Origin of the sequence: Catenovulum sp. 2E275, assembly GCF_025515275.1 — a bacterium.
In the GTDB taxonomy this organism is placed as follows: Bacteria; Pseudomonadota; Gammaproteobacteria; order Enterobacterales; family Alteromonadaceae; genus Catenovulum.
In genome coordinates this window covers 1-57,671 of the sequence record NZ_JAOPFU010000010.1, presented here as the reverse complement: position 1 = coordinate 57,671, position 57,671 = coordinate 1, and the positions used below count along the sequence as shown (strand labels likewise).

General features: G+C 38.3%; 57 protein-coding genes (1 of these 57 running past the window's edge). 22 read left to right on the top strand and 35 right to left on the bottom strand.

What is annotated here, in order from left to right:
- Positions 1–709, bottom strand: the 5' portion of a protein-coding gene (locus tag N7931_RS07445) for an ATP-binding cassette domain-containing protein (RefSeq protein ID WP_262793059.1). The gene continues 98 nt to the left of window position 1, outside the view; the window shows 709 of its 807 coding nt (coding positions 1–709); its start codon is at positions 707–709; its stop codon lies off the left edge, out of view.
- Positions 710–980: 271 nt separating this feature from the next.
- Between N7931_RS07445 and N7931_RS07440 the strand changes: the two genes are divergently transcribed.
- From N7931_RS07440 to N7931_RS07380, 13 genes are all read left to right on the top strand, one after another.
- Positions 981–1,949 carry a calcium/sodium antiporter gene (locus N7931_RS07440; RefSeq protein ID WP_262793058.1) on the top strand — a complete coding sequence of 323 codons (969 nt, stop codon included), beginning with the start codon at positions 981–983 and terminating at the stop codon, positions 1,947–1,949.
- Between the two features lie 3 nt (positions 1,950–1,952).
- The gene (locus N7931_RS07435) at positions 1,953–2,936 is read left to right on the top strand and encodes a KpsF/GutQ family sugar-phosphate isomerase (RefSeq protein WP_262793057.1); all 984 of its coding nucleotides are present in this window, start codon (positions 1,953–1,955) and stop codon (positions 2,934–2,936) included.
- Positions 2,936–3,493, top strand: coding sequence for a 3-deoxy-manno-octulosonate-8-phosphatase KdsC (kdsC, locus tag N7931_RS07430; RefSeq protein ID WP_262793056.1), 558 nt, complete (start codon positions 2,936–2,938; stop codon positions 3,491–3,493). The genes N7931_RS07435 and kdsC overlap by 1 nt, the downstream gene beginning before the upstream one ends.
- On the top strand, positions 3,490–4,041 hold the full coding sequence (gene lptC, locus N7931_RS07425) for an LPS export ABC transporter periplasmic protein LptC (protein ID WP_262793054.1): 552 nt from the start codon (positions 3,490–3,492) through the stop codon (positions 4,039–4,041). Before kdsC ends, lptC begins: the two co-directional genes overlap by 4 nt.
- Entirely contained in the window at positions 4,031–4,528 is a 498-nt protein-coding gene (gene lptA / locus N7931_RS07420) for a lipopolysaccharide transport periplasmic protein LptA (protein ID WP_262793052.1), read from the top strand. The genes lptC and lptA overlap by 11 nt, the downstream gene beginning before the upstream one ends.
- Positions 4,528–5,253, top strand: coding sequence for an LPS export ABC transporter ATP-binding protein (lptB, locus tag N7931_RS07415; RefSeq protein ID WP_262793050.1), 726 nt, complete (start codon positions 4,528–4,530; stop codon positions 5,251–5,253). Before lptA ends, lptB begins: the two co-directional genes overlap by 1 nt.
- Complete coding sequence (locus tag N7931_RS07410) at positions 5,253–6,743, top strand: RNA polymerase factor sigma-54 (RefSeq protein WP_262793048.1); 1,491 nt, start codon at positions 5,253–5,255, stop codon at positions 6,741–6,743. Before lptB ends, N7931_RS07410 begins: the two co-directional genes overlap by 1 nt.
- A 24-nt stretch (positions 6,744–6,767) precedes the next feature.
- On the top strand, positions 6,768–7,055 hold the full coding sequence (gene hpf / locus N7931_RS07405) for a ribosome hibernation promoting factor (protein WP_262793047.1): 288 nt from the start codon (positions 6,768–6,770) through the stop codon (positions 7,053–7,055).
- Positions 7,055–7,501, top strand: a complete 447-nt coding sequence (gene ptsN / locus N7931_RS07400; RefSeq protein WP_262793045.1) for a PTS IIA-like nitrogen regulatory protein PtsN — start codon at positions 7,055–7,057, stop codon at positions 7,499–7,501. The genes hpf and ptsN overlap by 1 nt, the downstream gene beginning before the upstream one ends.
- Before the next feature lie 4 nt (positions 7,502–7,505).
- The gene (gene rapZ, locus N7931_RS07395) at positions 7,506–8,363 is read left to right on the top strand and encodes an RNase adapter RapZ (RefSeq protein ID WP_262793043.1); all 858 of its coding nucleotides are present in this window, start codon (positions 7,506–7,508) and stop codon (positions 8,361–8,363) included.
- 12 nt (positions 8,364–8,375) lie between these two features.
- A complete protein-coding gene (locus N7931_RS07390) occupies positions 8,376–8,651 on the top strand; it encodes an HPr family phosphocarrier protein (RefSeq protein ID WP_262793041.1) in 276 nt (91 codons plus the stop codon).
- Between the two features lie 120 nt (positions 8,652–8,771).
- Positions 8,772–10,130, top strand: coding sequence for a magnesium transporter (mgtE, locus tag N7931_RS07385; RefSeq protein WP_262793039.1), 1,359 nt, complete (start codon positions 8,772–8,774; stop codon positions 10,128–10,130).
- A 149-nt stretch (positions 10,131–10,279) separates the two neighbouring features.
- Positions 10,280–12,220 carry an acyltransferase family protein gene (locus N7931_RS07380; protein ID WP_262793038.1) on the top strand — a complete coding sequence of 647 codons (1,941 nt, stop codon included), beginning with the start codon at positions 10,280–10,282 and terminating at the stop codon, positions 12,218–12,220.
- A gap of 383 nt (positions 12,221–12,603) precedes the next feature.
- Here N7931_RS07380 and N7931_RS07375 read toward each other — a convergent pair whose 3' ends face one another.
- The 3 genes from N7931_RS07375 to pmbA form a co-directional block, all read right to left on the bottom strand.
- A complete protein-coding gene (locus N7931_RS07375) occupies positions 12,604–12,912 on the bottom strand; it encodes a hypothetical protein (RefSeq protein WP_262793036.1) in 309 nt (102 codons plus the stop codon).
- Between the two features lie 326 nt (positions 12,913–13,238).
- Positions 13,239–13,643, bottom strand: coding sequence for a response regulator (locus N7931_RS07370; protein WP_262793034.1), 405 nt, complete (start codon positions 13,641–13,643; stop codon positions 13,239–13,241).
- A gap of 136 nt (positions 13,644–13,779) precedes the next feature.
- Positions 13,780–15,105 carry a metalloprotease PmbA gene (gene pmbA / locus N7931_RS07365; protein ID WP_262793125.1) on the bottom strand — a complete coding sequence of 442 codons (1,326 nt, stop codon included), beginning with the start codon at positions 15,103–15,105 and terminating at the stop codon, positions 13,780–13,782.
- A gap of 146 nt (positions 15,106–15,251) precedes the next feature.
- Here pmbA and yjgA point away from each other — a divergent pair, with 146 nt between their 5' ends.
- Positions 15,252–15,785, top strand: a complete 534-nt coding sequence (gene yjgA / locus N7931_RS07360; RefSeq protein ID WP_262793032.1) for a ribosome biogenesis factor YjgA — start codon at positions 15,252–15,254, stop codon at positions 15,783–15,785.
- Positions 15,786–15,856: 71 nt separating this feature from the next.
- On the opposite strand, the gene N7931_RS07355 is transcribed toward yjgA, so the two are convergent.
- Positions 15,857–16,366 carry an RNA methyltransferase gene (locus N7931_RS07355; RefSeq protein ID WP_262793030.1) on the bottom strand — a complete coding sequence of 170 codons (510 nt, stop codon included), beginning with the start codon at positions 16,364–16,366 and terminating at the stop codon, positions 15,857–15,859.
- A 96-nt stretch (positions 16,367–16,462) separates the two neighbouring features.
- Between N7931_RS07355 and N7931_RS07350 the strand changes: the two genes are divergently transcribed.
- On the top strand, positions 16,463–17,263 hold the full coding sequence (locus tag N7931_RS07350) for a DUF1080 domain-containing protein (RefSeq protein ID WP_262793028.1): 801 nt from the start codon (positions 16,463–16,465) through the stop codon (positions 17,261–17,263).
- Positions 17,264–17,323: 60 nt separating this feature from the next.
- Here N7931_RS07350 and N7931_RS07345 read toward each other — a convergent pair whose 3' ends face one another.
- Complete coding sequence (locus N7931_RS07345) at positions 17,324–18,613, bottom strand: NAD(P)/FAD-dependent oxidoreductase (protein WP_262793027.1); 1,290 nt, start codon at positions 18,611–18,613, stop codon at positions 17,324–17,326.
- 227 nt (positions 18,614–18,840) lie between these two features.
- Here N7931_RS07345 and N7931_RS07340 point away from each other — a divergent pair, with 227 nt between their 5' ends.
- A complete protein-coding gene (locus N7931_RS07340) occupies positions 18,841–19,179 on the top strand; it encodes an FKBP-type peptidyl-prolyl cis-trans isomerase (RefSeq protein ID WP_262793026.1) in 339 nt (112 codons plus the stop codon).
- Positions 19,180–19,333: 154 nt separating this feature from the next.
- Here N7931_RS07340 and lipA read toward each other — a convergent pair whose 3' ends face one another.
- The 13 genes from lipA to leuS all read right to left on the bottom strand — a co-directional run bounded on the left by lipA (position 19,334) and on the right by leuS (position 32,163).
- Positions 19,334–20,299, bottom strand: a complete 966-nt coding sequence (gene lipA / locus N7931_RS07335; protein WP_262793025.1) for a lipoyl synthase — start codon at positions 20,297–20,299, stop codon at positions 19,334–19,336.
- Complete coding sequence (lipB, locus tag N7931_RS07330; RefSeq protein ID WP_410369342.1) at positions 20,292–20,879, bottom strand: lipoyl(octanoyl) transferase LipB; 588 nt, start codon at positions 20,877–20,879, stop codon at positions 20,292–20,294. The genes lipA and lipB overlap by 8 nt, the downstream gene beginning before the upstream one ends.
- 91 nt (positions 20,880–20,970) lie before the next feature.
- Complete coding sequence (gene ybeD / locus N7931_RS07325; RefSeq protein ID WP_262793024.1) at positions 20,971–21,234, bottom strand: DUF493 family protein YbeD; 264 nt, start codon at positions 21,232–21,234, stop codon at positions 20,971–20,973.
- A 224-nt stretch (positions 21,235–21,458) separates the two neighbouring features.
- Positions 21,459–22,610 carry a serine hydrolase gene (locus N7931_RS07320; protein ID WP_262793022.1) on the bottom strand — a complete coding sequence of 384 codons (1,152 nt, stop codon included), beginning with the start codon at positions 22,608–22,610 and terminating at the stop codon, positions 21,459–21,461.
- Between the two features lie 131 nt (positions 22,611–22,741).
- Positions 22,742–23,533: a septal ring lytic transglycosylase RlpA family protein gene (locus N7931_RS07315; RefSeq protein ID WP_316250570.1), complete on the bottom strand. Its 792-nt coding sequence runs from the start codon at positions 23,531–23,533 to the stop codon at positions 22,742–22,744.
- A gap of 14 nt (positions 23,534–23,547) precedes the next feature.
- On the bottom strand, positions 23,548–24,657 hold the full coding sequence (gene rodA, locus N7931_RS07310) for a rod shape-determining protein RodA (RefSeq protein ID WP_262793020.1): 1,110 nt from the start codon (positions 24,655–24,657) through the stop codon (positions 23,548–23,550).
- Positions 24,654–26,531, bottom strand: coding sequence for a penicillin-binding protein 2 (gene mrdA / locus N7931_RS07305; RefSeq protein ID WP_262793019.1), 1,878 nt, complete (start codon positions 26,529–26,531; stop codon positions 24,654–24,656). The genes rodA and mrdA overlap by 4 nt, the downstream gene beginning before the upstream one ends.
- 3 nt (positions 26,532–26,534) lie before the next feature.
- On the bottom strand, positions 26,535–27,005 hold the full coding sequence (gene rlmH, locus N7931_RS07300; protein WP_262793018.1) for a 23S rRNA (pseudouridine(1915)-N(3))-methyltransferase RlmH: 471 nt from the start codon (positions 27,003–27,005) through the stop codon (positions 26,535–26,537).
- Entirely contained in the window at positions 27,002–27,322 is a 321-nt protein-coding gene (rsfS, locus tag N7931_RS07295; RefSeq protein WP_262793017.1) for a ribosome silencing factor, read from the bottom strand. The genes rlmH and rsfS overlap by 4 nt, the downstream gene beginning before the upstream one ends.
- Before the next feature lie 34 nt (positions 27,323–27,356).
- The gene (nadD, locus tag N7931_RS07290; protein ID WP_262793016.1) at positions 27,357–27,995 is read right to left on the bottom strand and encodes a nicotinate-nucleotide adenylyltransferase; all 639 of its coding nucleotides are present in this window, start codon (positions 27,993–27,995) and stop codon (positions 27,357–27,359) included.
- 6 nt (positions 27,996–28,001) lie between these two features.
- A complete protein-coding gene (gene holA / locus N7931_RS07285) occupies positions 28,002–29,051 on the bottom strand; it encodes a DNA polymerase III subunit delta (RefSeq protein ID WP_262793015.1) in 1,050 nt (349 codons plus the stop codon).
- Positions 29,051–29,503, bottom strand: coding sequence for an LPS assembly lipoprotein LptE (gene lptE, locus N7931_RS07280; protein ID WP_262793014.1), 453 nt, complete (start codon positions 29,501–29,503; stop codon positions 29,051–29,053). The genes holA and lptE overlap by 1 nt, the downstream gene beginning before the upstream one ends.
- Before the next feature lie 56 nt (positions 29,504–29,559).
- Positions 29,560–32,163: a leucine--tRNA ligase gene (leuS, locus tag N7931_RS07275; RefSeq protein WP_262793013.1), complete on the bottom strand. Its 2,604-nt coding sequence runs from the start codon at positions 32,161–32,163 to the stop codon at positions 29,560–29,562.
- Positions 32,164–32,405: 242 nt separating this feature from the next.
- Here leuS and N7931_RS07270 point away from each other — a divergent pair, with 242 nt between their 5' ends.
- Both N7931_RS07270 and N7931_RS07265 read left to right on the top strand, forming a co-directional pair.
- Positions 32,406–32,888: a zinc ribbon-containing protein gene (locus tag N7931_RS07270; RefSeq protein ID WP_262793012.1), complete on the top strand. Its 483-nt coding sequence runs from the start codon at positions 32,406–32,408 to the stop codon at positions 32,886–32,888.
- Between the two features lie 91 nt (positions 32,889–32,979).
- A complete protein-coding gene (locus tag N7931_RS07265; protein ID WP_262793011.1) occupies positions 32,980–34,659 on the top strand; it encodes a methyl-accepting chemotaxis protein in 1,680 nt (559 codons plus the stop codon).
- 122 nt (positions 34,660–34,781) lie between these two features.
- On the opposite strand, the gene lnt is transcribed toward N7931_RS07265, so the two are convergent.
- The 6 genes from lnt to N7931_RS07235 all read right to left on the bottom strand — a co-directional run bounded on the left by lnt (position 34,782) and on the right by N7931_RS07235 (position 40,852).
- Positions 34,782–36,404, bottom strand: a complete 1,623-nt coding sequence (gene lnt / locus N7931_RS07260) for an apolipoprotein N-acyltransferase (RefSeq protein WP_262793010.1) — start codon at positions 36,402–36,404, stop codon at positions 34,782–34,784.
- Positions 36,401–37,279 (bottom strand): CNNM family magnesium/cobalt transport protein CorC, encoded by an 879-nt coding sequence (gene corC, locus N7931_RS07255; protein WP_262793009.1) that lies wholly within the window; start codon positions 37,277–37,279, stop codon positions 36,401–36,403. Before corC ends, lnt begins: the two co-directional genes overlap by 4 nt.
- Before the next feature lie 21 nt (positions 37,280–37,300).
- Complete coding sequence (ybeY, locus tag N7931_RS07250; protein WP_262793008.1) at positions 37,301–37,792, bottom strand: rRNA maturation RNase YbeY; 492 nt, start codon at positions 37,790–37,792, stop codon at positions 37,301–37,303.
- Positions 37,782–38,834, bottom strand: coding sequence for a PhoH family protein (locus N7931_RS07245; RefSeq protein ID WP_262793007.1), 1,053 nt, complete (start codon positions 38,832–38,834; stop codon positions 37,782–37,784). Before N7931_RS07245 ends, ybeY begins: the two co-directional genes overlap by 11 nt.
- A 100-nt stretch (positions 38,835–38,934) precedes the next feature.
- Positions 38,935–40,362: a tRNA (N6-isopentenyl adenosine(37)-C2)-methylthiotransferase MiaB gene (gene miaB / locus N7931_RS07240; protein ID WP_262793006.1), complete on the bottom strand. Its 1,428-nt coding sequence runs from the start codon at positions 40,360–40,362 to the stop codon at positions 38,935–38,937.
- Between the two features lie 289 nt (positions 40,363–40,651).
- Entirely contained in the window at positions 40,652–40,852 is a 201-nt protein-coding gene (locus N7931_RS07235; RefSeq protein WP_262793005.1) for a YheV family putative zinc ribbon protein, read from the bottom strand.
- Between the two features lie 111 nt (positions 40,853–40,963).
- Between N7931_RS07235 and N7931_RS07230 the strand changes: the two genes are divergently transcribed.
- Both N7931_RS07230 and N7931_RS07225 read left to right on the top strand, forming a co-directional pair.
- The gene (locus tag N7931_RS07230; RefSeq protein ID WP_262793004.1) at positions 40,964–42,874 is read left to right on the top strand and encodes an ABC transporter ATP-binding protein; all 1,911 of its coding nucleotides are present in this window, start codon (positions 40,964–40,966) and stop codon (positions 42,872–42,874) included.
- A gap of 13 nt (positions 42,875–42,887) precedes the next feature.
- Positions 42,888–43,403 carry a TIGR02444 family protein gene (locus N7931_RS07225; protein ID WP_262793003.1) on the top strand — a complete coding sequence of 172 codons (516 nt, stop codon included), beginning with the start codon at positions 42,888–42,890 and terminating at the stop codon, positions 43,401–43,403.
- On the opposite strand, the gene N7931_RS07220 is transcribed toward N7931_RS07225, so the two are convergent.
- From N7931_RS07220 to rnr, 3 genes are all read right to left on the bottom strand, one after another.
- On the bottom strand, positions 43,383–44,174 hold the full coding sequence (locus tag N7931_RS07220; protein ID WP_262793002.1) for a CLCA_X family protein: 792 nt from the start codon (positions 44,172–44,174) through the stop codon (positions 43,383–43,385). The two genes, N7931_RS07225 and N7931_RS07220, sit on opposite strands and share 21 nt — an antisense overlap.
- 148 nt (positions 44,175–44,322) lie before the next feature.
- Positions 44,323–45,069, bottom strand: coding sequence for a 23S rRNA (guanosine(2251)-2'-O)-methyltransferase RlmB (gene rlmB, locus N7931_RS07215; RefSeq protein WP_262793001.1), 747 nt, complete (start codon positions 45,067–45,069; stop codon positions 44,323–44,325).
- 2 nt (positions 45,070–45,071) lie between these two features.
- Positions 45,072–47,486: a ribonuclease R gene (rnr, locus tag N7931_RS07210; RefSeq protein WP_262793000.1), complete on the bottom strand. Its 2,415-nt coding sequence runs from the start codon at positions 47,484–47,486 to the stop codon at positions 45,072–45,074.
- 135 nt (positions 47,487–47,621) lie between these two features.
- Here rnr and N7931_RS07205 point away from each other — a divergent pair, with 135 nt between their 5' ends.
- Positions 47,622–48,296, top strand: a complete 675-nt coding sequence (locus N7931_RS07205) for a hypothetical protein (RefSeq protein ID WP_262792999.1) — start codon at positions 47,622–47,624, stop codon at positions 48,294–48,296.
- 7 nt (positions 48,297–48,303) lie between these two features.
- Here the strand turns inward: N7931_RS07205 and panP are convergent, their stop codons facing one another.
- A complete protein-coding gene (gene panP / locus N7931_RS07200; protein ID WP_262792998.1) occupies positions 48,304–49,950 on the bottom strand; it encodes a pyridoxal-dependent aspartate 1-decarboxylase PanP in 1,647 nt (548 codons plus the stop codon).
- Between the two features lie 321 nt (positions 49,951–50,271).
- On the opposite strand from panP, the gene N7931_RS07195 reads away from it, so the two are divergent.
- Positions 50,272–50,601, top strand: coding sequence for a YebG family protein (locus tag N7931_RS07195; protein ID WP_262792997.1), 330 nt, complete (start codon positions 50,272–50,274; stop codon positions 50,599–50,601).
- A gap of 114 nt (positions 50,602–50,715) precedes the next feature.
- Here the strand turns inward: N7931_RS07195 and N7931_RS07190 are convergent, their stop codons facing one another.
- The 6 genes from N7931_RS07190 to N7931_RS07165 all read right to left on the bottom strand — a co-directional run bounded on the left by N7931_RS07190 (position 50,716) and on the right by N7931_RS07165 (position 57,539).
- Positions 50,716–51,123: a hypothetical protein gene (locus N7931_RS07190; RefSeq protein ID WP_262792995.1), complete on the bottom strand. Its 408-nt coding sequence runs from the start codon at positions 51,121–51,123 to the stop codon at positions 50,716–50,718.
- 132 nt (positions 51,124–51,255) lie between these two features.
- Entirely contained in the window at positions 51,256–52,461 is a 1,206-nt protein-coding gene (locus N7931_RS07185) for a hypothetical protein (RefSeq protein WP_262792994.1), read from the bottom strand.
- Positions 52,462–52,504: 43 nt separating this feature from the next.
- Positions 52,505–53,314, bottom strand: coding sequence for an outer membrane lipoprotein-sorting protein (locus tag N7931_RS07180; RefSeq protein WP_262792993.1), 810 nt, complete (start codon positions 53,312–53,314; stop codon positions 52,505–52,507).
- A complete protein-coding gene (locus N7931_RS07175; protein WP_262792991.1) occupies positions 53,280–55,625 on the bottom strand; it encodes an efflux RND transporter permease subunit in 2,346 nt (781 codons plus the stop codon). Before N7931_RS07175 ends, N7931_RS07180 begins: the two co-directional genes overlap by 35 nt.
- Positions 55,622–56,440, bottom strand: a complete 819-nt coding sequence (locus N7931_RS07170; RefSeq protein ID WP_262792990.1) for a TetR/AcrR family transcriptional regulator — start codon at positions 56,438–56,440, stop codon at positions 55,622–55,624. The genes N7931_RS07175 and N7931_RS07170 overlap by 4 nt, the downstream gene beginning before the upstream one ends.
- A 127-nt stretch (positions 56,441–56,567) precedes the next feature.
- On the bottom strand, positions 56,568–57,539 hold the full coding sequence (locus N7931_RS07165; protein WP_262792989.1) for a CobW family GTP-binding protein: 972 nt from the start codon (positions 57,537–57,539) through the stop codon (positions 56,568–56,570).
- Positions 57,540–57,671: the final 132 nt, after the last annotated feature.

Here is a 57,671-nt window from a genome sequence, read left to right as displayed (position 1 = left end):
AAGGTGAATCGTCTTTGGCTAACTGAGCTGGAGTACCATGACCTATCACTTTTTTATTTGCCATTATATAAACATAATCCGCTATGCTCAGCACTTCATTAACGTCATGCGATACGACAATTGAGGTTAAACCTAAAGCATCATTCAGTGAGCGAATTAAACGAATTAAAACACCCATTGAAATCGGGTCTTGTCCAGCAAAAGGTTCGTCATACATAATAAGCTGAGGATCAAGCGCAATTGCTCTGGCGAGTGCAGCCCGTCTTGCCATACCACCAGATAATTCACTTGGCATTAAATCTGCCGCGCCTCGTAAACCAACAGAATTAAGTTTCATCAGCACCATGCTACGAATGATATCTTCCGGTAAGTTACAATGTTCACGAATGGGAAAAGCAACATTATCAAACACTGACATTTCGCTAAATAAAGCGCCACTTTGAAATAGCATGCTCATTTTTTTTCGGGCATCATATAATGCAGCCCGACTTAATTGTGGAATATGCTCGCCATCTACAATTATCTGGCCACTGTCCGGTTTAATCTGGCCTGCAATTAAGCGCAGTAATGTGGTTTTTCCTATACCACTCGGCCCCATTACGGCAACCACTTTCCCTCTGGGAATCGACAAACTAATATCATCATATATAACTCTGTCGCCACGCGAAAAAGTCATATTTTTAACCTCTACATAGGTATTATCAGACATTGATTTTCCTTTACTCTAACCCTAACAACTTAGGTTTTGCCGCATTCTAACAAAAATAAGCAATAAAAAACGCTCTTTTCTCAATTGAATGAACTGGTTCACTAATCCTATTTTCTACTCCAATAGACAAATCAATTAGGCTAGACTGATAAAATATAAACGCGACAAGTTAATGTTTTTCAGAATTCGCAGCAAGTATTTTCTGAAATTTAGTCGAATTTCAGTATAATGCGCGCTAAACAAAATAATTGCCCTGTTATATAAGGTTTTTATGTTAGAACAATCTATCATTTTACTGGTTAGTTTAGCTTTTTTGGTCTGGAGTGCTGATAAATTTGTTTATGGTGCTGCAGCCCTTGCTCGAAATTTAGGTTTATCTCCATTAATAATTGGTTTAACTATAGTTGCAATGGGATCTTCGGCTCCCGAAATGATGGTTGCAGGTTCAGCAGCTCTGGCCGATAAAGCTGACACTGCAATTGGCAATGTAATTGGTTCAAACATAACAAATATTACCCTTGTGTTAGGTATAACCGCGCTCTTAAAACCGTTGCTAGTGGGTTCACAAACTATTCGCCGTGAACTGCCTATCATTCTTATTACCAGCTTCATTGCTGTTGCATTTCTGGCCGATTTCATATTGTCTTTTTGGGAAGGTATTAGCCTTGCCGTATTGTTCATTATCACAATAGCTTATCTTACTTATGCATCTCTCCATAAGCCTGCTAACGAAGTAGATACGCTTGAAAATGATTTAAGCGAGGATGTACCTGAAGGTGTTTCCGTAACTAAAGCTGCATTTTGGTTAATTGTAGGATTAGCATTACTATTGATAAGTTCAAACTATTTAGTAGATTCTGCAGTAAATATTGCAAAACACTTTGGTATCAGTGATTTAGTTATAGGTTTAACTATTATTGCCGTTGGTACTTCACTACCTGAATTAGCGGCATCAGTTGCAGGGGTTTTAAAAGGCGAAGATGATTTAGCTTTAGGTAATATTGTTGGTTCAAATATTTTTAACGCACTGGCTGTTTTGGCTATTCCTGGTATTTTAGCGCCGGGCGCAATTGACCCGCTTGCATTAACCAGAGATGGCTACATTATGATAGCTGTCACCATTTTATTAATTTTAATGGCAATCGGAATAAAAGGTCCAAGAAGTATTAACCGAGTAGAAGGTGGTATTTTACTAGCCTGCTTTATTGCCTACCAATATATATTATTTTCGGGAAGTTAAACTGTGCAAAATGATTCTCAGGCTCAGTCATTAATTAATAGTGCGAAACAAGTAATTGATATTGAATTAGAAGCTATCAAGACACTTTATCAATCTCTTGATCAAAACTTTACTCAAGCCTGTGAGTTGTTATTAAATTGCCGTGGTAAAACAGTGGTGACCGGAATCGGTAAATCAGGCCATGTTGCTCGAAAAATTGCAGCGACTTTAGCCAGCACAGGCTCACCTGCTTTTTTTGTGCATCCAGCAGAAGCCTGCCACGGTGATTTAGGGATGATCAGTAAACAAGATGTTGTGATTGCCCTCTCCAACTCAGGTGAAAGCTCTGAATTTATGACTATAGTGCCTGTAATTAAAAGAATTGGCGCAAAAATGATCGCTTTAACCAGCAATCCTAAATCTAGTTTAGCTGAGTTATCGGATATCCATATTTTAGTTAAGGCAGATAAAGAAGCCTGCCCTCTAGGCTTAGCCCCAACTGCCAGTACAACCGCAGCAACTGTTATGGGCGATGCATTAGCAATTGCACTGCTCGAAGCTCGGGAATTTTCGGCTGATGACTTTGCTTTTTCACATCCATTAGGCAACCTAGGTCGCAAATTATTACTCAAAGTAAAAGATTTAATGCACGCAGGTGAGTTTTTGCCTGTCGTTAGTGAGAATACTCCAATTGCCGAGGCTCTGATTGAAATTTCCCAAAAAAGTTTAGGGTTTGTTGCAATTGTAAATCAACAAAACACCTTAACCGGCATTTTTACCGACGGTGATTTACGCCGGACACTAGATAAAAAAATTAATATTCATATCACCCCGATATATCAGGTAATGACTACGGGTAGTGTAACGATTCAACCAGATATGCTTGCTGCAGAGGCGTTAAAGTTAATGGAAGATAAAAAAGTAAATGGATTTGTAGTCATTAATGAGCTTGCCCAGCCAGTTGGTGCAATTAATATCCATGATTTATTAAAAGCGAAAGTTATTTAATGAGCAATCAAACCAATACGATATACGGTGCCATCAGTAATCAAACCGCTCAACTTTTTTTACAAACCAAACTACTTATTTGCGATATTGATGGGGTATTTTCAGACGGCCGTATTTACCTAGGCAATAATGGTGAAGAGTTAAAAGCTTTCCACACCCGTGACGGTTTTGGGATTAAAGCAATCATCAATGCCGGTATTCAAGTGGCTGTTATCACTGGGCGTAAATCTCAAATTGTTGAAAACCGAATGACCTCGTTAGGCATTCAACATATTTATCAGGGACAAGAAGATAAAACCAAAGCTTTTAAACAGTTATGCCAACAGTTGAACTTAACTGCGCAGCAAGTTGCCTATATAGGTGATGATGTTCCAGATTTAACTGTGATGAAACAAATTGGATTGGCAATTGCGGTTGCAGATGCCCACCCTCTTATATTAAATTTGGCCGATTATACCACTCGAAATAAAGGTGGATTTGGAGCTGTTAGAGAAGCTTGTGATATATTTTTACAAACTCGCGGTATATTAGAACAAGCCCAAGGTATGAGCGTATGAAACAGCTTTTGTTATCTGTTTTAGTTATTATTGCAGTTAGTCAATATTTTTGGCACGAATGGACTAATGAGCCTCAATCACAGGAAAAAGTAGATCAAGTTGCTCTACCAGATTATCAAATTAAGCAACTAATCCAAATTTCATATAATCAAGACGGGCATAGGCAAACTAAACTAAAAGCTGAAAATTTAGAATATTATCAAGAGCTGGAATTTACTTATTTTCAGCATCCTGAATATGTTTTATATTCAGATAAACAAGAATCAAGTTGGATATTAACTGCAAACGAAAGCGGTATTTATGATAATCGTCACTTAGAGTTAGAAGGCAATGTATTAATAAAATCAACAGAACCAACTGACTGGCTTAATGAAATTAAAGTGTCTAGGCTTAACATGGACTTAACCGAACATACTATTAATAGTAAAGCTCAAGTACAAGCTCATGGAAATAAACTTGAGGTTGTAGGTAAAGGGTTGCAGGGCAATCTTAAGACAAAAGAATTTGAATTAACACAACATGTTCAGGCTACTTACCTTGTTAAATAAAAAACTTATATTTGGCTTATTAGCCATTCAAATAAACGCATGGGCTCTTGAATCTGATTTTAAAGAGAATATAGTGATTGATGCGCAAAATCAGCAATTAGATATCAATACGAATACTTTAACTTTTAGTGGAAAAGTTGAAGTATCCCAAGGGTCACTACTTATGACCTCCGATAAATTACAGGTAATTAAAGGGGCTAATCCACAACAAGACCAAGATGTACTTATTGCCAGTGGAACTCCTGCTCATTATCAACAAGAGCTAGAAAATGGCGCACACCTGACCGCGAGCGCAAATCAAATACACTATCGAGTAGCAGACCGGATACTCACTTTGACCGGTAATGCACAAATCTCACAACAAGGCAGTCAGGTTAGTGGTGATAAAATAGAATATAACCTAAATTTACAAAAGTTAGTTGCTTCTTCAGAGCAAACTAGTGGTAACAGAGTTCGAACTGTTTTAACCCCAAAAAGTGATAACTAATGGCACAGTTAATTGCAAAAGATCTTGCAAAATCCTATAAAAAAAGACAAGTTGTAAAAAATGTTTCTTTATCGGTTGAATCCGGCAGCATAGTAGGCTTGCTAGGGCCAAACGGAGCTGGTAAAACGACCACTTTTTATATGATAGTAGGGCTAGTTGAAAACGATTTAGGCTCTATTCATATTGATGATACCGATATGACATTTTATCCTATGCATGAAAGAGCACGTGCGGGGGTTGGATATTTACCTCAGGAATCATCAATTTTTAAGAAATTAACAGTCAGCCAAAATATCTTTTCTATTTTAGAAATGCGAAAAGATATAACGCAAAAGCAAAAAAAAGCTAAACTAGAAGAGTTACTAGAAGAGTTTCATATTACTCATATCAGAGACAGTCAAGGTATGGCTTTATCGGGAGGTGAGCGTCGTCGAGTCGAAATAGCTAGAGCTTTGGCAGCCGATCCTCAATTTATTTTATTAGATGAGCCTTTTGCCGGAGTTGACCCAATTTCGGTGATTGATATAAAACGTATAATCACCCACCTAAAAGATAGAGGATTAGGGGTTTTAATTACCGACCATAATGTAAGAGAAACTTTGGATGTATGCGAAAAAGCATATATAGTCAGTCAGGGGCGACTAATTGCATCGGGCAGCCCAGAAGAAGTATTAAGCAACAAGCAAGTCCGAGACGTATATTTAGGCGAGCAGTTTAAATTATAATGAAGCAATCAATTCAGCTAAAATTTGGTCAACATCTAACCATGACCCCACAATTGCAACAAGCTATTCGTTTGTTGCAATTATCATCATTGGATTTACAACAAGAAATACAGGAAGCCCTAGATAGCAATCCTCTATTAGAGGCTGACGAGCATCAAGATGATTTTGAATCTCTGGAAGATTTCCATCAAAATAAAAAACAAAAAGAAGAGCAGCAAACAAACGAGCATGACTCTCAAGAAGAGTATGCTATTCCAGACAGCCATGATGAAATCACAAACCAAGAGATTCCCGAACAATTACCGACAGATAGTACCTGGGATGATCACTTTACTCAGGGCAGCTCCTCTGGTAGCAGTAATAGCTACTCAGCCGATGACGATACGGTTTATCAAGGCGAAACTATAGAATCAATTAGAGATCACCTGCTTTGGCAAATGGACCTTACACCTTTCTCTCCAACCGACAGGGCTATAGCAATTGCAATCATTGATGCTGTTGATGATTCTGGTTATCTAACAGTAACAGCTCAGGATATTTTAGACAGCCAAGGAAATGAAGAGATTGAATTGGATGAAATTGAAGCAGTCCTAAAACGCATCCAAGTATTTGACCCTATTGGAGTTGCTGCTAGAAGTACACAAGAATGCCTATTAATTCAACTCAATCAGTTTGCACCAGAGACGCCTTGGTTAAATGAAGCTAAACTAGTAATTAGAAATTATATTGAACTCTTAGGTAATCGGGACTATCGAACTTTATTAAGAAAAGCAAAATTAAAAGAAGATGAATTAAGAGAAATAATGAAACTGATTCAATCACTCAACCCTAGACCGGGTAATAGTGTGGTTGCAGAAGAAGCACAATATATAGTACCGGACGTCTCAGTTAAAAAAGTAAATAGTCAATGGATAGTTGAGCTAAATCCAGAAAGTGTGCCTAAACTTAGATTAAATGCTGAATATGCTGCCATGTCTAAAACGGCTCGAAATACAGCAGATAGCCAATTTATTCGGTCACATATGCAAGAGGCAAAATGGTTTATAAAAAGCTTGGAAAGTCGTAATGATACGCTATTAAAAGTAGCCCGTTGTATTGTTAAGCAGCAGCAAGATTTTTTTGAGTATGGTGAAGAAGCAATGAAACCAATGGTACTCAACGATGTAGCAGAAGAAGTAGAGATGCATGAATCAACTATCTCTCGTGTAACCACGCAGAAATATATGCATACACCAGCTGGTATTTTTGAACTTAAATATTTCTTCTCTAGCCATGTCAGCACTGAAAATGGAGGAGAATGTTCTTCAACTGCAATCAGAGCTTTGATTAAAAAACTTGTTTCTGCTGAGAACCCAGCAAAGCCTTTAAGTGATAGCAAGATAGCAGAATTATTAGCGGATCAAGGTATTAAAGTTGCACGTCGAACGATAGCAAAATACCGTGAATCGTTATCAATTCCGCCATCTAATCAACGTAAGAGCCTTATATAGGCGATAAACCAAAAGGAAAAGTCTATGCAAATTAACCTAACTGGTCATCATGTCGATATTACAAGTTCATTACGCGAATATGTCGATACTAAGTTTGCCAAACTAGAACGCCATTTTGATCATATCAACAATGTGCATGTCATCCTAAATGTTGAGAAGCTAAACCAAACAGCTGAAGCAACGCTCCACTTAACTGGCGGAGAAGTTTTTGCCAACGCAGAGCATACAGATATGTATGCGGCAATTGACTCGTTAATTGATAAACTAGATCGCCAAGTCATTAAACATAAAGAGAAAATGAAACGTCATTAATGGATATTCAATCTTTTCTAAGCTTGGACTGCACCGCTTGTGCAGTCCCAGTTACAAGTAAAAAACGCCTTTTAGAGCTCATTAGTCAAATAGCGGCACAAAAGTTAACAGATTTAACTGAACAAGATATTCTAGAAGCTTTAATGCATAGGGAAAGACTAGGTAGTACAGGTATAGGTAATGGAATAGCTTTGCCCCACGGCCGCTTATCTAACTCAACACAAACAGTTGCTGTATTAATTACAGCAGAAAATGCAATTAACTTTGATGCTATTGATAATCAACCTGTTAATGTTTTTTTTGCACTATTGGTTCCCGAAGCCGAATGTAAAGCGCATTTAAAATCATTAGCTGCAGTTGCAGAAAAATTATCTGATAAAACTATTTTAAAACGAATCAGAACAGCGCAAACTAATCAGGAACTCTACCAAATAATCACGGAATAAATTAATGCAACAGCTCGTCATTTTATCTGGACGCTCTGGTTCAGGAAAATCTACCGCGCTTGACCAACTCGAGGATGCCGGTTTTTATTGTATTGATAATATACCTATTCAACTTTTACCTTTTTTGCCTGAGGCTTTAAAAGGTAAATATAGCCATGTTGCACTTAATTTGGATATTCGCAATATCTCTGACTGGCAGCAAGATCTAGCTCAGATTATTGATCAATTAAAAGCATCGAGTGATATCATTGTGGTTTACATGGATGCTAATGATAGAACCTTATTAAAAAGGTACTCTGAAACCCGCAGAATGCATCCATTATCGATTACTACTGCGAGTTTAAGTTTGGATGAAGCAATCAAAGAAGAAGGCGAATTATTAAGCCCAATTCGTGAAATCAGTGATTTATTTATAGATACTAGCGAACTTAGCATTCACGACTTAAACAAAATTATTATTAATAAAGTTTTAAATAAAAAAGCAGGTAAATTAAAACTGGTATTTCAGTCGTTTGGATTTAAATATGGTCTACCGACTGACGCCGATTATGTATTTGATGCCCGCTTTCTGCCTAACCCCCATTGGGATGAATCACTCAGACCAATGACAGGTTTAGACAAACCGGTTCAAGCTTTTTTAAAAAGCCATGAAGAAGTTCAGGAGTTTATTCGTAAAATTGCGGATTGTATTGAGTCTTGGTTACCTATGCTTGAGCAAAATAACCGTAGTTATGTAACAGTGGCAATAGGTTGTACTGGCGGTAAACACAGATCCGTTTATATTGCTGAAGAGTTAGGCTGGTATTTTGCAGCTTCACAATCCGATGTGTCTATTGTTCACCGCGAACAATCCAAGCATTAACAGATACCAAACATGAACCAAGTCAGTAAAACTTTATTTATCAAAAATAAGCTGGGGTTACACGCCCGAGCCGCCACTCAGCTTGTACAACTAGCCCAATCTTATACAAGTGAAATTATGATCGTTTGCGGCGGCAAAACCGCCAATGCAAACAGCGTAATGGGGTTATTGTTATTGTCCGGCGCAACTGGCACAGAAATAGAAGTAAAGTGTCAGGGAGAAGATGCCCAAGCCGCATTAGAAGCTGTAGAAGCATTAATCAACGCCCGCTTTCATGAAGGCGAATAAGGTAAACAAAAATAGATAGATTTCACGATAAGTCATTCTGTCGTAGCCATTTTTTTTTACTTTAGGTAAACTAACTTCCACCTGCCTATAATCACCTTTGATACGGAGATTAAATAATAAATGCCTGAAGCTTACGAACAAAGCTTGTCTAATCAAACATTACTTGAGTTAACCGCTGCGTTAAACCGGGGTATGTTTGTGCACGTTCGTAATGCCCTCCATAACATGCCTGCGGTTGATGTTGCATTTATTTTAGAGTCTACTCCGGTCAAAACCCGCTTTGCATTCTGGCAATTAATTGATTCTGAATTTCATGGTGAAATACTCGAAGAACTAAGCGAAGATGTACGGACCAGTATCGTTCGCCAAATGATGCCAGAAGCGGTTGCCGAAGCAACCGAAGGCATGGATACAGACGATTTAGCTCAAGTTTTACGGAGTTTACCGGATGAGCTTTATCAGGAAGTATTAAATTCACTAGATCATCAGGACAGACACAGAGCAGAAGCTGCCTTAGCCTACGAAGAATTTACCGCTGGCTCTGTGATGAATACAGATACAGTTACAATTCGTCCAGATGTAACGGTTGAAGTGGTTTTACGTTATTTACGTATGCGTGCAGAACTACCTAAGAATACCGACAGCCTTTATGTTGTTGATGAAAGTGACGTTTTAATTGGGGAAATCAGTTTAAGTAAATTAGTCACTTCTCAGCCGGACTTATTAATTGCCCAGTTAATGAATACCGAAGTCAATCCAATTCCGGCAACCATGTCAGAGTCTGAAGCGGCTCAACAATTTGAGCGTTATAACTGGGTGTCTGCCGCTGTTGTTAATGAGCAAAATCACCTACTTGGCCGAATCACAATTGATGATATGGTTGATATTATCCGTGAAGATGCCGAACACTCTATGATGAGTATGGCAGGTTTAGACGATGAAGAAGACACCTTTGCCCCTGTTGTTCAAAGTACCAAAAAACGCTCAATCTGGTTAGGTGTAAACCTGTTAACTGCTTTACTTGCCGCTATGGTATCTGACTTATTTGAAGATATTTTAAGCCAGCTAGCGGTATTAGCTATTTTAAACACGATAGTACCAAGCATGGGTGGTGTTGCAGGGAACCAAACTTTAACTTTGGTCATTCGTGCAATGGCACTTGGTCATGTTTTGCCAACCAATACCCGAAGTTTATTAATTAAAGAATTAACTATAGGTTTATTAAACGGGGTAATTTGGGCTGTTTTAATTGCAGGTATTGTTGGGATCTGGAAGCAGGATCTCACCTTAGCTGGCATCATTGCCTTTGCGATGTTAATGAATATGCTTGCTGCCGGTTTATCCGGGGTTACTATTCCGCTCGTCCTTAAAAAATTAAGGATTGATCCGGCTTTAGCGGGTAGTGTTATTTTAACTACGGTAACAGATATTATCGGTATTTTTGCGTTTTTAGGCAGCGCCTCTTTGCTGCTCAGCTAAGTATTTATAGAGAAAAACTCTTTAGACCTAAACAGGCTCTTTCTACAGGGAAATCCTTTTTACTTAACTGAATTTAATAAAGATTCACCTATAAACTTAACTAAAATTAAAGCTAAGTAATAATAGCTATGCAGGGATGGAAATAATTAATGAGTATTTTACGATATCGCCCAGAAATAGATGGGCTTAGGGCTATAGCGGTTACTGTCGTTGTGTTATTTCATGCAGGCCTTCAGCTATTTAATGGGGGGTTTGTCGGTGTTGATGTTTTTTTTGTCATCAGTGGTTACTTAATTACTTCGATTATTCTTAAAGAATCTGCTCAGGAAAAATTTAGTCTAAAGCTTTTTTGGCTCAAACGAATAAGACGAATCTGGCCAGCGCTTTATTGTGTTTTATTTGTATCGACTCTGTTGTTTGCATTTATCTATCCAATTAATCTCTACCACAACTTTATTCAATCCGCTTTCACCACTCAAGTTTTTGCCTCGAATATCTATTTTTGGAGTCAAGGAGGGTATTTTGGTTCTGCCCATGAGTTAAAACCACTGTTACATACGTGGAGTTTATCAATCGAAGAACAATTCTATATATTTTTTCCTCTATTATTGATTGGACTAAAACGATGGCTGGCCCAGTATACCCTATATGTAATAGGAACAATGACCATCATATCATTGATTTTATGTATTTTTTATACTAATTATGACTCAAACGCTGCGTTTTACTGGATACCTTTTCGTGCATGGGAGTTAGGAATTGGGGCTTGCGCTGCTATTTATGGAAAAAATATTAGCAAACCAAATATAGCTTCAATAACGAGCATACTAGGCTTAGCTCTAATTATAATCAGTGTATTTACATTTGATCACTTAACACCTTTCCCTTCCTATAGCGCATTATTGCCAACTACAGGCGCTTTATTAATTTTATTATCTAACTCACCAACAATTTTAGTCAACAAGATACTTTCAAGTAGTCCATTTACATTTATAGGTAAGATATCTTATTCAGTATACCTATGGCATTGGCCCATTGTTGTTTTAGCATTTTGGTTTTTTCCAGAAGGTCATTCCGCCCATGTAATAATTAGTATCGTACTACTGAGTTACTTATTGGGTTATCTAAGTTACCGATTTATAGAAACTCCTTTTAGAAATCACCATAAATTCCCCAATTCAGCTCTACTTAAAACATACGGCGTAGCAACATTGATTTTAATCGCTCTTTTAACTACGTTTCATTTTAATTCAAATGCTATTTTGGTCGATCCCGATAAACAAATCATTACACAATATTATAAAGCCCTAAAACCACCTATTAACCGAAAACAATGTACGGACGTGTACCGAAAGGGTCAAGATGAACTCTGTCAACTACGTAGTACATATAAAACACACTCAGACATTGATGTTTTTGTATGGGGTGATAGCCATGCTGATGTGTTAATGCCCGCATTTGAGCGATTAGTAGAGCAATCAGATATCAATATAGAGTACTCAACAACGCTTGGTTGCCAACCTATTATTAACATGAAAAGGGTTGATGTGAGTCATGTATGCAAAGATGTAAATGCGAGAGTATTAAGCCATATTCTAGATAATAATTATAAAACTGTGATTTTAGTCGGTTCGTTTGTACATAACATTGAAAAAGGTAATTTACGAGATATTAATGCCAAGCATAATGCGAGCTATGAAGATAGATTAGCTGAGTTTGCTAAAAACTTTCGTGCAACAGTGAAACAAATGCAGGATAAAAACATAAAAGTAATTGTATTTACCGAACCACCAAGGTTTTCCTATAATCCTTTATTTGAAACTTTACGGTCACAAACCCTTAATGTTTCAGGATATTTTCCAAAGCTTACAAAAGAACAGCATTATAAAAGAATTTCAGATGTTTATACGATAATAGACCAATCAGGTATATCTCGAAGGCTTGACTATACTAATTACTTTTGTCCAGAGTCAGAATGCAAGTATCAAGATCCTAATGGAGAGTTTCTAACATCTGATGGGAGTCATTTAAGTTATTACGGAGCGTTACAACTAAGCACTTATCTTATTAGCGATTTATCTAAAAGTTAGAAAAGAGAATTAACTCTCATTTTATGTCCTGAATAAAAATTACATATAGAAAATTTCATGGCTATAAATAGCGTACTTTTATTAATTAATAATGAAATTTTCTAATTTAGCTGTTGTCTATTAAGGCTTCTACCCAATAAACAACTAAAAGTCAGACAACAGCAGTAAGGTAAAAGTAGTTCTTTAGCTCAGTTTATAGAAAGACAGATTAGGTTAACTATAAATTTTGAATGTATAAAATAACAGCCAAAAACTAAAGCCATACCACAAAAGCTTCTTTGGGCATTGTTTAATAGCTAATGCCAAACTCTGCAGGAATAAAGTATAACTTCAATCAGACAATCCAATTTATGACGTTGAATATAGTGGCCAGCTTCAAGCACTTACTCTACATGGGTAACGCTGACACTTCCATTTTTAACGCAAAGCTCCATCATTTCATCACGGGCAAAATCCCTCGTTATCTCAACTAGATTATCCTCGCTATCAGGTGTTAAGTTTGCATTAAATGGTACCTCTTTGCAGTCTGGTGCTTGAATAACATATTGAACTTTATTGTCATTATCAATGCTACTTTCTGCTGAGTTCTCCCCTACGAAACAAGCTGTTAACCAAAATGGGATAGCAATTGCGATCAGAAGTTTACATTTTATTGCTTTCATAGATTTACTCATTTCAATATTTATTAACATTTATTTTACCAAAAATATTTTTATTTGTAAGTAAGCCAAATTTGTCGAGATATATTCTTAGTTAACAGTTGTCACTATGAATATGGATAATGATAACCCACCATAAATCTTAAAGTATATTGTAACCTTATCAGCGAAGTTATTAGTTATAACTATTTAATTTTTGGTAATAGCCGTGTAGTAGTATTTATAACACCTATCTGTACAGGCATACTATAAATAACGTTGACTTAATATTAAATGATTAAAGATAAAAGGGGGAACATCGGCAGACGATAACCAATTGAACATATTTTAAATGATTAAAATGTCGATTAACCACAAAGTCATTTATTTGAATGATTACTCATATTCTTTACTGCTAATAAAAGCTTTTGCGGTTGAAATGGTTTTACTAAGAAACCCTTCGCACCCAGAGACATCGCTTTTTTCACATTACCTATTGTAGAATGGGCTGTAATTATTGTAACTTTTGCTTCAATATCTTCAGCTAAAATCTCTTCAAATACATCCAATCCACTTTCATCACCGAGCTCTATATCCAAAAATGTAAAGTGGGGTTGCTCCTGTTGATACTTTGCCAATGCATCTTTAGCATTGCTTGCCTCAATGAAGTGATTAAACCCCAACTCTATTAACATTTTTCTTAAAAAGTCTCGCATAACTCTGGAATCATCGACGATCAAAACTCGATGTGGACGCACAGTTGTATTTTTCAGCTTAGTATTCATAGAAAACTTTAGCTGAACATAGCTCAGCTAATCCATGTTTAAAATATTTCAAGTAGTAGAGAGGTAACTTTCGAAAATAGGTACTTAGGATAATTTTATATAATTAAAAAATTTATACATAAAATATGCACTTTGATTAGTTACCAGCAATTTGCATTTCTTCAACTAATACCGAGCCACACTGAATACTGCCTTTAGGATCAATATCATCGCCAATAGCCACAATATTTTTAAGCATATCCGTTAATTTAGCCGCAATGGTAATTTCACTAACCGGATACTGAATTTCACCGTTTTCAACCCAAAAACCAGCAGCACCACGAGAATAATCACCTGTTACAATATTAACCCCCTGCCCCATCATTTCAGTAACCAATAATCCTGTGCCCAGCTTTTTCAGCATAGCATCAAAATCACCGCCACCTGCGCCAACTAACCAATTATGAATACCACCAGCATGACCTGTTGAAGCAAGCCCCATTTTACGCGCCGCATAAGAGGTTAATAACCAAGTATTCAAAACGCCGTTTTCAACTATTTTACGTTGCTGAGTTGCCACCCCTTCAGAGTCAAACGCACGGCTAGAGAGCCCTTGTTTAATAAAAGGATCTTCTTCAATTGTTAGCCATTTAGGAAAAACTTGCGTATTTAACGCATCCAATAAAAACGATGCTTTACGGTATAAATTACCACCGCTAATCCCAGCAATAAAATGACCAAACAAACTACTGGCAATTTCGCTGTTAAACAAAACCGGGACTTTACAGGTTTTAGCTTTTCTTGGGTTTAATCGCGATAACACTTCGTTTGCCGCTTTTTGACCAACCCACTGTGCGCTTTCTAAATGACCAAAAACACGAGAGACGGTATAAGCATAATCACGCTGCATATCATCACCATCGCGCGCAATTAACGCACAACTTAAACTATGGCGTGAACTTGGGTAAGCCGCAATTAACCCTGTGCTATTACCATATACTTTAAATCCCTGATGCGAAGAAAAAGATGCACCATCACTATTTTCAATCCGGCTATCTTGCTCCAATCCAGCTTTTTCACAAGCTAAGGCGATTTCAATTGCTTTATCAGAATTAATATTAGATGGATGGTATAAATCTAAATCCGGTATATCTTTTACCATTAAACTTGGATCAGCGATTCCAGTAAATGGATCTTCCGAAGTATATTTAGCAATATTACAGGCCGCTTCAACTGTCTTTTTTAATGCCTCTGGTGATAAATCTGAAGTAGATGCGCTGCCTTTGCGTTTACCAAACCACACCGCAATGCCTAATGCACCACCATAATCAAACTCAACTGTTTCAACTTCTTGTAAACGACAACCAACAGATAATCCCTGCTGTTTCGACATAGACACTTCAGCGTCACTTGCGCCTAATTTTTTTGCTAACGCCAATGCATCTTCAACTGCCTGACGTACCTGATTCATTTCTTCAAGCATACTGATAAGCCATTTATTAAATCTTGTGTTAATGTGCATTAGTGTATCATAACCGCCTGAATTTTCAGTAGTGTTCGATAACAAAGACAAACTGCTATAGTTAATGATAAAATAGCGCTATTCGCAGCGAGCATGAACAGATACAAATGACTAACGACTGGCAAGACAACCCAAATCACGAAGATGAAGAAATTATCTACGTGAGTAAATCAGAGCTAAAACGAGATGCTCAGGATTTACAAAAACTGGCAGATAAAATGTTGAGTTTATCACCAGCAAACCTAAAAAAATTACCTTTAAATCAGGATTTAACAGAAGCGGTAAAAGTTGCTGAAAAAATCCGAGATAAAAAAGGCGCTTATAATCGTCAACTGGCTTACATAGCTAAACTATTACGTTTTGGTGATCCTGAGCCAATTAAAATCGCAATAGCTAAAATTGAAAACCAGCATTTATTAGCTAACCAGCATTTTCATCAGTTAGAAGATATGCGAGATCAGGTTATTACCCAGGGCGATAGTAAAATTAATCAGTTAGTTGAAGAATTTCCGCTATTAGAGCGCGCTAAACTACGCCAGTTAGCCAGACAAGCGAAAAAAGAAGCTGAGCAAAACAAACCACCAAAATCAGCCCGCCAGCTATATCAATATTTAAAAGATAATATTCCGCACAAGCTTTAAGCCGGTTTAAGCTCACGCCAAACTGACAAATTCAATCTGGCGTGAGGTGTTACCGCTAAACTAAAACCGGTTTAGCGGGAGACTTTAACTTTATTATTCCGATCCCGACTATTACAGACCAACTCGTCACTGGCTTGAATGCTGTTTAATTTACTCACCCTGTCGTATAGCACAACATTTACGCTCATCGCTAAATTTAAGCAACCATACGTTGGGATATAAACCACATAATCGGCTTGATCAATAACAGCTTGTTCAATTGTGCCATCTTCCGGGCCAAAGATATAACAAGCGTTTTCCGGATGCTGAAAATCAGGTAATGCGATTGCGCCCTCTACTAAATCGACACAAATAATTTTGGCATTTTCAGGTGCAGCTTCAACCAGACAATCAACTCCAGTTAACGGAATATGGCGAAGCTGGTTTTTAGTATCGGTTTGGTATTTAGCGGCTCTTTCGTACCTTTGTCCGGTATAGTTAACGGCGTTGGCAGCAAAACAACCGGCGGCTCGCATAACAGCACCAACATTTGTTGGACTTTTAGGGTTGGTTAACCCTATAGTGACGCTGGGTTTTATCATAACTTAGTTGTAATCTGACTTTAAAAACCAAATTATCGCACTAACAGCCCCTAAAAACGAATAAAAAGCCAGCTAGGGTTTATAAAGGATATAAAAATGAATAAATTTAAGTCTTTAACCAGCATTTTAAGCGCCTTAATTTTAACCAGCCAATTATCTGCTTGTGCCAATAATCTAAATAACTCAACCAATGCTGATTGGATTGAGTTATTTAATGGTAAAAATTTAGATAACTGGACTGTGAAAATTAATCACCATAAAACCGGTGAAAACTATGCTGATACATTTAGGGTAGAGGACAAAACTCTAGCTGTTCGTTACGATCAATATACAGATTTTAATCAACGCTTTGGGCATATTTTTTATAACCAGCCATTTGATAATTTTCATTTAAAATTTGATTATAAGTTTAGCGGTGAGTTTTTAAAAAGCGCGCCAAGCTATGCTAAACGTAATAGTGGAGTGATGTTTTATAGCCAGTCGCCAGACTCTATCCAGCAACAACAAAACTGGCCAATTTCAGTTGAAATGCAATTATTGGCAGAACTGACTCCCGGCCAAGCCAGACCAACCGGAAATATGTGTTCACCGGGAACCGATATTATATATCAGGATAAAATTTATCCTGGACATTGTTTAAATTCCAACTCAAAAACTTATCCGATGGATCAATGGGTAAGCGCTGAACTAATTGTTAATCACGGTAAAATTACGCAAATCATTAACGGGGAAATCGTACTGGAATATGCCAGCCCATTTGCGACCAAAGATGATTTGATTCAGGGTGAAGATCCCGCCATTTGGCAACAAATGACGGTATTAACATCCGGTTATATTGGTTTTCAGAGTGAAGGCCAGCCGGTCGAATTTAAAAATATAAAAATTAAAGCGTTATAGAGCTAAATCAATAAAATAAAAGCCGGCATTTTCAGTCGGCTTTATTATACGTTTTTACAATTAATGCAGTTTTAATAAAGGTCTGAGCCTGCGGTTAATTCTGCCAACCAGCATTAATAGCAACATTTTTAAATATCCATGCAACGCGGCTTGGTGTAAACGATATAAAGAAATATATAAATGCCGGGCAATAGAACCTTCAACAAATACTTTTTTATTGGTCACGCTGGATAAAAACCCAACAGAGGTATAATCAGCAAACGAAACCAATGAGCCTTTATCTTTATAAACAAACTCAACCAGTGGTTTTTCAGCAATTAAATTTTGAATATTCTGACTGACTGTTTTTGCCATTTGGTGCGCCGATTGTGCTCTTGGCGGCACAAAGCTGCCATCTTTTTGTTTAAAACTCGCACAATCACCCAAAGCAAAAATATGTTCATCTTCATCCGATTGCATATAAGGGTTAACAACAATCTGATTAATTTTATTGGTATTTAATCCGCCAATATTTTTAAGTACATCTGCCCCTTTAACCCCTGCACACCAAACGGTAATATTCGCATCCAACTTTTGATCATCATTAATCAATACTCCGTCAGCCATTACCTGTTTAACCATAGTTTTGGTTTTAAGCTCAACCCCTAACTGAGTTAAAATTTTACTCGCAGAATCAGAAATTCGCTCAGGTAATGCGCCCAAAATACGGTCAGATGCTTCAATAATAGTGACTTGGATAGAGTGACGATTTACGTTTTTAAACCCATATACTTTTAATAAATCAGTGACTTTATAAAGCTCAGCCGATAATTCAACTCCGGTTGCACCCGCGCCTACAATAGCAATTTTAAGCGGATCATTGCCATCGGAGACTTTTATTTTTAAAAACTCATTAAGAATTTTTTGGTGGAATTTTTCTGCCTGACTGGTCGTATCTAAAGTTAAACAATGCTCTTTAACGCCCGGAGTGCCAAAATCATTAGTAATAGAGCCAATCGCCAATACCAAATAATCGTAATGAATTTCTCGCTCGGGTACAATCTCTTCACCGGTTTTGCTAAAAATGGCTTCAAGCTGAACAGTTTGGCTTTCTCTATCTAAACCTTTTAATTCACCTAGCTGAAACTCAAAATGATTGTTAGCAGCATGGGCTCGAAAATCGACACCATCCATATCCACATCTAAAGAGCCAGTTGCCACTTCATGATACAAAGGTTTCCAAATATGAAACGGGTATTTATCTAACAATAAAACATCAACCGATGCGTTATTTTTGTATTTATTACCAAGCTGAGTTGCCAGCTCTAAACCACCAGCGCCACCACCCACAATAACAATTTGTTTAGCCATGATAATCCTCAAATTTTAAAGTTTTATACCTAAACAATCTAAACAAATAAAACGCTTAGATATAAAGAAAAATAACCTGTGCAAGCTATCTTGCATCAACTCAGAACTAACTGCAATTAACGCTTGCATATAAATTAAATAAAGCCTGAATCGTCATAAAAGTTTTAAACCTGAATAAAAAACCTTTATCATTATCAACAAATTAGATACAAATTTAAGGTTAAAAAATGGCAGAGTTAAAAATTACAGATATCGAACTAGGCGATGGTAAAACAGCAGTAAAAGGGGCGCTTATTACCACTCATTACCGCGGCTGTTTAGCTGATGGCACTCAATTTGATTCATCGTACGATAAAGGTCAGGCTTTCCAATGTGTTATTGGCACAGGCCGGGTTATTAAAGGCTGGGATCAAGGCATTATCGGGATGAAAGTAGGCGGCAAACGTAAACTCGAAGTACCGGCAGAATTAGCTTATGGCGAACGCCAAATTGGCGATAAAATTCCGCCTAATTCAGATTTAAGTTTTGAAATAGAGTTATTAGAAGTATTAACCAGAGACGATTAACTCAAACGAGTTAAGAAATTAAAAGTCCGGGGCTTTCCCGGACTTTTAAACTAAAACAAAAGCTTAAAAATGGTTATTTAACCTCAACTCTGGAAAAGAAGTTAGTTAAAGCTTTAAATTGACTGGCCGTTAGTTTAATTTCGTTTTCTAGTGGTTATTTAACTTCTTCACCGGCAGCCTGTTTATCAGCATGATAACTTGAGCGCACCATAGGACCACTGGCGGCGTGGCTAAAGCCTAAACCATCAGCAATTTTACCTAATTCATCAAATTCACTTGGGTGAACATAGCGCTTAACCGGTAAATGGTGTTTTGACGGTTGTAAGTATTGCCCAAGCGTGAGCATATCCACATTATGTTCACGCAGGTCTTTTAATACTTCAATAATTTCTTCGTTAGTCTCGCCCATGCCCATCATTAAACCTGATTTAGTCGGCACATCTGGGTTAGCTTCTTTAAACTTACGTAATAACTCTAACGACCATTTATAATTAGCACCTGGGCGCGCCATTTTATATAAACGAGGTGCAGTTTCTAAATTATGATTAAATACATCTGGTGGGCTGGTATTTAATATTTCCAGCGCAACATCCATTCGGCCACGAAAGTCCGGTACTAAAACTTCAATTTTAATCTCTGGGCTGTATTTACGGATCGCATCAATACAATCAACAAAATGCTGTGCGCCACCATCCCGTAAATCGTCTCTGTCTACCGAGGTGATCACCACATATTTAAGACCCATTTCACCTATAGTTTTACCTAGCTTTTCTGGCTCATCAGCATCCGGTTCTAGCGGGCGACCATGCGCAACATCACAAAACGGACAACGACGTGTACAAATATCGCCTAAAATCATAAATGTAGCTGTGCCGTGGTTAAAACACTCAGCTAAATTAGGGCAAGATGCTTCTTCACACACTGAATGTAAACCATTTTTACGCATGGTTTTTTTAATGTGATCGATTTTTTCAGTTGTTGGCGGTAATTTAATTTTAATCCAATCCGGCTTACGCAACATTTCCGACTTTTCAGTGGGAATAATTTGTACCGGAATTAAGCGCATTTTATCTTGGTCACGCATTTTTACGCCGGCTTCAGGGCGTGCTGGTTTATTCATTATTAAATCCTACCTGTTCAACAATCTCTTGATACGCAAGTTGCTTTTTAAATTCTTCGGTCAGTAACTGGCTGGCTTCCATCACGGTATGAGGGCCATTTAATTGACTGGTTTGAGTCATTTTCAATCCCTGATAACCACAAGGGTTAATTCGCAAAAAAGGCGATAAATCCATATTAATATTTAAAGCTAAGCCATGAAAAGAACAACCGCGTCTAATTCTTAATCCTAATGAAGCTATTTTGCAATTATCAACATAAACACCAGGCGCGTCCGGCTTAGGGTAAGCGTTAATTGAAAAAGGCGTTAAAATATTGACTATGCTGTTTTCAATAATGCTTACAAGCTGGCGTACGCCAATGCCTTTTCGGCGAATATTAATGAGTGTATAACCCACTAATTGCCCTGGCCCGTGATAAGTGACCTGACCACCACGGTCGGCTTTCACCACTGGAATATCACCCGGCATTAAAACATGCTCAGCTTTTCCGGCTTGTCCCTGAGTAAATACGCTGGGATGTTCCACCCACCAAAGTTCATCCGCTGTGTTATCGTCTCTTTGTTGAGTAAAATCCTGCATCAGTTGCAAGGTTGACTCGTAAGGGCGAACACCTAACTGTCGAACTATAAGTTGTTGAGTTGTTTCCAAAATAGCAACCTCAGGTTATTGCCTACATAACCATACGTACGGTATCAATTTCAGCCAAGGCTTTATACAAAGTTTCGAGCTGCTCTTTACTTTGTGCCTGAATGGTAATGGTGACTGATTGAAAGTTTCCTTTACCACTTGGTTTGGACGTTGGGCGATAATCACCCGGCGCATGCTGCTGTACCACAGTCACAACTTTATCCATTAATTTATCATCTGCCAGCCCTAAAACTTTAAACGGAAACTGACAAGGAAACTCTAATAATTCATCAAATTTGGTTTTCATAACACTCACACAAGCTATCGTGAACAAACATCATACTTGAAATTTTGCTGAACTAAGAGGTGATTTAAAGCGGCTTTCGGTTATAACCACTATAAACAAGCTGAACTCTGTGATTAGCAAAATAAACGATGGGGTATTATATAAAAATTCTGGCAGGATTAAAAAAACAAAAGCGCAGTTCAGATAAACTAACTGCGCTTTTATTGATTTGTATAAAATAAAACTTATTTTAACTGCATTTTAATATAGTCGATTGCTTTGCTGAACATACCGCCTTCTTCTACGCTTTCTAGCGCAACTAAAGGATATTGTGCAACATCTTCGCCTTCAACCTGTAAAAATAACTTACCCACCACAGTGCCTTTTTGAATAGGTGCAATTAGCTCTTGATCCAGCTGAATATTTGCCTTTAAGTTTTTGCGCTGACCACGCGCAATGGTGATCATAGTATCTTGCGCAATACCTAACTGAACTGTATCTTGAGCGCCCATCCAAACTTGCTGGTCTGCAAACTTAGTACCGGCTTCATACGGTGTAATGGTTTCAAAAAAGCGGAAACCATAATTGAGTAATTTTTTATTTTCTTCTTTACGAGCACGCTCTGATTCAGTACCCATTACCACAGAAACCAAACGCATATCACCTTTAGTTGCAGAGGTAATTAAGCTATAACCCGCCGCTTCGGTATGGCCGGTTTTAATACCATCCACATCTAAACTTTTATCCCATAACAAGCTATTACGGTTGTATTGTTTAATTCCGTTATAGGTGAATGATTTTTCTTTATAAATCGCATATTCGTCTGGCACATCACGAATTAAAGCAACCGCTAGTTTTGACATGTCACGAGGCGTTGTGTAGTGATCAGATGCGGTTAAACCGTGGCTATTTTCAAAATGACTTTGAGTCATTCCTAGCTTTTCAGCATGTGCATTCATCAATGACGCAAATGCTCCCTCTGTACCAGCGATATGCTCAGCCATTGCGACACAAGCATCATTACCAGACTGAATAATTATCCCGCGGTTTAAATCTTCTACCGGAATTTGTTTACCCACTTCAATAAACATTTTTGATGATTCAGGGAAGTTTTTTGCCCAAGCATTTTCACTAACTGTCACTAAATCCGTAGGTTTAACATTACCTGCTTTAATTTCTAAACCAATCACGTAACTGGTCATCATTTTGGTTAATGATGCCGGATTTAATTGCATATCTGCATTTTCTTCTGAAATAACATAACCCGTATTGTAGTCAATTAAGATATGGCCTTTAGCATTGACTTTCGGTGGGGTTGGCGTAACCGCCGCAGATTGGAAATGAACAAGAAGTAAAGAGGCAGAAGCGACAGAAAATAAAGTATTGAGGATTTTCATATTCATTCTTATAAGTTAACTGATTTTAATTTTATCCACTCTCGTGGCACTATTCGCTGATTATAACAAGTTCAGATTTGATTCACAGTGCAAATCCAAATTATGAGAAATAGATCTATATCATAGAGCCTTTAATTTGGATTTAGTTGCAATAGATTTTGTTTCGGCTGATAAATTTTTGCTTGCGGATAACCAGACTGATTTAAGTTATTCACCAAATCCATCGCCTGACTTTGCTCGGTTAACGGCCCGGCAATTAACCTAAATGCCCCACTCGATTCAATGACTTTGGTTGGAATTTGAAACAAAGCAGCAATCGCGGCAGATTTATCTGATAACTCGGCCTGTTGCTGTGCATTTTCAACTTCTACATAAAACCCCGGCGCTGAATGCAAAGCTTCAATTTTTACTTTTGCAGTGCCGGATTTAGTAACCCCTAATTTAAAAGCGGCCGCGTAAGATAAATCGATAATTCGGCCATCGTGAAACGGCCCTCTGTCATTTACTCTCACAATAGCTTGTTTATTATTAGCAAGGTTGGTGACTTTAACATAAGTGGGCAGAGGCAAAGTTTTATGTGCGGCGCTCATGGCAAACATATCGTAAGTTTCGCCATTAGAGGTTAAATGGCCATGAAACTTTTTGCCATACCAAGACGCAACTCCCTCTTCACTAAACCCTTCTGACGTTTTAAGCACTTTATAATGCTTACCAAGCACCTGATAATCTTTATTACCACCGCGGCTTGGCACTTCATAAATAGGGGTCGGATCTATCATTTCGTGATCCTGAGGCAACCTGTCCGGTGCTATATCCTGAGATATATGATAACGACCATCATTTGGGTTTTTAGGGGTTGATCCACACCCATTTAATCCAGCAATCAACAACACGCCAAATAAACTGTTAACCGATATTTTCATACCTGACTCAAACATTAACTGGTAAATACTTTTCTTTGTGTACTAATTGCCATCAAAATGCCAAAACCAGCCATCAAAGTTATCATAGATGTACCACCATAACTAACTAAAGGCAAAGGTACACCAACAACGGGTAAAATGCCGGAGACCATGCCCATATTCACAAATACATAAACAAAAAATGTCAGTGTGATACTGCCAGCTAATAAACGGCTAAATGCATCTTGCGCCCTCACAGAAATAACCATACCGCGCAGCACTATATATAAATAAATTGAAAGTAAAGCCAAAATGCCAAATAAGCCAAACTCTTCTGAAAATACTGCAAAAATAAAATCTGTATGTCGCTCTGGTAAAAACTCTAATTGTGACTGCGTCCCTTGTAACCAACCTTTACCCCATAACCCACCAGAACCAATTGCAATTTTAGATTGAATAATATGATAACCAGCGCCTAAAGGATCAGATTCAGGGTTTAAAAACGTCAGAACACGGTTTTTTTGATAATCATGCATATAAAAAAACCAAAGAGCAGCGCCTACAGCAGGCATAGCAACAACAAAGCCACTAATTAATCGCCAACTCAGACCGGATAAAAAAATAACAAACAAACCCGAAGTTGCAATTAATAAAGAAGTCCCTAGATCTGGTTGCTTAGCAATTAGTAATGTTGGGATGATTATTAATGCAAGTCCAAATAAAGAATATCCAATTTTAGGCGGTAGGGGTTTACGGGCAATAAACCAAGCAATCATAATAGGCACTGCAAGTTTCATAATTTCAGAGGGTTGAATCCGGGTTACCCCAATATCAATCCAGCGCCTTGCGCCCTTGCCTATTACCCCAAAAACTAACACCCCAACTAATAAAGCACATCCGATAATAAAAAAGGGCACAGCCCACCTTTGATAAAAAGATGGCGGAACTTGAGCAATAGCAAACATAACCCCTAATGAAATTCCTAATCGAGTTAGCTGGCGAATAATTAAATCCCAATCTTGTCCTGATGCACTATAAATAATAAATAAGCCAACTATGCTCAATGTTAATAAACCAGCTAATAAAGGCCGGTCTATATGAATTTTTTGCCAGATATTAGGCTTTCTACCAACTTCCGCACTCATGGCTTGGCCTCTTCGTAGTGTGCAAAATAGTAATCCATCATAGTTCTAGCAACTGGTGCAGCATTTTTACCACCACCACCGACATTTTCAATCACCACTGCAACAGCTATTTTTGGTTCATCAACCGGAGCAAAACCAACAAACAATGCATTATCTCGATATTTCTCGGCGATTTTTTCTGCATCATACTCTTCATCCTGCGCAATCCCGATAACCTGTGCAGTACCGGTTTTACCTGCAGCATGATACTCCACACCTTGATAAGCTTTATGTCCCGATCCTGTCACTTTTTCAACTACACCTTGCATGGCTGTTTTAATCACTTGCCAGTTAGTCGTATTATTTATTTGAATGGGCGGTCTATCCTGTGCAGGTACAGGCAAAACTCCAGTTTCATTTTGGGTTGCTTTTAATAATTTAGGTTCATAATGAATACCTTCATTTGCCAATACACTTACGCTGGTCGCCAATTGCAATGGGGTTGTTGTCCAATATCCTTGTCCAATACCGATAGAAACTGTATCGCCAGCATACCAAGGCTGACGAAACCGCCCATATTTCCATTCGCGAGATGGCATAGTCGCACTGGTTTCTTCATATATATCAACCCCAGTTAATTCTCCAAAACCAAACTGAGTCATAAAGTCAGAGATTTTATCCATTCCTAAACGAACCGCTAAATCGTAATAATAAACATCACACGATTCTTCTATCGCCCGGTAAATATCAACCCAACCATGTCCCCATGTTTTCCAATCCCGGTACTTATGTTCAATCCCTTTAATTTGATAATACCCCGGATCCCAAATGCGAGTTTTGGTAGTCACTAAGTTTTCTTCCAGCCCCAATAAACCTAAATGCGGCTTAATAGTAGAAGCTGGGGGATAGCGACCTTGAGTTGTACGGTTAATTAATGGCCGACTTTTATTATCCAACAGTGCTTTGTAATTTTTACTGCTAATGCCATGCACAAATAAGTTTGGATCATAACTAGGGTTGCTATACAAAGCTAAAATACCATTATCTTTCGCATCTAAGACAACAATAGCACCTCGTCGTTCGCCCAGGGCGTCTTTAGCCAGTTGTTGCATATCAATGTCTAAATTTAAAACTAGGTCTTGCCCAGGTTTTGGGGGCTGCTGCGATAATGTTCGAATAGTACGTCCACGATTGTTTACTTCAACTTCTTGATAACCCACTTGACCATGCAGAATACTTTCATAATATTTTTCAACGCCCAACTTCCCAATATCTAAAGTACCTTCGTAATTGGCGCTTTTGCCTTCAAGTTCTAGGTTGTCAGCATCTTGCTGGTTAATTTTGGCTACGTAGCCAATTGCATGAGTTGTTAGGTCTTTATAGGGATAATATCTTTTAAGCCGAGCTTCAATATAAGCGCCCGGTAAATCATGCTGATTAACAGATAAAATTGCAGTTTCTTCTTCAGTTAACTGCGACTTTAAAGTAACGGGCTTAAATTTGCGCCTTTGTTGAGCTACATTTTTCTTAAAATCTTCAATAGTATCTTGGTCTAGCTCTATTAGCTGGCTCAGTTCTACTATTAAGTTATCCATATTATTTACTTCTTCAGGCACAACCTCCAAACTATAAAATGGTGAGTTTTCAGCGAGAATACGTCCAAACCTGTCATAAATTAATCCACGGTTTGGCGCTAAAGGCTGCACTTTAATTCGGTTGCCATCCGCCCTTGTTTGATAATCCTGATATTTATCCACCTGCAAGTGATACAGGTTTTTTACCAAGCTACCAATTAAAACCAACACAATGACCAGCGCAACAATGGTTCGCCTTAAAAACAGGTTCGCCTCTGCTAAATGATCCCTAATTGCAACTCGTTTGCGCCAGTTCAGCATGAATTATTCCCTGTGGTACGGGTGGTTTTGGTTAATACTCCAGCCACGATACAAACTTTCAGCTACAATAATTCGCACCATAGGATGAGGCAAAGTTAATGCCGACAATGACCATTTTTGTTCAGATGCAGCAATACAAGCTGGCGCTAATCCTTCCGGCCCGCCAACTAATAAACTAACATCACGGCCATCCAATTGCCATGCTTGCATTTGTTCAGCTAATTGGGGAGATGTCCACGCTTTACCAGTGACTTCAAGCGTCACAATGCGATTGCCTTTACCAACAGCCGCTAACATTTGCTCGCCTTCTTTTTCTAAAATGCGTTTAACATCTGCATTTTTTCCACGTTTACCGGCCGGAATTTCAACCAGTTCCAGAGAAAAATCGCGCACAAATCGCTTTTGGTATTCAGTAAAACCTTGCTCAACCCAGCCTGGCATTTTTTGGCCTACGGCGATTAACTGAATTTTCATGCCTGCCAGAGTTTTTCCAGTTGATAATGTTCACGCTGCTCGTCTGTCATCACATGCAAAACTACAGAGCCAAAATCAACTAACGCCCACTCACCATATTCTTCACCTTCAATTCCTAAAGGTTGATGACCTGCGTGTTTAGCTTCGGTCGCAACGTATTGCGCAATTGAACGCACATGCTGCTTTGAATTGCCCGAACACACTAACATAGTGTCGGTAAAATTAGATTTGTCTTTTAAATCCAGCTCAACAATATCACGAGCTTTCATATCATCTACTTTTTCAGTAATAAAATTTTTAATTTCTTCGCTTTGCAAAAGGGGTTACTCTCTTTGTTACTGGTTAAATCACTCATCTTTGATAAAGATGATTGTGCATTATATATTCATTTACCGCGCTCGGCAGCAAACACAAACAATTTTGTTTATTTTGATAACGCGCTCTGATTTGGCTGGCCGATATCATTAGCTCGCTGGTTTGTGTTAAATACACCAAACCGGATTTTTGTTGACTCAAATCCTGATAATTTAAAGTCTGATGTTGTTGTAAAAATGCTTTAATATCCGCATTAAATTCAGCCTGATAACCCCCTCTTGCAGCCACTACCAAATGTGCATGATCGGTTAATGATTGCCATTCACGCCAAGTATCCAGCGTTTGTAGTGAATCCATTCCAATTAAAAAGCACAAAGAAATATCCGGCTTTTCACTGCGTAGCTGCTTTAGGGTGGCTATGGTATAAGAAGTTCCGTTTGAATTTAACTCTCGGCTATCGAGCTTAAATTTATTATCTATCTGACAAGCCAATTGACACATTTTAGCGCGGTGGTCTGCGCTTACATCCGGCGATGCTTTATGAGGCGGTAAATAATTAGGCAGTAAATAAACGGTGTTGGCACTAAGCTGCTCGCTTATTTCTAACGCGACTTGTAAATGGCCATGATGAATAGGATTAAATGTACCACCAAAATATAATTCTAAAGGATACATAACCGCTTAATCTGGCTCGTGCGCTAACATTATTTGATTAAAATTAAATAGTTTAGGCTCACCGGAAAATAACGCACAAATATGCGCCAGTTGAATATAAGGGTTTAATAAACCATGAGATTTATATTCCACCTCAAACTGCCCTATCGCTTTTAAAATTTGCTCTATCATCGACAAATTCAGCCGGTTAAGTGCCTGACGATATAAACCCTTGCGGTTATCCCAAACTCTGAGCTTTTTACATTCAGCATCAAAAGCTTGTTGATTATTGGCAATTGTCAGTTGGGCTAAGGTTTCAGCTTCACGCTGCAATAACCAAGTCACAATCACAGGTTCAAGATCTTCCCCTTGCAAACGGGTTAAAATTTGCACCACTTTTTCTCTGTGATTATTTAATAAATCATCTGCCAACTGAAAAACGGTAAAGCGTGACTGGTCAGATGCGACTGCTTTTATTTGCTCTGCATCTATTTGCTGATTAGGATAAATAAGCGCTAAACGGCTAATTTCCTGCGCACCGCTTAACAAGTTGCCTTCAAATAAATCACACACTAAATGTAAGGCGTCCGGCGTTAACTGTACTTGATGCTGCTGGCATTGTTGATTAAACCAGCCCGGCAAATTTTGTCTGTCTATATCATAAACCGGAATAAACCAACTGGCTGGCTCTATGCTTTTAAACCATTTACTTTTGGTTTGATCTGCGCCTAATTTACCGCCCCACAATAATAAAGTATGTTCATTATCATTTAGTTGCATCCACTCTTGTAAAAAAGTGCTGCCATTACGGCCGGGTTTGGCACTGGGTAATTCAACTTCAATCAGTTTACGGCTGGCAAATAAAGACAAGCTTTGAGCTTCATCCATAATCTGCTGCCAGTTAAATTTATCATCCGCCTGAAAAACAATGCGCTCTTCAATTTGCTGAGCTGTGCAACAAGCTCGAATTTGATCCAGTGCAGCCTGTTGCTGGTAAGGCTCGTCACCAAATAATAAAATTAAATTGGGTAAAGGTTTAGTAAGCTGTTGTGATAACTGATTAAAATAAACGCGCATTACCTGTTATCCAGTGAGGCAAGTTGCAATACGATTTGTTCGGCGGCTTGGCGTCTAAGCTCGGCCAACAAAATTTTCATTTCTTTAGATTTAGCTAATACAGCTTCTGGATCATCCTGATAATCCCGCACAACCTGTGCGGTAAAAACGCGTGCGGTTTCTTCATTCGGGTTTTGAACTTTATATTTAACTAAAAAATTTAGCTCGTATTCGGCAACCTGAGCATTGGGGAATAAAGATAGAACCTGACGATCAATTTGAGTTTCAACAATGCTTAGCGATACACAACTGGACGGATCATCAATCAAACTAACTTTACTGTGGATTAAACGCTGTTTTAGCGCTCTTCCCAACTCATATTTGCCGCCATCATCAAAACAGATAAACTGCATTTGAGGCGGAACTGCATAGCTGCCTCTAAGCTGAAAGCCACAAGCAGTTAAAGCAAACATAACCAAACTCAATAAACTGAGTTTGGTTAGCTGGTTAAAATACTTAAATAGGATCATTAATTAGCGACAATATTTAATAATTTGCCCGGTACATAAATCACTTTACGCACGGTTTTGCCATCGGTAAAACGTGTTACGTTTTCATCAGACATTGCCTGCGCTTCAACATCTTCTTTTGAAGCATCAGCAGCGACACTGAATTTTGCACGTAATTTACCGTTTACCTGTACAACAATCAGTTTTTCATCTTCAACTAAAGCGGCTTTATCAGCAACCGGCCAGCGAGTTGTTTCAATTGGGCTTTGGTTACCTAACTCTTGCCATAACTGATGACAAACATGCGGTGTAATTGGCGTTAATAATAAAACCACTGAGTTTAAGGCTTCACGTACTAGAGCATTGTCCTGCGCTGATTGTGGATTAAATTTCACCAAGCGGTTCATAAATTCCATAATAGCAGCAATCGCCGTATTAAACGTTTGGCGACGGCCTACATCGTCTGTCACTTTTTCAATCGTTTTATGTAATTCGCGGCGCAATGTTTTTTGCTCTGCGGTTAAGTTAGCTAAATCTAGCTCAGTAATTTCGCCAGCGGCTAAATGCTCATTCACCGCGCGCCATAATTTACGTAAAAAGCGATTTGAACCTTCAACACCTGAGTCAACCCATTCTAAAGTTTGCTCTGGTGGCGCAGTAAACATCATAAATAAACGAACCGTATCCGCACCATATTGATTGATTACAGTTTGCGGGTCGATCCCGTTATTTTTTGACTTGGACATTTTGCCCATACCAGCGTTTTCTACCGGTAAGCCATCGTTTTTATAAATTGCTTTGCTGATTTTGCCTTTATCATCATATTCAATATCAACATCAGCTGGTGAATACCAAGTTTTGGCACCAGATTCATCTTCACGATAAAAAGTATCCGCCAGCACCATGCCCTGACACAATAAACGGTCAAATGGCTCATCTGATTTAACTAAACCAACATCACGCAATAATTTATGGAAAAAACGTGAATACAATAAATGCAAAATAGCGTGTTCAATCCCACCTACATACTGATCAACCGGTAACCAATAATTCGCTTCGGTTGGATCAAGCATTTTATCGTCGGTTTGAGGTGAGCAGTAACGCGCGTAATACCAACTTGATTCCATAAAGGTATCAAATGTATCTGTTTCTCTAAATGCTGGCTGGCCGTTATATTCTGTTTTTGCCCACTCAGGATCAGCTTTAATTGGCGAGGTTACACCATTCATAACCACATCTTCCGGTAATACAACAGGTAATTGATCTTCCGGTACTGGTACAGCTTCACCATTTTCAAGATTTAACATTGGAATAGGTGCGCCCCAATAACGTTGACGCGAAACACCCCAGTCACGTAAACGGAAATTAACCGTGACTTTACCTTTACCTAGGCTTTCTAATTTAGCGGCAATTGCTTTAAATGCAGCATCAAAAGCTAAACCATCAAATTCACCTGAGTTAACTAATTCACCTTTTTCAGTAAATGCAGCAGTTGTTAAATCAATTTCAAGCTCCGAACCTTTAGCAGGCTGAATCACTTGTTTAATGGGTAAATTATATTTTTGTGCAAATTCAAAATCGCGTTGATCATGTGCAGGTACTGACATAACCGCACCTGTACCATAATCCATTAATACAAAGTTAGCAGCCCAAACCTGAACTTCTTCGCCAGTAATCGGGTGTTTTGCTCTCAACCCGGTATCCATGCCTAACTTTTCCATAGTCGCAATATCAGCTTCTGCGGTTTTGGCATTTTTACACTTTTGAATAAAGTCAGCCAGTTGCGGATTATTTGCCGCTGCGGCTAGAGATAACGGATGTTGCGCAGCCAATGCCACATAAGTCACCCCCATTAATGTATCTGGGCGAGTGGTATAAACGGTAAAGGTTTCAGCTTGGTTGGTTTCAGTTGCCGGGATCTCAAAATCAATTTCAATCCCTTCTGAGCGGCCAATCCAGTTACGCTGCATGGCTTTAACCTGCTCAGGCCAGCCTTCTAATTTGTCTAAATCGTCTAACAATTCCTGTGCATAATCGGTAATTTTAATAAACCACTGCGGAATTTCTTTTTGCTCAACCGTTGCACCCGAGCGCCAGCCTTTGCCGTCAATAACTTGTTCGTTTGCTAACACAGTTTGGTCAACCGGATCCCAGTTAACTGTCGACATTTTTTTATACACTAAACCTTTTTCAAAAAGTTTAGTAAATAACCATTGTTCCCAACGGTAATATTCAGGAGTACAAGTTGCTAATTCACGAGACCAGTCGTAACCAAAACCGAGTTGTTTTAACTGGTTTTTCATGTAATCGATATTAGAGTAAGTCCACTTTGCCGGTGCAGTATTGTTATTAATTGCGGCGTTTTCAGCAGGTAAACCAAATGAATCCCAACCCATAGGTTGCATAACATTTTTGCCAAGCATTCTTTGATAACGGCTAACTACATCGCCAATGGTGTAGTTACGCACGTGACCCATGTGCAGCTTACCACTTGGGTAAGGGAACATGGATAAACAATAAAATTTTTCTTTGCTATCGTCTGCTTTTACTTCAAATACTTTATTGTCTTGCCAATATTGTTGAACTTTGGCTTCAATTTCCTGCGGGTTATATTGTTCTTGCATTCACTTAGATCCGAATTCACTTTTACTTGAAACTGGGCTTGAAACTGCCTAAATAGTCTCAACTATTTATAACAAACCAGATAAAACTTAAATAATTTTTTCATCTGGTATATAGATAATACTAACTGGTGCATAGGATAACTTACCCGCAATCAAGACGCCAATACACAAATACTAATCTATACTGAATATTATAAAAAATATTCAATTTAAGCTTAATTTTGCCAAGTTAAGGAGTAAATATGAGCAAACCAAGTAAATATCAAACTTTATTGGATGAATTTTCAAGCTGGCTAAAACAGGCCAGTGAATCAGAAACCCGCTCAATTGCGCAAGGTATGGATTTACTACAGGATTGGATAGAAACTGGGGTCGAGGTCCATAAAGAATCCTTACAACACAGTTTATTTTATTTAAAACGGGATTTAGCCAGTTTTTATGATAGTTATCAGCGGGATTCTAATGAGTCCCCTTATTATTTATCAGTTAAAGACCAAGTTTGGCAAACTTTGGCAGAAATGACAGATAAAACCCAAATTGAGTGGCGCGAGTTTAGTTCAGATACAGCTCACAAGGGGGTATACAAAGCAGGCGAAGAAGTCGGCTTTGGTGAGTTAATTTGTCTAAAGTGTGGTGAAAAACTAATAATAAACCATGCTCAAAAAATTCATCCTTGTTTTAACTGCCAACATACAGAGTTTAAACGTCGTGCTATCGCCCCTTAAATTATTTTCACATGCTACTGTTAACATTTAAAAATGCAGTTTATATTTATTAAGCTAGCATAGCTTTGAATCCATTTAAGGAACAAACCCTATGACAATTCGCTTAATGTTAAGAAGTGTCTTTGGCATTGCCATAACGATTTCTATCTGCTTATTAATTATTATCGTGCTGTTAAAAAATGGATTAATGAGTAGCCAACAAGCGGCTCAAAACAGGTATGATTTGAGCCATCTTGCCCAATTATCAGCAGTTAATTCTGCACAATTAACTAACTTTGCCCGCCAATATGTAGTTACTCTAAACCCTGAATATAAAAAACAATATTACTCATTAGTAGAACAAATAGATGGTCTGAAAACTTGGCTAGATGGGAGGAAATTAAGCTATATAGAGAGACTTAAAGAATTGGAAGTAAGTCCTACAGATCTAGCTTTATTAACCGAGTCCAATCAATTGTCCATGGATTTAATTAATACTGAAGAAAAAGCATTTGCCTTAGTCGAACATTTTTCAGGTAAAAATCCCGCCAGCCTAACCCCTTCAGAGCAAGCTCAATGGATAAATGCAATCACTCTGGTTACAGGCCAAAATTATACCGCTGAAGCCCAAAAAATAGTTGAGCCTGTAGATAAGTTTTTAGAAAGTATTGCTCAAAAAAGCCTTGAGCAAGTTACTCGTAATAACAAAAATGTTACTAATTTCAGCTACTCTAGTTTGTTTTTAGTACTAGTAATTATAGTGATCTTAGTAACCTGCTATATTCAGTTAGAAAAACGCGTTATTAAAACTACCTCTCAACTGGTTGATGAAGCACAAAAAATCGCTAATGGTGATTTAACTCGATATATCCAACACTCAGGTAAAGATGAAATAGCGCAACTCTCAGCCAGTTTTAACACTATGGTTGAACGTTTATCTAACCTATTAAATAAAATTAATCAACAAGCCCAGCAAGCTCAGGTTGCGGCAACAGAATTAGATCAAATTTCCGCCGAAGCCCGCTCGCTTAACGAGCAACAAAATCAGGCCATTGAAGTTATATCCAGCTCGGTTTATGAAAATTCAACTGCAGTAAAAGAAGTTTCACATAACTGTATCCAAGCTTCACAAAGTGCAAGTGAGGCCGATGAGTTTACTCAGGAAGGCTTAACAGTAGTTAATCAGGGCATTCGCTCAGTTGAAGATGTTGCCCAAATTTTAACTGATTCCATTGCTAAATTAACTGAACTTGAAAACTCAGTAAACGAAGTGGCGGTCATTTTAAATGTTATCAGTAATATTGCCGAGCAAACCAATTTATTAGCGCTCAATGCAGCAATTGAAGCGGCGCGCGCAGGTGAACAAGGACGCGGTTTTGCCGTGGTAGCCGATGAAGTACGAACCCTTGCCAGCCGAACCCAAAGTTCAACTATTGAAATTAAAGATAAAATTAATACGCTACAAAATGCCAGCCAGTCGGTCACTGAGCGAATCAGAAGCAGCGATCAAAGCGTTCAAGATGCGGTTAAAAATTCAGAACGAGTCGGCCGAATGCTAAGCGATATTAGCCAGCAGGTTAAACAAATATCAGATGTTAACCGCACCATAGCCACCGCATCGGAAGAACAAGCACAAGTTACAGACGATATTGCTGAGCGTTTAACTGCAATAAGAGATACCAGTGAACATTCACATCAACAAACTGAGTTAATCTCTTCATCGGCAACTGAGCTTGCAAGACTCGCTGAAAACTTAAATCTGGAAGTGAAAAAATTTAAATTAAAACATTAATCCCGCAGCGATTAGCCTTTACTTATCTGGTTATTAACTGTCACCAATATGGATTGGTGACAGTTGGTTATAAAGGATAACAAACTCCCCAACCTAGTATAACTAGCCAATTAGCTTATATTTTAGGCAGTTAATTTACGATTTCTAAAACTGGTTGGCGCTAAGCTTAGGCCAAATAAAATGATTGCCATCCAATAGACTGGTTTATCACCATACTGACGATATAAGGTTGGATAATTAACTAGCTCAAGTTGATATTTTAAAACTTGCTCAGAAAATTGTGGTGCAACTGTTTTAATTTGCCCTAAATGATCAATCACCGCGGTTATGCCATTATTGGTTACTCTTACAACAGGCAGCCCCATTTCAAGTGCACGCATTTGTGCAATTTCTAAATGCTGATGCGGCCCGTGAGAGGATCCAAACCAAGCATCGTTACTCAAAGTTAAAATAAAATCAGTATTAGGTTTTAAGTTAGCTCTAATTTGCCGAGGAAAAACAATCTCATAGCATAAAGCTGTGGTCATGTGAAAACCGTTAGCAACTAAATCTGGCTGAATATAATCACCCCGATTAAAAGATGAAAACGGCAAATCGAAAATTGGCGCAATGCCTCTTAGCCAATCTTCAAATGGAATAAACTCACCAATAGGCAATAAATGATGTTTGTTATAACGGTTACTATGACCATACTGATAGTGTCCGGCCATATTATCTTCACCATTTTGATTACCCAGCACAATTACGCTGTTGTAATACGCCTTGGTATAATATTCATAATTAATAATACCGGTAACCACCGCAGTATGATTAAACGCTGCGGCTTTATCCAAATTAATTAAATAATCTTGAGCAGCTGGTTCTACTGCGGGTACTGCGGCTTCTGGCCAAATCACAATATCAGATTCTGCATAAATTGGACGGCTTAAATCCTGGTATTTAAGCATAACTGGCCATAAATAATCTGGATTCCAGCGATTTTCCTGCGCAACATTGCCCTGCACTAAAGCGAGTTTCACCTGTTTTTCAGGCTGCGGATAATTAGGGTAAGGAAATAAACAACTAACGAATAAAATCAGTAAAAAAGCACTAACCGCTTTGCTTGCCCGATTTAACCTAATATGTTTAAAAAAGTGGCTTTGCCGCTCAGCCAAAGCAGGCTCACCGGTTTCAGAAAACTTAGGATTAAGAATATGTGGAAATAAAATAACGCTGAGTAAGCAGGATAATAAAATCAGCACAAAGCTGATCCCAACCTCTCCGATATAAGGTGCGAGCGATGCAAATGGTGAATCAATCTGGCTATAACCAACCGATAACCAAGGAAAACCGGTTAAAACAAAACTGCGCAGCCATTCAAAAAAAGTCCAGCTTGCTGGTAATGTAAAAATCGCAAAGCGGGAATAACGGGTTAAAAACCGGCTAAGGGCAATTGCCGCAGTAAAATATAAAGATAAATAGGCAGCCAAAGCACCAATCATGGCAATTGAGCCAATTAACGGCACATCACCATATTGATCTAAACTGACATAAATCCAACTAACCCCAGAGCAAAACCAGCCTAACGAAAAAGCAAAAGCATGGCGGTTTGCACTTTGTTGATTGGCTCTAAAGCAACAGCTAATCAATAAAGGAAATAATAAATAAACCAGCCAGAAATAATTAAAAGGGGCAAATGCAAACGAGCTTAAACAACCGGCCAAAAACAGGCCAAAACTCACTCGTTTTGCATTAATTGAGGTCAACCCAGAATACCTTTATCTTCTGAGTCTTCTTTAGGTAAAGTCATTTGCAACTGGTTAATCCGGCGGCCATCACAGCTCACCACTTTAAATTGATAACCATAAACATCAATCGACTCACCTTTAGCAGGTAAATGTCCGAATGCCTGAGTCACTAAACCGCCAATGGTGTCAATATCATCGGCTTTCCATTCAGTTTTAAAATACTCATTAAATTCAGCAATTTCGGTTAAGGCATTAACCGCATAAACATAACGGGTTACCCGGCGAATATCTTCCGGCTCAATAATGTCATGTTCATCTTCTATTTCGCCCACAATCAGCTCAAGAATATCCTCAATCGTGACCAAGCCAGAGACATTACCAAATTCATCGATCACAATGGCCATGTGGTATCTTTCTTTGCGGAAATCTTTTAGCAAAATATCGAGACGTTTACTTTCAGGGATCACCACCGCAGGGCGTAACAGCTCAGCAAAACTAAAGTTTTCAAAGCCATTGTGGTAAACATAAGCTAATAAATCTTTGGCGAGCAAAATACCTTCTACATGGTCTTTATCTTCACAAATCACCGGAAAACGGCTATGTGCAGACTCGATCATAATAGGTAAAAACTCTTCAACTGGCTGCGATTGTTCAATCGTCACCATTTGAGATCGGGGGATCATAATATCGCGCACACGCATTTCTGCTATGTCTAAAACACCATCAATCATCTCTTTGGTGTCGTTATCTATTAGTGCGCGTTCAGCGGCTTCTTCAAAAACTTCGTGTAATTCTTCACGATTTTTCGGCTCCCCGGTGAACATCTGGCCAATTTTATCTAACCATGATTTGCCTGAAGAGCCGTTACTAGAGTGAGGATTATCTTCGCTCATATAAAATATATTCTCTTTTAATCAAGAATCTGTAGTTTGTTCCGCTTTATAAGGATCGTCAAACCCTAATTGCAACAAAATACGCGTTTCCATGCTTTCCATTATTTCGGCTTCATCATCTTCAATATGATCATAGCCAAGTAAATGCAAACAACCGTGAACAACCATGTGCGCCCAATGCGCTATTTCAGGTTTATTTTGTTCAGCAGCTTCCTGTTTTACCACATCCGCACAAATAACCAAATCACCAATTAAAGGTAAAGTTAAACCGGGCGGATTTTCAAACGGAAAAGATAGTACATTGGTTGGTTTATCTTTTCCACGGTATTCGTGATTTAAGCTTTGGCTTTCTGCTAATTCAACAACCCGAATTGACAACTCAGTTGGCGAATCGCCCCGCTCAACCAGCGCAGCTTGCGCCCAACGGATAAATTCCGCCAGAGCAGGCACATCGCCTTGATAAGCATGTTGTAAATCCAGTTCGAGAAAAATCCCCGATACATCAACTGTCATTAGCAGGATTCTCGGATTGTTGGCGGCGAATACGCTCTTTTTCTATTTTTTCTCTTTCCTGAATTTCATCCCAGCGCTCGTAAGCATCAACAACTCGTTGCACAACAGGATGACGAACAACATCGTGCGAGCGGAAAAAGTTAAAGCTAATATCTTCCACATCGCTCAATACATCAATTGCGTGGCGCAAACCAGATTTTTGCCCTTTCGGTAAATCAACCTGAGTAATATCACCAGTAATAACCGCTTTAGAGTTAAAACCAATACGGGTTAAAAACATTTTCATTTGTTCAACCGTCGTATTTTGGCTTTCATCTAAAATAATAAAAGCATCGTTTAAGGTACGGCCACGCATATAAGCCAGCGGTGCAATTTCAATGACACTACGCTCAATTAAACGCTCAACTTTTTCAAAACCAAGCATTTCAAACAAAGCATCGTATAAAGGGCGCAAATAGGGATCGACTTTTTGGCTTAAATCGCCCGGTAAAAAACCTAATTTTTCGCCAGCTTCAACAGCCGGACGCGTTAATAAAATCCGGCGCACTTCCTGACGCTCTAACGCATCAACCGCACAAGCTACCGCTAAATAAGTTTTACCAGTACCAGCCGGACCAACCCCAAAGCTAATATCGTTATTTAAAATTTGATTAACGTATTTACTCTGGTTTGGGTTACGCGGTTTGATAACACCACGTTTGGTTTTAATAAATGCTTCTTTACCTATTTCGCTATCGTCATTAAGCTGCTCAAGCACTCTTAATTCCTGAATAGCCAGATGAACCTTTTCCGATTCAAGTTCGCTCGCTTTACCTTTAACCACTTGAGTTTCAACATAAAGTTTATGCAATAACTCAGCAACCGCTAAATTAATCTGCGGTTTACCGGTAATTTTAAAAGCATTGTCACGATAATTTAATTCAACCCCTAAACGGCGTTCAATCATTTTTAAATTATCATCAAAAGGACCACATAAACTGGCTAGGCGGAAACGATCGGCAGGTTCAAGAAATATTTCTAGCGACTCAATTTGGCTACTCAAAAAACAAAATCCTCAAATTAGTAAACTAAACCTGCACAACATAATAAAAAAAGGTTTTGTTGTGCAAGTTTTATTTTTAGCTAAGGCGGTTCAGATCAATTTATGGTGTATAAACACCTACGCCTGACTCATCTATAGTTTCTTGTTTACGGCTTAAAATTTGTGATGGCGCAGTTTCAATTCTTAAATTCATTTGGTCTTCGGTACGAATTAACTCACCACGTAATGAGTTTGTCCAAACATCCACAATTTTCACATCAACAAATTGGCCAATACAAGTATGCGGACCTTCAAAGTTAACCACACGGTTATTTTCAGTACGGCCACAAAGCTCCATTGGATTCTTTTTAGACGGGCCTTCAACCAAAATACGCTGCTCAGTATTTAACATACTACGGGCAATTTGCAGCGACTGCTGGTTAATGCGTTGCTGTAACAAATACAGTCGCTCTTTTTTCTCATCTTCGCTTACATCATCTGGCAAATCAGCCGCCGGTGTACCCGGGCGGGCACTGTAAACAAAGCTAAAACTCATATCAAAGCCAACCTGAGCAATTAAGTCCATGGTTTCTTCAAACTCGGCTTTGCCTTCACCCGGAAAACCAATAATAAAGTCAGACGACATACTTAAATTTGGGCGTATTTTTTTAAGCTTGCGAATCTTAGACTTATATTCAATTGCGGTGTGACCACGTTTCATTAAGGTGAGAATGCGATCAGAGCCTGACTGAACCGGTAAATGTAAATGATCAACCAATTCAGGAATATCACGATAAGCTTCAATAATATCGTCAGTAAACTCAACCGGATGCGACGTGGTGTAACGAATACGGTCAATCCCGTCAATCGCAGCAACCAGTCTTAATAACTCAGAAAAATGACAAACTTCACCGTCAAAATGCTCACCACGATAGGCATTTACGTTCTGACCTAATAAATTAACTTCACGTACGCCCTGCTCTGCTAATTGAGCAATCTCGTATAAAACATCATCAACCGGACGCGAAACTTCTTCACCACGGGTATAAGGCACAACACAAAAAGTACAGTATTTTGAACAGCCTTCCATAATAGAAACAAACGCACTTGGCCCTTCAGCTCTAGGCTCAGGTAAGCGGTCAAACTTTTCAATTTCAGGAAAACTAATATCAACAACGGCTTTTTCACCGGCCTGAATCTGATTAATCATTTCAGGTAAACGATGCAAAGTTTGCGGACCAAAAACAATATCAACAAAAGGTGCACGCTGGCGAATATGTGAACCTTCTTGCGAAGCAACACAACCACCCACACCAATCACTAAATCAGGTTTATCAACCTTTAATTCTTTCCAGCGACCTAACTGATGAAATACCTTTTCTTGCGCTTTTTCACGAATAGAACAGGTATTTAATAAAATAACATCTGCATCTTCAGCTTCTTCAGCCAAAGTATAACCATGTGTTGAATCTAATAGGTCTGCCATTTTTTGCGAGTCGTACTCGTTCATTTGGCAGCCCCAGGTTTTAATATATAACTTTTTGCCCATTTAAAAATCGCCCAAAAATTAACCACCGGGAAAAATGACCGCGTATTGTAGCGATTTTAATCATCGCTGACTATAGCTGAGCCTGCGATTATGTGATTTGTTGGATGTTTTTTCGGCAATGATTGTAAACTTAATAAAATAATGCTGAAAAACTGAGTATTTTAACTTTCACAGATAATTGTAACGATAGACTTTGTTTTGGTTTATAGGTATAGATACCCATTCTGAAATTGCTTAATTCGTTTGCGGTTTGTCCACTTAATTCCACTCTACAAATCGGTTTGTAAATTTATTCCGGCTTAAACAAACCAATTACATTACCCGAGCTTTTGCTCGATTTTTCCACTTTGGCATCGGTCTGGCTTTGAATATCACCACATTCGACACATTCTACTTTTTCAACTGAGTTTTCCATATACAACATTAAGGTATCTTGAGCGTGGCATTTTTGGCAGATAGCACCGGCGATAAAGCGTTTTTTTAGTTTCATATAAACCAGACAAGTTGATTCAAAGATATTTAGCAGAGTGTATTTAACTCTTTGACGCAATTCCAGTAATATACCCTTTTTGATAACTCACATAGCAAATTGCGGTAATAAATGATTTCTATAAACCAAATTTCGTTGCAACGCGGGCAAAATTTTTTATTAGAGGGCGCTTCGGCGGTGATTAATCCGGGACAAAAAGTTGGATTAATCGGTAAAAATGGCTGTGGTAAATCCAGCTTTTTTGCTTTGTTAAATCAGGTTTTGCATGTAGATGCTGGCGAATTAAGTGTGCCGGTGCAGTGGGTTATTGCTAATGTAAAACAAGAAACACCCGCGCTTACCCAAACCGCAGTTGAGTATGTGATAGATGGCGATCAGGAATATCGTCAATTAGAACAAGCCATTGCTAAAGCCGAGCAAGCACAAGCAGGCGAAAAGTTAGGTGAATTATATGAAAAAATGCAGCATATCGATGGTTACACCATTTATGCCAGAGCCGGACAATTATTAAATGGTTTAGGCTTTAGTGACGCTCAGCAAAAATTACCTGTGGCTGATTTTTCTGGTGGTTGGCGTATGCGGTTAAACTTAGCGCAAGCGCTGATTTGTCGCTCCGACTTATTATTATTGGATGAACCAACTAACCACTTAGATTTAGATGCGGTTATCTGGCTGGCTAAGTTTTTAAATCAGTACCCCGGAACTTTAGTGGTTATTTCGCACGACCGCGACTTTTTAGACGAAGTTTGCCAGCAAATTTTGCATATAGAACAACAAAAAATAAATACCTACAAAGGTAACTATTCACAATTTGAAATTCAGCGCGCTACTAAACTTGAGCAGCAGCAAGCTTTATTTGAAAAGCAACAGCGCGAACGTGCTCACATGCAAAGTTTTATCGACCGCTTTAAAGCCAAAGCCAGTAAAGCCAAACAAGCTCAGTCAAGAGTAAAAGCTTTGGCTAAAATGCAACTGATTGCCCCAGCGCATGTAGATAGCGAATTTAATTTTAGCTTTAGAGTGCCGGAGAAAAACCCAAACCCACTCATTTCACTTAAACAAGTTAGTGCCGGCTATACCGATAAAACCATTTTAGATACCGTAAAACTTAATTTAGTGCCGGGCAGCCGAATTGGTTTACTGGGCCGTAACGGTGCCGGTAAATCAACTTTAATTAAATTATTAGCCGGTGATTTAACCCCACTTTCGGGCGAATATACCGCCAGTGCCGGTTTAAATATTGGCTATTTTGCTCAGCACCAATTAGAGCAATTAAGATTAAATGACTCACCGCTCGAACATTTGGCCCGTTTAGCCAATAAAGAAACCGAGCAACAATTACGCGACTTTTTAGGCGGTTTTGGTTTTAACGGTGATCAGGCATTAGATAAAATTGAAAATTTTTCTGGTGGTGAAAAAGCCCGTTTAGTTTTGGCTTTATTGGTTTGGCAAAAACCTAATTTGCTATTACTGGATGAACCAACCAACCATTTAGATTTAGATATGCGACTGGCGCTAACTATGGCACTTCAGGAATTTGAGGGCGCGATGATCATTGTATCGCACGACAGGCATATTTTACGTAGCACTTGTGATGATTTTTATCTGGTCGATAACGGTAAAGTTGAAGCCTTTAATGGCGATTTAGATGATTACGAAAAATGGCTAACCGAGCAGCAATTACAACAGGTGCAAAAGCCAGAAGTAGATAAATCTAACTCTGCTGCGAATAAAAAAGAGTTAAAGCGCCGCGAAGCCGAGTTTAGACAAAAAACCAAACCTTTGCGCCAGCAAATAGAAAAATACAGCCAGTTAGTCGATAAATATCAAACTGAACTTGAACAAATTGAAACGCAACTGTCTGATACCGAGCTGTATACTGACGACAATAAATCAAAGTTAACCACTTTGATTAAACAACAAGCCAGTTTAAAAACTGAATTAGAAACCGCTGAAGAAGCTTGGATGAGCGCAGAAGAAGCATTGGAAAGCGCCCAAACTGAATTTGAGCAAGCAGAATAAATTTAAAATTAAAGTGAATAAATTAAGCTTAGATAAAGCACAAATTTGGCAGCAGGTTTGTGCTTTATATCAAAATAACAGTGTGCAAAAAATCTGTCTTAACTGGCAAGAGCAGCATCAGGCTAATGTTAATTTAATTCTGATATTGTCTTGGCTGGAGTATAAAAGCTATCGCTTTTCAGAGCCACAACTAACTCAGCTACTGATAAAACTTAACGAGTTTAATCAACACACAACTGGATTAATTCGCCAAGCCAGATTCAACTGGCGAAATTATCAAACTGAGGCAGATTATCAAACCATAAAACAGGCTTTATTAACTGCCGAACTGATGTTTGAGCAACAAGAACAAGCGTTAATTATTGATACGCTTAATCAATATCTTGCCTCACCCACGCCAACCACAAAAACGTTAGCGCCCTTTAACTGGTATGCGCAAACCTTAAAACTTAATTTAACTGATAGCACTGAGTTTGAATCGATTATTGGCAAACAATTAAGTTTGCCATCACACCAACCTTCCCAATAACCGAAAGTAAGCTAAGCAAGTTTCGGCTAGTTTGGTTCTATGAGCGGGGCTGGGGAAAATACCTAACTCGGCTTGCTCTGATTTTTGTGTACCACAAACCAAATACGCATTTTTAATTGGCTGATCCTGAATAACAGATTCAAAAGCTCGGGCGGCTAATTCTTCTGGCATCGCAAAATAATATTGATTTAGTTTCTGATCGATTTTGCTGCTTATTTTTAAATATTCGCTGGGTTGCTTGCCGTCTTCTGCCAAAAAAATTGTTTGATAGAATTGAGTTAACTTTAAGTTTAATGGGTGCTCGATGTTTTCTTTGTTATAAATCCAGCTATTTGAAGCAAAACTAGAACTGGGTAGCTGAAATAATTTATCGTTAATATAATGGTCGAACGCGTGAAACCACTCGTGAGCTAATGCCCCACCCCCAGCATTTTTTGCCAAAGCTAACTCCCGTTTACGCATATCGTAATGCGCTTGCACATATTTTTGTCCACCTGTGCCAAATGCCAGCGATAAACTACCCCGTAAAGATAAAACCTGAGCGGGTACAGCCAAAATATTAGCTAAATCCATTAATGCATCATAAATAAGATTAGCGGCAATTTGTTGCTCTTGCCGGGTCACCCAGTGACCAATTTGAATAGAACGAAAACCAAATAGTTTACGAATTTCAGCAAAACCAACATCTTGGCTTTTACGATAATCTGGCCCGCTGCGATAATAGCCGCGTTTTAAACGGTCAATTTTAGGTGGTTTGTTGTATTGGCTCACAAAGACAAAAACTGGTAGAAAAATAATCGAGATAAATCAAAATAAGGCAGGCTGAATAAGTTATCCAGCCTAGAGCCTGTTTATCTTTGTTTATAATTTGAGCTGAGAGAAAAAATAATACAAAGATAAACAGGCTCTAGTAAAAAGCTTAATTAGCCTGACGCTGACGCACCATTTCAAACAAGGTTACGCCGGTTGCAACACTCACATTTAAGCTAGATACGCTACCAGCCATAGGGATAGAAATTAACTCATCACAGGTTTCTCGGGTTAAACGGCGCATGCCACTGCCTTCAGCGCCCATCACTAAAGCCATTGGGCCATTTAATTTTGCCTGATAAAGTGTTTGTGTTGCTTCGCCCGCTGTACCAACCACCCAAATACCCATTTGCTGAATATCACGTAGTGTTCTAGCTAAATTGGTTACCTGAATAAAAGGGACAACTTCTGCTGCGCCACAGGCAACTTTTTTAGCCACTGCGGTTAAACTACCTGATTTATCTTTAGGTACAATAACCGCGTCTACTCCGGCAGCATCAGCGGTGCGTAAACATGCGCCAATATTATGCGGATCGGTCACGCCGTCTAATACCAATAAAAATGCAGGTTTAGTTAACTTTTTCAGTAAAGCGTCTAAGTCGTTTTCGTTTAACGCTGGAGCCGGTTGCACTCTGGCAACTATACCTTGGTGCTGCTCGCCACCGGCTTTATCATCTAATGTTTTACGTTGAGTAAACTGAATAGATATGCCGTTTTGACGCGCTATATTTACAATTTTATTTAGCCTGTCATCGTTACGACCTTTTAAACAAAAAATCTCAATAAAACGATGTGGGGCGTTTTCAATTAATGATTCTGCCGCATGCAAACCAAAAATTAATTCTGACTTACTCAAATTTATCTCCGCTTACTTTTATTTGCTTTAACCGCTGCTTTTTTTCCGGCTTTTGCTTTACGCTTTTTGCTGGATGCTTTTGATTTTTTATTGTTAGCTGACGCGTTTTCTGATTTATCTTGCGCCATTAGCTGTTGGGTTTTACTACCCTTGGCTCTGCTTTTGGTATTTGGTTCTGCTGCCTGAGTTTTTGCTTTGCTTTTGCTGTATTTTTTGGCTGCACCACGGTGAGCTTTATCCGATTTTTGATTGGATTCTGAGTCAGTTAAAATAAAATCAATTTTTTTATCGTCTAAATTAACCGAAATGACTTTAATGTTCACCTCGTCACCCAGTTTATAAACTTTGCGTTTTTGCTCGCCAATTAGCCGATGTTTAATCGGATCATAAATATAAAAGTCACTTTGCAACGAGCTAACGTGCACTAAACCTTCAACAAATAAATCGTTAATTCTGACAAAAAAACCAAAGCTGGTAACAGCTGAGATAACACCGTCAAATTCATCTCCTAACCTGTCTTGCATAAACTCGCATTTTAGCCAGTTGGCCACATCTCGGGTTGCCGTTTCTGCGCGACGCTCGGTCATTGAGGTATGCTCGCCTAACTCGTCCATTTCTTTAGGATCGTAGGTATATTCGCCACTGTTGTTAGCAATTAAGTTTTGCTTTAACAAAATAGCTTTAATCGCACGGTGTAAAATTAAATCAGGATAGCGGCGAATTGGCGAAGTAAAATGCGCATAATTATTAAGTGCCAGTCCAAAATGGCCGACATTGTCTGGTGAATAAGCCGCCTGTTTCATTGAGCGCAACAGCATAGTCTGAATGAGTTCTTGATCCGGTCGGCCTTCTATTTTATCAACCAAATGCTTAAAATCTATCGGTTCTATTTCACCATCTAAGGTAAAAGTAATCCCAAGCTCAGCTAAAAAGCCAATAAATTGGGTTAGCTTTTCGCTATCTGGCGTATCATGTACCCGATAAAGCGCCTGTGCTTTATGTTTACTAATAAATTGTGCCGCCGCAACATTGGCTAAAATCATACATTCTTCAATGATTTTATGCGCGTCGTTACGCTGCACAATTTCAACTGACTCAATTTTACGCTGGGCGTTAAAAATAAACTTGGGTTCGAGTGTATCAAACTCAATTGCACCACGCGCCATTCTGGCTTGCTTTAAGCTCGCATACATATTGTTTAAATTTTCAAGATGCGGAATTAAATGCTGATAACGTTCGCGCAGTTTTTCATCACCTTTTAAAATAGCATGTACTTTGTTATAGGTGAGTCGCGCATGGGAGTTCATCACTGCCTGATAAAACTGATAACCAGATAAACGCCCGTTAGCGCTTACTGTCATTTCGCATACCATACACAAGCGATCAACCTGCGGATTAAGCGAACATAAACCATTGGACAGTTTTTCCGGCAGCATAGGTACAACTTGCTCAGGAAAATAAACCGATGTTCCGCGTAGCTGCGCTTGCTCGTCTAAAGCAGTGCCGGGGCGAACATAATAACTCACATCAGCAATCGCAACCCATAAACGCCAGCCACCAGATTTTTTAGTTTCACAATAAACTGCATCGTCAAAGTCGCGTGCATCTTCACCGTCAATTGTGACTAAAGGTAAATTGCGTAAATCAACCCGATTTAATTTCGCGTTTTCTGGCACTTCATCACTGATCCGGCTTAACTCTTTATCAACTTTATTTGGCCATTGATGCGGAATATCGTAGTTTCTAAGAGCGACTTCAATTTCCATTCCGGGCGCCATATGCTCACCTAAAACCTCAGTAATTTTGGCAGTTGCATTAACTCTTTTACTTGGCCGAGTTAATAGCTGAGCAACCACCATTTGGCCATTGCGAGCACCATTTTTGTGTTCACTCGGAATAATAATTTCTTGTGAAATTCGAGAATCATCTGGCATCACGTATGCAATGCCGTGCTCAATAAAACAGCGGCCAACAAAAGGTTCGGTTCGAGTTTGCAATACTCTGACTAACCGGCATTCTTTACGACCGCGTGAATCAGTGCCGGATTGCTTAACTAAAATTAAGTCACCATGTAATAAGCTATCCATTTGATGCACAGGAATAAATAAATCTTTTGTTCCTTTTGGCAATTGTAAAAAACCATAACCGTCTTTATGTCCGATCACTTTGCCGACATATAACCCCAACATTTCTGGCGTTGCATAATCATTATTTTTGTTGCGAACTACCCGTCCTTCCTGCTCCAGCGCAGTTAAACAAGCTTGTAATTCTTGCTCGGCATCTATTCCGTGAATATTGAGTTTGTCGCATAAAGATAAATAGCTAACCGCTTGCAGTTGAGTTTCGACATAACTCACCAGCTTTTCGGCTAATAAGGGATGAAATTTAAGACTGGTATTATGATTTGTGGATTTCATTAAATGGCTATAGTGACCTTATTTGTTGATACTAATAATTTTTAAACCAAGTATACGCTAATTCGCAAGCTGTGTGCAGAATATGCTCACTGTTTAATAAATATTTTATTTACTTCTGTTTTAGCAAAGAGATTTATGTATTATCAATGCTTTCAGATCAATTTTTCAGAATATATGAGTAGTTTAGTGCTAAAAATAAATGCAGGTACAATTTGGGTATTATTTTGTTTAACCAGTTTAACGTCTTGTGCCAGCACTTCAGAGCTTACCCCATCGAACTATCAGACTCAGTTAACTTATCCCGAACAAACTGATACGCTCTTTTTTGTTGAGCAAACTGATTCAGATAATCCTTTATATGGCACTCGTTTAACTTATCAGAGCACTTTTTATGAGCTGGATATATTTAATGTTTTTATTTATCCGGTGCGCCATTTACAGTGGCAACCAGCCTTACCAGTATTAATGGATGAAGCTCGAATGAACTATCAGGGGTTAGATGAATTTATTCAGCAAAATAACTATAAATCCCGCACGCTTGAAGATATTGACCAGCTTGACTGGCAAATAGCCGGAAAATCGGTACAGGGTTTACGTGGTGTTAGCCGTGTGCATTTACATGATGAGCTATACATGCACAATTATGCTTATTTTTTTATTAAAGAAGATAAAGTGGTAAGAATCACCACCAATATGAAATTTGCAGAGCAGCTACCGCCACCAGATGATTATATTCTAGGTTTATTGGCTCAGCTAACCGTTCCTAAAGAATCCGCTTATATGAGCCAGTTAAGGCAAAGTGTTGAATAACTTTCTTTTATCTCGCTGACTCTGCCAAAATTTGTTTTAATGCTGGCAGCGCAAATTGGCTTAGCTGTGCAAGTTCTGCTTGCTCTGCTAATACATCCTGTAAAATTTGCTCTGTGGTTAACGGGTTAGCTAAAACCACCCGAAATACAGTAATGGTTTGTTCTGGATATAAATTACTGGTTAAACGCGTTCGGCTCACAAACGATTTTCCGGCTTCACGCTGACACTTTTGAATAAAACGGGTTAAATCATCCAGCTTTTCATTAATTCGTTTTTGCTGATTAAGATCTGCTTTAGCTAACAAAGCTTTAACCGATTGCGGTACATAACGATAAGTTAAAATACACAATTCAGGTTTTGATACCAGTTCAAAGTCAGCTTGCTGACTAATTAATCCAGCAAAATATTCAGCCTGTTTAATACTACGGTTAATTAATAGCTCATACCCTTTTCGGCCTAATACTTTTAATGCCGAATAAACCAACATAGCCATGCCCGGCCGTGAGCCTTCTAGCGTATGCGAGCCTAAATCTTTAGAGCCTTTACGCAGCACATATTCAGCATGGTGTTCAATTTCGCTCGCCAGTTTAGGTTGCTTAAATAACACTATGCCAGCGCCCATAGGCACGTACATTTGTTTATGTGCATCAATGGTTACACTGTCGGCTCGCTCAATCCCTTTTAATAACGCTTTATGAGCCTTAGAAAATAACGTTGCACCGCCCCAAGCGGCATCCACATGAAAATGGCAACTTAATTGCTCGGCTAGATCAGCTAAATCATTTAGCGGATCAACATTACCGGTTTCGGTTGTGCCCGCCACACCCACAATTGCCATTACTTTAATGCCCTGCTCTTCAAGCTCAGCGGCTTTAGTACGCATTTCATCAACTAATACTTTATGGGTTGCATCCACTTCAACCGCAATTAAATCATCACGCCCAATGCCTAATACATCAGCTGCTTTACCAAGCGAATAGTGTCCGCGATTTGAAACTAAAATAGCCACACCTTGATAACCATAATGATTAAGCGCTCGGTACATACCTTCGCGGTTAACCCCTTTAAATTGGTTATTGGCTTTTAATAAATTATTACGAGCAACCCACAGTGCAGTGATGTTAGCCAGCGTGCCGCCAGAGCAAAATGCACCTAAAGAATCAGACTCTGAATGCATATAAGTTTGATAAAACTGCTCGTTTTGACCAAACACCAAATTATGCATTATGCCCAAAACCTGACGTTCCAACGGGGTGAATGCTTTGGACGTTTCTATTTTGACTAAATTTTGATTCAGCGCGATCATGATTTTAGACAATGGCAACATAAAATACGGTAATGCCGATGTCATGTGGCCAATAAAACTAGGCGCTGCGGTATGAACAGAATTAGCCACCAGCTTATCGAGTAAAAATTGGGTATGTTCAGATACAAAAGTCGGCTGCTCCGGCATATCGGCACAGCTAAAATCACGCTCTATTTCAGCTAATGATACAGCCCGCGCAACAATATGCTCGTTCAAAAAGCCAGCTAAGTTTTCTGAAATCTCTTTTTCGATTTGCCCTAAAGTAGAATCCGGCGCTTCAGCAACCGTAAAAATACGGTACAAAGATTCCATATCAGCCGTTGCGACTTTGGTAATTGACTTATTCACTCAATAAAATCGTTAATAAAATAAAAATATGATCCCTAAACTTTAAATAAGTTTAGGGCAATTGTCTCCTATTAGACGAGAATATTTATTTATTTGTTTAAAAATAAACCATTTTTTACAATTTAACTCACCTAAACGCTCAGATATTTCTAAACAACTTAGTCATAAACCTTTTAATTTATTTTTTAAATCTAAAAAGCATTCAGTATTCTGGAATAAAAAATCGCCACAAAAACACTGTACAAACAAACAGTTTAATATTAAGCTAATAAAAATACGTTATACCAAATGTACAGTGTTAACTAACAAGGGGAATTAATTATGGCAGTAAGAGCGCTATGGCAATGTGACCGGGACGGAAAAATGTTTACCAGTAAAAAAGACGCAGACGCACATGATCAAATGTTAGAACTGGCAGAAGCAATTGCTAATGCAGTGAATGAAAATGTAGTTGGATTAAATGAAACCCAGTTAGATGATATTGGCCGCTTAATTGCCCGTAACAAAGATTTATTCAGCAAAGCATTTAAAGGTAAACCGAATGAGTTAGAAAAGCTCGATTTTGCCGAAGAAGTAGAAACCAACGAGCTTGAGAATAATACTGAAAAAAAGCAGAAAGATAATATTACTCAGTTAACCAAAACCGCTTAAAAATAGGGTTTATAAATGCAAAATGCTGATGGTTATTTAAACCCATCAGCATTTTAAACTTGCAATAATTCACGTTATTTAAGCGGCAAAGCTAAGGTTAAAAATTAAGCTTAATTAAAAGCCACTTGCCATTTCAGTTGCGGTAAATTCAGGAATGTAAAGAGTCGACATAGCAGCTTGATAAGTATCAAAATAAAAAGTGGGAATAGGTGATAATTTTTTTACTACTTCCTGCACCACACCTTTTACCTGACCCGGTGGAATAACAATTACTCGTTTACATAAATTATTTTGTTTAGCCCAATAATAAAATGGCTCAACCAAATCAAAACATTCTGCGGTTGCCAACTGCCATTTTGAAAAGTCGATAAGCTCAACCCAATCTTGATCACAAATAGATGAAGCTTTTTGCTTTAATTCTTTATAAAGTTGCTGCGCAAGGTCAAAGTCAAACTCGCCCCAGGCTTTCACTTCGATCCGCTGCTGAATCACTTTAATTGTATAACCCGATACCGCTGACATTGTTTACTCCTTTACCAAAAGGTTGGCTTTTTAGTGTAGACCGGAAATTCAATATTATAAAAATCAATTCATAAAATTTGGATTAAATATGTCAGCTTTTTCATCCATACTACTTATTACTATTTGATTTTATTAAAAATACCATTCGTAAGAAACTTGAATAAAGTCTTCATTTTTAAACTGGCTGCTAATATCTTGCGGATCATCACCGTTAAATAACCACATATCTAAAATAAGCTTAGATGATTTACCAACTCGGGTATTAGCTTCAATAAACATGGCTCGGCTGTCAGTAAATTCCAGATCGTGACTTAATCCGATTAGAACCTCAGTCGAGTCAATATCATTTAATGCAATACGCGCCGCAACCGATAAATCATTTTGTGTCGCAACTTGGCTGGCATCTCTTTCATCATAAGCATATTCAACAACCCAACCTAAATCGGTTGATGAATCATTAATCCCAACCATAGTGTATTCAAAGCCGCCCACCAAAGCGTTAAAGTCATCAATTAAGTCACCGGTTCGGTTGATTGCTTCCATTTTCCAAAGCCAAGCTTCGCTCACATATTGCATCACGGCACCAAACTGAGTGATTTGTGGATAAAACGGTACAATCTCACCAGTTGGCACGCCATTAACCAGCTTAGGAATAAAATTAGGCTCTCGAGATGTCCCTTTAAATACATTTAAACTGACATCTAAAAAGTCATAACTGTTACGCCAGTTTGCAGCAAAGTCTATATGCCGCTCTTCTTTATCTGATTCGTAAACCGGGTTATCGGTATCAATTAAAAATGGCCCGCGTAGACGACCTTCCCGACCGGCATAAGTTCGCTCACGAAAATAAGGCAAAATAAATAAATCCAGATAACCCCAGTCTTTATACATAGAAAATTGAACCATTGGCTGACCCAGCTTTTCTTCACCATCAAATGCTTCAATTGCATCGGTTTGATTCACTATATCGACCAGATGCAATGTTTCGGTCACGCCCCAAAACACTTTATTAATACCAACTCTTAATTCCCAGTCATCTTGAACATGCAGCCAAAATAACTCCCGAATATCAAAATGAGTTCTTTCATCATCCGCAGAATCTAAACGAGCAAAGGGTTTAAAAGTAAGTGAGTCGTTGCCATCGTTCCACTGAAAATACACTTCTGGCTCGGCATAAAGTGAAAACTGTTGTTCAGTTTGCTCAGGGTCTTGAGTCTCTTGAGTAAAATACCTAGCTTGAGCACCAATAGAGCCTAGATACTCATATTCAACAGCTTGGCTAATTGGTAAGTAATTCAAACTTGCAAAAGCAAATAAGGTATTGACGATTTTTTTCATAATATCAGTCTGTTTAAAATCTATGTGAAAAGTTGTGTCTTAGTTAACGAGCACGACGTAAGCTATTTTGATTAAAATCTGTATCAGATAAACCAACTTTGAAATTAATTTCTTTAGCTATCATGTCTGTACTTTTACCTGTCTGATGGTTAGTCATTGTCATGGTATGCGCGCGCCAGTATTTATTTAAATACAGCTTATAGTCTGCAAAGGTTAATGTTTTAAGTAAAGCCTGTTTGCGATCATAAAACTCAATTTTTTGAACTCGGTACTCAGATTGATCAATCCAACTGATTTGTTTGCTGTAACCTGAATATTTATCTGTTGGGATTGACTCGATAACCCAACATAATTCTCCATTAACGGTTTCATCTCTTAGGTATTGATAAGTATATTTTTCAACCTCAAATGAAGCTAAATCTTCATACGCAAATTCACTGCCCATAAACGGGCCTGATTTATTGCGTGATGCAATACGCTTAACCCTTTTTAAAGCTGGCAGGTATAACCATTGATCATCCGGCTCATTAATATGTGAAAAGTTTAAAAATGCCGAGCCTTTAACGTCTCTTGGTTCATCAAAAATGGTTAACCCTTTATCGCCATCGCCTTGCACTTCAAGCGCCTGAATCCGCATTTCGCGAATACTTTGATCACCTTGAGCATTACGTAAAATCATTTGCGAAGTGGATTCTGAATCACCCCAACCTTTGTCTCTGGCTTTACGCTCTTTTGCTATTTCTAAGCCTTTATTGGTTGTTTCAGCATTCACTTGCCCGCTTGCTGCACTTAACGCTAACCCTGCGGCCAGTAATAAACTAAGCCAGCTTGTTGGTTTGTACTGTTTCAACATTTTCAATTTTCTCCTTTGAGTAATCTTTTTTATCAAACACCAGTAAAAACGCTGGCAAGAATAAGAAATCAACTAATAATGCAAAAAAGATAATAACTGCGGTTAATAATCCCATATCACCGTTTAATGCAAATGACGACTGTGCTAACACCATAAAACCAGTACATAGCACTAAAGTAGTAATCCAAAGAGCACGGCCAACGCTACTAAAAGCATAACGCACCGCCTGCTCTGCGTTATTGCCTTTTATTCTGGCGCGTCGATATTTACTTAAAAAATGCACAGTATCGTCAACTACAATACCAATACACATACTGGTTACTACTGATAAGGCTAAATTAATATTGCCCGAAAACCATGCCCAAAAACCAAAGCCCATGGCAACTGGCGCAAGGTTTGGCAATAAACTAATCATGCCGTATTTAAATGAGCGTAGTGCAAAAATTAATAATCCGGAGATTAAAATAAGCGCCAGCGTACTACCTAATAACATGCTTTTCATATTACGCTCACCAATATGAGCAAACATTAAAGATGGACTAGCAGCATTAACTTCAACAAAAGGAGCATTTTCAGTAAACCAGTTTTTGGCATCCTGCTCCATTTTAACTAATTCATTAGAACCCAAGTTATCCATATTGACTGTAATTCTAAGAGCTGATTTATCTATATTAATTTGATTATTTAAATCCAGACCGTATGGCAGTGACATTTCATACATTAATAAATATTGAGCAGCCAGATCTTGCTGTTCAGGTAATTTATAATAGCTTGGATCATCCCCATGCATATTTTTATTCAGGCGTTTAAAAGTATCACTTAAGCTTACGACATGATCTATTTGAGGGTTAGCCCTTAACCAGTCTGTAAACTGATTTACAGCTTGTAAAAATTTAGGGTTATTGATCCCACTTGGCTCTCCACTTGATAACTCAAAATCTATCATAGTGACCCCTTGAAGATTTTCATCGACAAAGTCAGATGCTTGGCGAAACTTTAAATCTTTGTCAAAATATTCTGTTGGCACATCATTAATATGGTTTAGGGGGACAATTGCAGCAGATGCTAAAATAATAAACGCTGTGACAGGCAGAAGAAGTTTGTGTTTTTTAATAACCCAATCACCGAACTTGTCCATTCTACCAAATTCACTTTCTGTTTTTTGAGGAATATGAATAGGTAAAATCTTCAACATTGCAGGTAGTAACGTAATGGCTAATATAAAAGCAAGCATGACACCAACTGCAACCAAATTACCTAAATCTCTTAAAGGTGGTACATCAGAAAAATTAAAAGTTAAAAAGCCGATTGCAGTTGTAGCGCTGGTGATAAATACCGGAGAAAAGTTAATTTCTAATGCTTGCTCTATTGCTTGAGTTTTATCCATACCCTGACGTAGGTTATAATTCATAGAAGCAATGATATGAACACAATCAGCAATTGCTAATGTCATCACTATAGTTGGCACATTGATGGTAGCTGTAGACAAATACATATTTAACCAACCAGAAATTCCCATAGTAGCAGCTATCGAAGTAACAATAATGATAAGGGTAGCAATGGTTGAAAATACTGATCTTAATAACAATGCCAACATAATTAGAACTGCTAAAAACATAGCAGGAATTAAAGTCATCATGTCGCCTTTAGACTCTTCAACAAAGCTATTATTCATCATGATAATACCGGACTGATAGAAATTAACATCTGGGTATTGTGTTTCATATTTTGCGACAATTTTTCTAACAAATTCAGCTATTTCAACCACTTCTTGAGTTTGATCTAGCTTATCAGGCAACTGTACCGTTATGTTAATCATAGTGACATGTCCTGAAGGGGATACCATACGATCAACTAATAATGGTTCGGTCAGCGCAACTTGTTTAGTTTTAGCAACCATTTCATCTGTAATGTCAACATCAGAAAATTCTGATACTAAATAATCAACTATCAAATCATCAGCTTCGGCTTCGGTATTTTGATAGTTTGTTAACGAGTCAACCCGTGTAGAATAGGGTGTTTGCCAAGCATCTTCTGTTATCTTAGCTACTAAACCTAAAATCTTAGCGTTAAAAACGTCCCCTGACTTGGGTTCCAAAATGACAGTCACATTATCGTTTTTACTAAAGGTTTTTTGCATTGACTCAAATGCTTGTAACTGCGGATTTTCAGGACTAAAAAAAACTTTGTAATCACCTCTAAAATACAAACTGCCTGCTCCAACAGCCATCAGCACAACCAATAACAGACTCAAAATAATTGTCAGTGTTGGCTTTTCGACTACCTTGTTAAAAAATATAGAGTTTTTCATTTATTGTCCTCAATACTGACATAATTAGAATTCAGCATAACTGTATAATCAGAAAAATACTCAGCTATTCGCAGCCAGCATTGCTGATAATCACATTCACTAGATAAAGGCTGCCACTGCATGCCATCTAGTAATAAATTGAAACTTTCAAGCAAAAAGGTTGGTTGATCTAACCGGATGATTGCTTGAGCCTGCTCATTTTGACGAGATAAAATGATTGAGCCAAATGACAAAGACCAACTAGAAAAAGAGTATAATGCAGCTAACTCTTCTGTATTATCGGTAACAGGTAAACTCCCATCTCTAAAACCTTGTTTAAAAACCTGATCAATTAAAGCTAATACTTGTTGTTCTTTTTGCTGTAATTTTTGCAAATGTTTATCTGAAGCTTTTTCGACTACGCTAGTGGTTTTACAAGATAAAACACACATGCTCAGCGCTGGCTCAAGTTGAACATAAAGCTGGTAAGCAAAATTAAGCGCTATTGCTTTTTCTCGAGTTTTGCCAGGAAACTGCAAACCTTTATTCATTAATTCCAGAACAAAATCAATTGAATAACATCCCAGCACACACAATAAATCTTCTTTACTGGCAAAGTGATTATAAATAGTGCCTTTAGAATAAGCTGAAGCCGCAACCAACTTATCCATAGTTAAATTAGAAAACCCAATTTGGTCCACTAATTGGTGGGCAAGTTGAATAAGTTCCTTTTCTCGCTCTGCTATTTTTTGCTGTTTATTAGTTTCAATATGACTTGAAAACTTAAATTCAGACTGTTGCTGCTTTTGTTTTAGATGATTCAGCCAAGAGCCCATTTTGACATTCCGTCACTTTTTGACTTTTCGTCATTTTAGTTCAAAAAAAGTACAAGGCAAGTTTTTTAAGTGAACCTTTGATGAAACATAATGATTAAAAGAATATAACGAGTTTAATTTTGAAACACTAAACAAGTAGTGTTTCAAAACTGGGGGTATCTATTTGATGATCTATCACAATTTCAAGTTTAGCCTGACCATTTAACTTACATGGTTCAAACCTAACATCGTCACCAACCGCATTAATTTTTAAAATGCCTTTATTGGTTTTCACTATCGCTTTAACTCGATTCGCATGCGTTGCAGTAATCCAGTCTAATAAATCGGTTAATTCAAACTCAATATGCGAGGCAATTAACCAGCCATAACTCCAGTAACCATCCGAAAAATGAGAACGCATTACCCAGTTTTCTCCGGCAGGTAGTTCCAATGCTTCAATCACGCTGGATTCATCTTGGTTTTGATGCTGTTTAGATTGTGTAATAGAGCTTGTACTCACTTTTGCAGGCTGATCTAACCATTCAAGCGACAACTGACCATAGCTAATTTGCCCTAATTCTCTGGCGTTTGGATATTGAGCACTCCAGTTAGTAAAGTTTTCTAGCTGTTTATTAGTAGCCTGCTCAACTTTATTGGCAACAATAATGTCGGCGATTTGAGCCTGGGCAATAAAGTTTTCGTTTTCTAAATATTTAGGATCATCCAGCGTTGCCGGATCTATCATAGTAATTGTCGCACGCACATCTAAATATTTAGTGAATATTTCATCCTGCAAAGTTTGCATGATTTTTTTAGGATGCCCCAAACCCGTTGGCTCAATTAAAATGCGATCCGGATTTTGTTTAATCAATTCATTTAAACCAACCCGCATGCCAACCCCTTGCACACAGCACATACAGCCACCCGGCACTTGTTTAATGCTCGCGCCGCTTTCCTGTAATAAAGCACCATCGACACCAATTTCACCAAATTCATTCACTAATACAGCCCAAGTTTCATTGGCTGGCTTATGTTTTAATAAATGAGAGATCGCCGTTGTTTTACCAACGCCTAAAAAACCGGTAATTAAATTTGTCGGTATTCGTTTTGTAATTTTCACTGTATTTATTCCCTTTAAAAGCTTTGACCTTTGCATATTATACCCGTGCTACCTCAAGATGCATGTTTCAGAGCTATCACAGCGCTTTCAATACAAAACAGATTGGTGAAGGAATGTAGGCACCTTTCAAAC

Bases quoted from the DNA above. Each gene is read 5' to 3' on its own strand.
- N7931_RS07170 (WP_262792990.1), bottom strand. From the start codon at position 56,440: ATGGGCTCTTGGCTGAATCATCTAAAACAAAAGCAGCAACAGTCTGAA.
- N7931_RS07410 (WP_262793048.1), top strand. From the start codon at position 5,253: ATGAAGCAATCAATTCAGCTAAAATTTGGTCAACATCTAACCATGACC.
- N7931_RS07235 (WP_262793005.1), bottom strand. From the start codon at position 40,852: ATGAAACTAAAAAAACGCTTTATCGCCGGTGCTATCTGCCAAAAATGC.
- lipA (WP_262793025.1), bottom strand. From the start codon at position 20,299: ATGAATAAACCAGCACGCCCTGAAGCCGGCGTAAAAATGCGTGACCAA.
- pmbA (WP_262793125.1), bottom strand. From the start codon at position 15,105: ATGCTTGAAGAAATGAATCAGGTACGTCAGGCAGTTGAAGATGCATTG.
- leuS (WP_262793013.1), bottom strand. From the start codon at position 32,163: ATGCAAGAACAATATAACCCGCAGGAAATTGAAGCCAAAGTTCAACAA.
- N7931_RS07265 (WP_262793011.1), top strand. From the start codon at position 32,980: ATGACAATTCGCTTAATGTTAAGAAGTGTCTTTGGCATTGCCATAACG.
- ptsN (WP_262793045.1), top strand. From the start codon at position 7,055: ATGGATATTCAATCTTTTCTAAGCTTGGACTGCACCGCTTGTGCAGTC.
- N7931_RS07340 (WP_262793026.1), top strand. From the start codon at position 18,841: ATGGCAGAGTTAAAAATTACAGATATCGAACTAGGCGATGGTAAAACA.
- rodA (WP_262793020.1), bottom strand. From the start codon at position 24,657: ATGAGTGCGGAAGTTGGTAGAAAGCCTAATATCTGGCAAAAAATTCAT.
- lptB (WP_262793050.1), top strand. From the start codon at position 4,528: ATGGCACAGTTAATTGCAAAAGATCTTGCAAAATCCTATAAAAAAAGA.
- lptC (WP_262793054.1), top strand. From the start codon at position 3,490: ATGAAACAGCTTTTGTTATCTGTTTTAGTTATTATTGCAGTTAGTCAA.
- N7931_RS07230 (WP_262793004.1), top strand. From the start codon at position 40,964: ATGATTTCTATAAACCAAATTTCGTTGCAACGCGGGCAAAATTTTTTA.
- miaB (WP_262793006.1), bottom strand. From the start codon at position 40,362: ATGGGCAAAAAGTTATATATTAAAACCTGGGGCTGCCAAATGAACGAG.
- N7931_RS07345 (WP_262793027.1), bottom strand. From the start codon at position 18,613: ATGGCTAAACAAATTGTTATTGTGGGTGGTGGCGCTGGTGGTTTAGAG.
- nadD (WP_262793016.1), bottom strand. From the start codon at position 27,995: ATGTATCCTTTAGAATTATATTTTGGTGGTACATTTAATCCTATTCAT.
- mgtE (WP_262793039.1), top strand. From the start codon at position 8,772: ATGCCTGAAGCTTACGAACAAAGCTTGTCTAATCAAACATTACTTGAG.
- N7931_RS07205 (WP_262792999.1), top strand. From the start codon at position 47,622: ATGTATTATCAATGCTTTCAGATCAATTTTTCAGAATATATGAGTAGT.
- N7931_RS07440 (WP_262793058.1), top strand. From the start codon at position 981: ATGTTAGAACAATCTATCATTTTACTGGTTAGTTTAGCTTTTTTGGTC.
- ybeD (WP_262793024.1), bottom strand. From the start codon at position 21,234: ATGAAAACCAAATTTGATGAATTATTAGAGTTTCCTTGTCAGTTTCCG.
- kdsC (WP_262793056.1), top strand. From the start codon at position 2,936: ATGAGCAATCAAACCAATACGATATACGGTGCCATCAGTAATCAAACC.
- N7931_RS07355 (WP_262793030.1), bottom strand. From the start codon at position 16,366: ATGATAAAACCCAGCGTCACTATAGGGTTAACCAACCCTAAAAGTCCA.
- N7931_RS07320 (WP_262793022.1), bottom strand. From the start codon at position 22,610: ATGAAAATCCTCAATACTTTATTTTCTGTCGCTTCTGCCTCTTTACTT.
- yjgA (WP_262793032.1), top strand. From the start codon at position 15,252: ATGACTAACGACTGGCAAGACAACCCAAATCACGAAGATGAAGAAATT.
- N7931_RS07390 (WP_262793041.1), top strand. From the start codon at position 8,376: ATGAACCAAGTCAGTAAAACTTTATTTATCAAAAATAAGCTGGGGTTA.
- N7931_RS07380 (WP_262793038.1), top strand. From the start codon at position 10,280: ATGAGTATTTTACGATATCGCCCAGAAATAGATGGGCTTAGGGCTATA.
- mrdA (WP_262793019.1), bottom strand. From the start codon at position 26,531: ATGCTGAACTGGCGCAAACGAGTTGCAATTAGGGATCATTTAGCAGAG.
- corC (WP_262793009.1), bottom strand. From the start codon at position 37,279: ATGAGCGAAGATAATCCTCACTCTAGTAACGGCTCTTCAGGCAAATCA.
- N7931_RS07190 (WP_262792995.1), bottom strand. From the start codon at position 51,123: ATGTCAGCGGTATCGGGTTATACAATTAAAGTGATTCAGCAGCGGATC.
- N7931_RS07270 (WP_262793012.1), top strand. From the start codon at position 32,406: ATGAGCAAACCAAGTAAATATCAAACTTTATTGGATGAATTTTCAAGC.
- lipB (WP_410369342.1), bottom strand. From the start codon at position 20,879: ATGCAGGATTTTACTCAACAAAGAGACGATAACACAGCGGATGAACTT.
- N7931_RS07195 (WP_262792997.1), top strand. From the start codon at position 50,272: ATGGCAGTAAGAGCGCTATGGCAATGTGACCGGGACGGAAAAATGTTT.
- N7931_RS07350 (WP_262793028.1), top strand. From the start codon at position 16,463: ATGAATAAATTTAAGTCTTTAACCAGCATTTTAAGCGCCTTAATTTTA.
- N7931_RS07175 (WP_262792991.1), bottom strand. From the start codon at position 55,625: ATGAAAAACTCTATATTTTTTAACAAGGTAGTCGAAAAGCCAACACTG.
- N7931_RS07180 (WP_262792993.1), bottom strand. From the start codon at position 53,314: ATGTTGAAACAGTACAAACCAACAAGCTGGCTTAGTTTATTACTGGCC.
- rlmH (WP_262793018.1), bottom strand. From the start codon at position 27,005: ATGAAAATTCAGTTAATCGCCGTAGGCCAAAAAATGCCAGGCTGGGTT.
- N7931_RS07185 (WP_262792994.1), bottom strand. From the start codon at position 52,461: ATGAAAAAAATCGTCAATACCTTATTTGCTTTTGCAAGTTTGAATTAC.
- rnr (WP_262793000.1), bottom strand. From the start codon at position 47,486: ATGAAATCCACAAATCATAATACCAGTCTTAAATTTCATCCCTTATTA.
- rapZ (WP_262793043.1), top strand. From the start codon at position 7,506: ATGCAACAGCTCGTCATTTTATCTGGACGCTCTGGTTCAGGAAAATCT.
- holA (WP_262793015.1), bottom strand. From the start codon at position 29,051: ATGCGCGTTTATTTTAATCAGTTATCACAACAGCTTACTAAACCTTTA.
- lptE (WP_262793014.1), bottom strand. From the start codon at position 29,503: ATGTTTGCTTTAACTGCTTGTGGCTTTCAGCTTAGAGGCAGCTATGCA.
- hpf (WP_262793047.1), top strand. From the start codon at position 6,768: ATGCAAATTAACCTAACTGGTCATCATGTCGATATTACAAGTTCATTA.
- N7931_RS07370 (WP_262793034.1), bottom strand. From the start codon at position 13,643: ATGAATACTAAGCTGAAAAATACAACTGTGCGTCCACATCGAGTTTTG.
- N7931_RS07315 (WP_316250570.1), bottom strand. From the start codon at position 23,533: ATGAAAATATCGGTTAACAGTTTATTTGGCGTGTTGTTGATTGCTGGA.
- ybeY (WP_262793008.1), bottom strand. From the start codon at position 37,792: ATGACAGTTGATGTATCGGGGATTTTTCTCGAACTGGATTTACAACAT.
- N7931_RS07375 (WP_262793036.1), bottom strand. From the start codon at position 12,912: ATGTTAATAAATATTGAAATGAGTAAATCTATGAAAGCAATAAAATGT.